This is a genomic window from Thermincola ferriacetica (assembly GCF_001263415.1).
Lineage (GTDB): Bacteria > Bacillota > Thermincolia > Thermincolales > Thermincolaceae > Thermincola > Thermincola ferriacetica.
On record NZ_LGTE01000001.1, the window covers coordinates 57,672 to 115,342 of the forward strand.

The 57,671-nt window shown below is 45.8% G+C and carries 41 protein-coding genes and 1 tRNA gene (2 of these 42 cut by a window edge); 40 read left to right on the forward strand and 2 right to left on the reverse strand.

Annotation, left to right across the window (positions count from 1 at the left end; all coding sequences use genetic code 11):
- The 3 genes from adhE to murI all read left to right on the forward strand — a co-directional run.
- Nucleotides 1–1,557 carry the 3' portion of a bifunctional acetaldehyde-CoA/alcohol dehydrogenase gene (adhE, locus tag Tfer_RS00320; RefSeq protein WP_052216385.1) on the forward strand. Its footprint begins 1,152 nt before the window's first position, so the window shows 1,557 of its 2,709 coding nt (coding positions 1,153–2,709); its start codon lies off the left edge, out of view; it ends in the stop codon at nt 1,555–1,557.
- 125 nt (nt 1,558–1,682) lie between these two features.
- Nucleotides 1,683–4,823 carry an efflux RND transporter permease subunit gene (locus Tfer_RS00325; protein ID WP_052216386.1) on the forward strand — a complete coding sequence of 1,047 codons (3,141 nt, stop codon included), beginning with the start codon at nt 1,683–1,685 and terminating at the stop codon, nt 4,821–4,823.
- 167 nt (nt 4,824–4,990) lie between these two features.
- Nucleotides 4,991–5,803 (forward strand): glutamate racemase, encoded by an 813-nt coding sequence (murI, locus tag Tfer_RS00330; protein WP_052216387.1) that lies wholly within the window; start codon nt 4,991–4,993, stop codon nt 5,801–5,803.
- Here the strand turns inward: murI and glgP are convergent.
- Complete coding sequence (glgP, locus tag Tfer_RS00335) at nt 5,800–7,425, reverse strand: alpha-glucan family phosphorylase (protein ID WP_052216388.1); 1,626 nt, start codon at nt 7,423–7,425, stop codon at nt 5,800–5,802. The genes murI and glgP overlap by 4 nt on opposite strands.
- Nucleotides 7,426–7,675: 250 nt before the next feature.
- Nucleotides 7,676–7,772 (reverse strand) — tRNA-Sec (locus Tfer_RS16245).
- A gap of 215 nt (nt 7,773–7,987) precedes the next feature.
- Here Tfer_RS16245 and Tfer_RS00340 point away from each other — a divergent pair.
- The 37 genes from Tfer_RS00340 to Tfer_RS00520 form a co-directional block, all read left to right on the forward strand.
- Nucleotides 7,988–8,188 carry a TatA/E family twin arginine-targeting protein translocase gene (locus tag Tfer_RS00340; protein ID WP_013119998.1) on the forward strand — a complete coding sequence of 67 codons (201 nt, stop codon included), beginning with the start codon at nt 7,988–7,990 and terminating at the stop codon, nt 8,186–8,188.
- 150 nt (nt 8,189–8,338) lie between these two features.
- Entirely contained in the window at nt 8,339–9,310 is a 972-nt protein-coding gene (locus Tfer_RS00345; protein WP_052216389.1) for a polyprenyl synthetase family protein, read from the forward strand.
- Between the two features lie 203 nt (nt 9,311–9,513).
- The gene (gene imdcA, locus Tfer_RS00350) at nt 9,514–10,560 is read left to right on the forward strand and encodes an inner-membrane decaheme cytochrome A (RefSeq protein WP_052216390.1); all 1,047 of its coding nucleotides are present in this window, start codon (nt 9,514–9,516) and stop codon (nt 10,558–10,560) included.
- 83 nt (nt 10,561–10,643) lie between these two features.
- Nucleotides 10,644–11,867 carry a NapC/NirT family cytochrome c gene (locus Tfer_RS00355; RefSeq protein WP_052216391.1) on the forward strand — a complete coding sequence of 408 codons (1,224 nt, stop codon included), beginning with the start codon at nt 10,644–10,646 and terminating at the stop codon, nt 11,865–11,867.
- A gap of 405 nt (nt 11,868–12,272) precedes the next feature.
- Complete coding sequence (locus Tfer_RS00360; RefSeq protein WP_052216392.1) at nt 12,273–13,799, forward strand: cytochrome c3 family protein; 1,527 nt, start codon at nt 12,273–12,275, stop codon at nt 13,797–13,799.
- 39 nt (nt 13,800–13,838) lie between these two features.
- Nucleotides 13,839–14,483, forward strand: a complete 645-nt coding sequence (locus tag Tfer_RS00365; RefSeq protein WP_052216393.1) for a tetratricopeptide repeat protein — start codon at nt 13,839–13,841, stop codon at nt 14,481–14,483.
- A 1-nt stretch (nt 14,484) separates the two neighbouring features.
- Nucleotides 14,485–15,450 carry an NHL repeat-containing protein gene (locus tag Tfer_RS00370; protein WP_052216394.1) on the forward strand — a complete coding sequence of 322 codons (966 nt, stop codon included), beginning with the start codon at nt 14,485–14,487 and terminating at the stop codon, nt 15,448–15,450.
- 21 nt (nt 15,451–15,471) lie between these two features.
- A complete protein-coding gene (gene cwcA / locus Tfer_RS00375) occupies nt 15,472–16,533 on the forward strand; it encodes a cell-wall cytochrome A (RefSeq protein ID WP_052216395.1) in 1,062 nt (353 codons plus the stop codon).
- Nucleotides 16,534–16,814: 281 nt separating this feature from the next.
- On the forward strand, nt 16,815–18,659 hold the full coding sequence (locus Tfer_RS00380; RefSeq protein WP_052216396.1) for a cytochrome c3 family protein: 1,845 nt from the start codon (nt 16,815–16,817) through the stop codon (nt 18,657–18,659).
- Nucleotides 18,660–19,094: 435 nt separating this feature from the next.
- Nucleotides 19,095–25,376 carry a cytochrome c3 family protein gene (locus Tfer_RS00385; RefSeq protein WP_160315504.1) on the forward strand — a complete coding sequence of 2,094 codons (6,282 nt, stop codon included), beginning with the start codon at nt 19,095–19,097 and terminating at the stop codon, nt 25,374–25,376.
- A 149-nt stretch (nt 25,377–25,525) separates the two neighbouring features.
- A complete protein-coding gene (locus Tfer_RS00390; RefSeq protein ID WP_052216398.1) occupies nt 25,526–26,605 on the forward strand; it encodes a cytochrome c biogenesis ResB family protein in 1,080 nt (359 codons plus the stop codon).
- Between the two features lie 6 nt (nt 26,606–26,611).
- Nucleotides 26,612–27,463: a c-type cytochrome biogenesis protein CcsB gene (ccsB, locus tag Tfer_RS00395; protein ID WP_052216399.1), complete on the forward strand. Its 852-nt coding sequence runs from the start codon at nt 26,612–26,614 to the stop codon at nt 27,461–27,463.
- A gap of 74 nt (nt 27,464–27,537) precedes the next feature.
- Nucleotides 27,538–30,465, forward strand: coding sequence for a B12-binding domain-containing radical SAM protein (locus Tfer_RS00400; RefSeq protein ID WP_052216400.1), 2,928 nt, complete (start codon nt 27,538–27,540; stop codon nt 30,463–30,465).
- 251 nt (nt 30,466–30,716) lie between these two features.
- Nucleotides 30,717–31,688, forward strand: a complete 972-nt coding sequence (locus Tfer_RS00405; protein WP_052216401.1) for a 6-bladed beta-propeller — start codon at nt 30,717–30,719, stop codon at nt 31,686–31,688.
- Nucleotides 31,678–33,567, forward strand: coding sequence for a cytochrome c3 family protein (locus Tfer_RS00410; RefSeq protein ID WP_052216402.1), 1,890 nt, complete (start codon nt 31,678–31,680; stop codon nt 33,565–33,567). The genes Tfer_RS00405 and Tfer_RS00410 overlap by 11 nt, the downstream gene beginning before the upstream one ends.
- Nucleotides 33,568–33,922: 355 nt before the next feature.
- Nucleotides 33,923–35,284 carry a cytochrome c biogenesis protein ResB gene (gene resB / locus Tfer_RS00415; RefSeq protein WP_052216403.1) on the forward strand — a complete coding sequence of 454 codons (1,362 nt, stop codon included), beginning with the start codon at nt 33,923–33,925 and terminating at the stop codon, nt 35,282–35,284.
- 13 nt (nt 35,285–35,297) lie between these two features.
- Complete coding sequence (gene ccsB, locus Tfer_RS00420) at nt 35,298–36,158, forward strand: c-type cytochrome biogenesis protein CcsB (RefSeq protein WP_200900990.1); 861 nt, start codon at nt 35,298–35,300, stop codon at nt 36,156–36,158.
- Between the two features lie 254 nt (nt 36,159–36,412).
- Complete coding sequence (locus Tfer_RS00425; protein ID WP_052216404.1) at nt 36,413–37,060, forward strand: precorrin-2 dehydrogenase/sirohydrochlorin ferrochelatase family protein; 648 nt, start codon at nt 36,413–36,415, stop codon at nt 37,058–37,060.
- Nucleotides 37,029–38,405 carry a glutamyl-tRNA reductase gene (hemA, locus tag Tfer_RS00430; protein ID WP_052216405.1) on the forward strand — a complete coding sequence of 459 codons (1,377 nt, stop codon included), beginning with the start codon at nt 37,029–37,031 and terminating at the stop codon, nt 38,403–38,405. The genes Tfer_RS00425 and hemA overlap by 32 nt, the downstream gene beginning before the upstream one ends.
- 50 nt (nt 38,406–38,455) lie before the next feature.
- Nucleotides 38,456–39,388, forward strand: a complete 933-nt coding sequence (gene hemC / locus Tfer_RS00435) for a hydroxymethylbilane synthase (protein WP_052216406.1) — start codon at nt 38,456–38,458, stop codon at nt 39,386–39,388.
- Between the two features lie 2 nt (nt 39,389–39,390).
- Nucleotides 39,391–40,908, forward strand: a complete 1,518-nt coding sequence (gene cobA, locus Tfer_RS00440) for a uroporphyrinogen-III C-methyltransferase (RefSeq protein ID WP_052216407.1) — start codon at nt 39,391–39,393, stop codon at nt 40,906–40,908.
- 75 nt (nt 40,909–40,983) lie between these two features.
- A complete protein-coding gene (gene nirJ1 / locus Tfer_RS00445; RefSeq protein ID WP_013120020.1) occupies nt 40,984–42,159 on the forward strand; it encodes a putative heme d1 biosynthesis radical SAM protein NirJ1 in 1,176 nt (391 codons plus the stop codon).
- 13 nt (nt 42,160–42,172) lie between these two features.
- Nucleotides 42,173–43,156, forward strand: a complete 984-nt coding sequence (gene hemB / locus Tfer_RS00450) for a porphobilinogen synthase (protein ID WP_052216408.1) — start codon at nt 42,173–42,175, stop codon at nt 43,154–43,156.
- 1 nt (nt 43,157) lies between these two features.
- Nucleotides 43,158–44,153, forward strand: a complete 996-nt coding sequence (gene nirJ2, locus Tfer_RS00455) for a putative heme d1 biosynthesis radical SAM protein NirJ2 (protein ID WP_052216409.1) — start codon at nt 43,158–43,160, stop codon at nt 44,151–44,153.
- A gap of 2 nt (nt 44,154–44,155) precedes the next feature.
- Nucleotides 44,156–44,611, forward strand: a complete 456-nt coding sequence (gene ahbA, locus Tfer_RS00460) for a siroheme decarboxylase subunit alpha (RefSeq protein ID WP_052216410.1) — start codon at nt 44,156–44,158, stop codon at nt 44,609–44,611.
- 2 nt (nt 44,612–44,613) lie between these two features.
- Nucleotides 44,614–45,087 carry a siroheme decarboxylase subunit beta gene (gene ahbB / locus Tfer_RS00465; protein WP_052216411.1) on the forward strand — a complete coding sequence of 158 codons (474 nt, stop codon included), beginning with the start codon at nt 44,614–44,616 and terminating at the stop codon, nt 45,085–45,087.
- 105 nt (nt 45,088–45,192) lie between these two features.
- A complete protein-coding gene (gene hemL / locus Tfer_RS00470; RefSeq protein WP_052216412.1) occupies nt 45,193–46,485 on the forward strand; it encodes a glutamate-1-semialdehyde 2,1-aminomutase in 1,293 nt (430 codons plus the stop codon).
- Nucleotides 46,486–46,571: 86 nt separating this feature from the next.
- Complete coding sequence (locus tag Tfer_RS00475; protein ID WP_013120026.1) at nt 46,572–46,820, forward strand: hypothetical protein; 249 nt, start codon at nt 46,572–46,574, stop codon at nt 46,818–46,820.
- Nucleotides 46,821–46,852: 32 nt separating this feature from the next.
- The gene (locus tag Tfer_RS00480) at nt 46,853–47,626 is read left to right on the forward strand and encodes a CheR family methyltransferase (RefSeq protein ID WP_052216413.1); all 774 of its coding nucleotides are present in this window, start codon (nt 46,853–46,855) and stop codon (nt 47,624–47,626) included.
- A 202-nt stretch (nt 47,627–47,828) separates the two neighbouring features.
- Nucleotides 47,829–50,033 (forward strand): cell division protein FtsA, encoded by a 2,205-nt coding sequence (locus Tfer_RS00485; protein ID WP_052216414.1) that lies wholly within the window; start codon nt 47,829–47,831, stop codon nt 50,031–50,033.
- A gap of 187 nt (nt 50,034–50,220) precedes the next feature.
- Nucleotides 50,221–50,418, forward strand: coding sequence for an aspartyl-phosphate phosphatase Spo0E family protein (locus tag Tfer_RS00490; protein ID WP_052216415.1), 198 nt, complete (start codon nt 50,221–50,223; stop codon nt 50,416–50,418).
- A 157-nt stretch (nt 50,419–50,575) separates the two neighbouring features.
- A complete protein-coding gene (locus tag Tfer_RS00495; RefSeq protein WP_052216416.1) occupies nt 50,576–51,694 on the forward strand; it encodes an HD-GYP domain-containing protein in 1,119 nt (372 codons plus the stop codon).
- Nucleotides 51,695–51,828: 134 nt separating this feature from the next.
- Complete coding sequence (locus Tfer_RS00500; protein ID WP_052216417.1) at nt 51,829–52,497, forward strand: hypothetical protein; 669 nt, start codon at nt 51,829–51,831, stop codon at nt 52,495–52,497.
- Between the two features lie 527 nt (nt 52,498–53,024).
- The gene (uraA, locus tag Tfer_RS00505; RefSeq protein WP_052216418.1) at nt 53,025–54,317 is read left to right on the forward strand and encodes a uracil permease; all 1,293 of its coding nucleotides are present in this window, start codon (nt 53,025–53,027) and stop codon (nt 54,315–54,317) included.
- 218 nt (nt 54,318–54,535) lie between these two features.
- Nucleotides 54,536–54,736 (forward strand): hypothetical protein, encoded by a 201-nt coding sequence (locus Tfer_RS00510; protein WP_013120034.1) that lies wholly within the window; start codon nt 54,536–54,538, stop codon nt 54,734–54,736.
- Nucleotides 54,737–54,916: 180 nt separating this feature from the next.
- Nucleotides 54,917–55,672: a sporulation protein gene (locus Tfer_RS00515; RefSeq protein WP_052216419.1), complete on the forward strand. Its 756-nt coding sequence runs from the start codon at nt 54,917–54,919 to the stop codon at nt 55,670–55,672.
- A gap of 304 nt (nt 55,673–55,976) precedes the next feature.
- On the forward strand, nt 55,977–57,671 hold the 5' portion of the coding sequence (locus tag Tfer_RS00520; RefSeq protein WP_052216420.1) for an NAD(+) synthase. It continues 252 nt past the right edge of the window; the window shows 1,695 of its 1,947 coding nt (coding positions 1–1,695); it begins with the start codon at nt 55,977–55,979; its stop codon lies beyond the right edge, outside the window.

Below are 57,671 nucleotides of genomic sequence, written 5' to 3' on the forward strand. Positions count from 1 at the left end.
AACCAGGCTGTCATTAACGAATTTGCCAAAAGGGTCCGTGTAGGCCGGGTGATAGTTAATGCTCCCGCTACCCATGGCGCCATTGGGGAGTTATACAATACCAATATGCCGTCTCTGACCTTGGGCTGTGGTTCCATGGGCCACAATTCCACTACTTCAAATGTCAGCGCCGTAAACCTGGTGAATATCAAAAGGGTGGCCAGGAGGAGAGTAAAAATGCAGTGGTTCAGGGTTCCGGAGCGGATATACTTTGAGTCCGGGTCAGTACAATACCTGGCGAAAATGCCCAATGTAAACAGGGCGATTATAGTCTGCGATCCGGCTATGGTGGAACATGGTTATGTAGAAAAAGTGATATATCATTTAAATAAAAGGGAAAACCATGTGGCCATTGAAATTTTTTCCGACGTTGAACCCGATCCTTCTGTGGAAACGGTGATGAAGGGCTGTGAAGTAATGCGGCGCTTTCAGCCTGATACGATAATTGCCCTGGGCGGCGGTTCGGCCCTGGATGCGGCCAAAGGTATGTGGTTGTTTTACGAATACCCTGATGTCGAATTTGAGTTTCTCAAACTCAAGTTTCTTGATATTCGCAAACGTACTTATAAGTACCCGAAACTGGGCCGCAGAGCAAAAATGGTGGCCATTCCCACTACCAGCGGTACGGGTTCGGAAGTAACGGCTTTTGCGGTTATTACCGATAAAGGACGGGCTGTTAAGTATCCTCTGGCTGATTACGAATTAACTCCTGATGTGGCTATCGTGGACTTTGACTTTGTCATGACGGTACCGCCTGCTGTTACGGCAGATACGGGTATGGATGTTCTGACCCATGCTATCGAAGCTTACGTTTCGGTCATGGCTTCCGATTATACCGACGGTTTGGCTTTAAAGGCTATCGAACTGGTCTTCCAGTACCTGCCAAGAGCTTATAAGAACGGCTCCGACCGGGTGGCGCGGGAAAAAATGCATAATGCTTCTACTATTGCCGGCATGGCTTTTACCAATGCTTTTTTAGGGATAAACCACAGTCTGGCCCATAAACTGGGCGGAGAGTTTCATATTCCCCATGGTCGGGCCAATGCTATCCTGCTGCCTTATGTTATCGAATACAATGCTCAGCGACCCACCAAATTTGTTTCCTGGCCCAAGTATGAGTACTATGTTGCGCCCGAAAAATATCAGAGGATTGCCAGGTATCTGGGACTGCCGGCAAGCAGTGTGGAAGAGGGCGTAGCCAGTCTGATTCAGGCTATCCGGCGATTGATGAAGGAACTCAATATGCCGTCAACTATAGGTGAATGCGGCGTCGATCCCGACGAATTTATCCGCAAACTGCCGATGCTGGCGGAAAAAGCTTTTGAGGACCAGACGACTGTTACCAATCCCAGGATGCCCCTGATAGAAGAATTAAAAGAAATTTATATTAAGGCCTTTGGACCTCCGCTGAGCCAATCCCAGCCCTTTGCGCCTCAGACGGACAACCATTATAAACAGGTAAGGGCTGCGGATAACTCCAAGCCTATGGGAGAAGAATTCCATAGTAGATTAAATTGAAATCTTGATTGACAGCAAATTTTACCTTGTGATAAAATCAAAGCTGGACCGACTAGTCGGTCGGCTTTGATTTTTTCTGCTGCCAATTTAGTGAATTTAATTGTATTGTAAAGTAGGGATAAGTAATGAATCTGACTCAGTTATCTATTAAAAGGCCTGCCATGATGACAATGGTCATTATGGTCTTTGTTGTATTAGGACTGTATACATATCACCGGATGGGAGCGGAATTATTTCCTTCGGTAAATTTGCCCTATGTGGCCGTTGTAACCAACTATCCCGGGGCCGGCGCCGAGGAGATTGAGACGCAGATAACCAAACCCCTGGAGGATGAACTTGCCTCGTTAAGTCAGTTGAAGAGGATAAGGTCACAGGCTTCCGAAGGATTCACCTTTACGGTATTGGAATTCGAGATGTCGGCTGATGCTGACAAGGCGGCCATGGATGTACAGAAAAAAGTCGATATGATTAAAGGCAGGTTGCCTGAAGATGCTTCGGACCCCGTTGTCTACAAACAGGATATTAATGATCAGCCGGTACTGATAATGGCTCTGCAGAGTAAGCGACCTTTGTATGAGACAAAGAAGATGGCCGAGGATATGATTAAAGACCGCTTGCAGAAGATTGCCGGAGTGGCTGATGTTTCCGTCGTCGGCGGGCAAAAAAGAGAAATTGTGGTTTCTGTTGATAAAGCTAAACTGGCCGGATATGGACTGTCCCTGAACCAGATCATTAACCGACTGCGGGCGGAAAACCTGAACCAACCAAGCGGGCGCCTTGATCGTCCTGAGGCTGAGTACAACGTAAGAGTTTTGGGCGAGTTTAAGAGTTTAGACGATATCCGGAACCTGGATATTCCTACCGGAAACGGCGCTTCCGTTCCTTTAAGCGCCGTGGCCACTGTAACCGACGGCTACCAGGAAGTAAGGGAATACAGCCGGGTGAATGGGATCAGTGCGGTTTCATTAATGGTATTTAAGCAGAGTGATGCTTCTATCGTTGAAGTAGGCGAACGGGTTAAAGAGGAAATTGACAAAATTCAAAGGGAATTGCCTGAAGACGTGAAGATTATAGTTTCCCGGGATACATCACAGTTTATTCGCACATCTCTGGACGATACCCGTAACTCTATCATAGAAGGCATCTGTACTACTGCACTGGCTTTGTACATATTTTTACGGGAGTGGCGTTCGACGGTAATTGTGGCCCTGGCCATCCCCACGTCCCTCTTGGCTGCGCTAATGATGATGTTTTTTGCCGGGTTCACCTTCAACATGCTGTCACTGATGGGGCTGGCCCTTTGTATTGGTATTCTGGTGGACGATTCCATTGTGGTCATTGAAAACATTCACCGGCACCTGAAAATGGGCAAAGACCCGGCAACTGCGGCTCTGGACGGGCGGATGGAAATAGGTATGGCGGCAGTGGCCATTACTCTGTCCGATGTGGTTGTTTTCACGCCAATAGCCTTTATGAGAGGGATGGTAGGGCAATTTTTCCGGCAATTTGGTTTAACTGTGGTTTTTGCTACACTGTTTTCACTTTTTGTATCTTTCACTTTAACTCCCATGTTGGCGGCAAAACTGTTCAAACAGGAAAAGGGTGCCGGCGATGAGGCGGGTTTGACTGGTTCCGGCAGGAAATCACTGTTTTCCTGGTTATGGAAACGTACCGGTCCAGTGGGCCAAAAAGTTAAAGAAACATACCTTAAATTTTTGCATTGGTCCCTTGACCATAGAAAAACAGTACTAATCTCGGTCATCCTTTTGTTCCTGGCCAGTTTGACGTTGCCTGCCCTTAACATTGTCGGGGCTGAACAGATGCCCAAAATAGACCAAGGAGATATGACCGTCAACCTGGAGATGCCGGTAGGTACGCCTATCGGTGAAACAGATAAGGTTTTGAAGGAAATTGAACGTTACCTGGCAACCATTCCAGAAATAAAATATTACCATACTACCCTGGGTTCTTCCGGCGGCATGCAGGGAACTTCGGCCGGTTCGCACCTGGGTAGGATAGGGATACAGCTTTATGAGAAAAAACAACGGGAGAGAACGATTTGGGAAATCGGGGACCAGATTCGCAAGTGGGGACAAAACTTTACCGGCGGGAAGATAAGCGTGACTGAAGCGGATAACATGGGTCCGCCGGGCGGGGATATTGAAATCCAGGTCACCGGAAATGATACGCAAAAGCTGGTTGCGTTGGCCGACCAGGTTAAGGCAACCGTTGCCAGAATTCCTGGGGCAAGGGATGTGGATACTGACTGGCGGATTGGTCAGCCGGAAATTCAAATCAAGATTGATCGCCGCAAAGCCAGTGATGCCGGACTGTCGGTTGATGAAATTGCCCGTACGGTGCGGGCCGGCCTGAATGGGTACACGGTCGGTAAATTCCGCCAGGGCGGGGATGAAACCGATATTAATATACGGGTGGAAAATTTGAATAAGTCTGATATCAACCACATCAAGTCCCTTCCTGTTTCAACCGTATCCGGCAATGTCGTACAGCTACAGCAACTGGCTGACATTGCGCCCGGCAGCGGACCAACGGAGATAAAACGGATTGACCGGCAGCGAGCCATAGTGGTGAAGGGAAATCTGCGAGGCAGGTCATTAAACGAATTTTTGCAGGATGCCCAAAAAGAAGTAAATAAGATTAAACTTCCCCCGGGCTACCACATTACTTTTGCCGGCCAGGCCGAAGGTATGAAAGAAACCTTTGCTGACTTAATCTCGGCTCTGGCCCTCTCAATAATCCTGGTATATATGGTACTGGTAATGCTTTACGAATCATTTATGACACCTTTTATCCGGATGATGGCGCTACCTCTTGGCGTTGTCGGGGCTTTACTGGCTTTAGCCATCACCGGTAATACGCTGAACCTTTTTTCCATGATAGGTCTTATCATGATGGACGGTCTGGTGGCCAAAAACGGAACCCTGCTGATAGATTACACCCATACCCTGATGAACCGGGGCCTGACACTCAGAGAAGCATTGGTTGAAGCCGGAAAAACAAGGTTGCGACCAATAATCATGACCACTTTCACCATGATTTTCGGTATGCTGCCGACGGCTCTGGCTTTGGGGGAAGGCGCCGAAACGCGGTCAAGTATGGCCTGGGTTTTAATCGGGGGTTTGATTACATCTACTGTTTTTACCTTGATTGTAATACCGGTAGTCTATACCATTATGGACGATTATAAACAAAAGTTTACCGGGTTCATCAGCCGGCGTAAATCGAAAGAGGTTCAGGCAGGCTAGAGGGGCCAGCAAAAGCTGGCCCTTTGTTTATTGAGAGAATAAAAATACCGTTGTTTCTTAAAAAGAGGAGAAAGCCGAGGCTTTATCGAATAACATTAAAAGGTCAAATATGCATTGCCGGAAAAAACATCCGGTAGCTGTTGGCGAAGAAGCAGAGGGAGGATACAATGAGCAGCAGTATCAGTGACAGGCCAATAGGGATATTTGATTCAGGGGTAGGTGGGATCAGCGTATTAAAGGATATGGTCCAGTTACTGCCCAACGAGAAATTTATCTACTATGCTGATTCTTTGAATGCCCCCTACGGTACCAAAGATAATGAAACAATAGCCCGGTTATCAAGAAATGTTGCCCGTTTCCTGGTCAATAAAGGCATCAAAACTTTAGTGGTAGCGTGTAATACAGCGACGGCTGTAGCCATAAACCAATTGAGAGCGGAACTGGAGATACCTGTTATTGGGATGGAACCCGCTGTTAAGCCTGCTGTTGAGTTGGGTAAGGAGGGCAAGGTTTTGGTTATGGCCACGCCTGTTACCCTAAAACAGGAGAAGTTCAATAAGCTGCTGCATAGATATGACGAGCATTCCAGAGTAATCCCTTTACCTTGCCCGGGTTTGGTTGAACTGGTGGAGAAGGGAATCACTCAGGGAAAAGAAATAAAGGAATATTTATCTAAATTGTTAGCCAATATTCAGCGGGACCAGATTGCAGTTGTGGTCCTGGGCTGTACCCATTACGTATTTGTCCGGGATACCATAAAACAATTTTTTCCGTCACAAATTCCGGTTATTGACGGGAACTGCGGGACTGCCAAACGGTTGCTGAAAGTGCTTGAAGATGCCGGACTTCGGGCCCCCGAGAAAAAAGGGGAAAAAGAAATTGGTATGCAGGTCCGGAAAATGGCAGTTGAGTTTTATACCTCAGGGGACCCCCACCACGTCATACCGCTGTGCCAATGCCTTTTAAATTTAAACCTTTAAACCATGGCTGGCTCCCGGTTTTTTTTCTCTTGTTCGCGGTAAGTCCTGTTGTACAAAAGTTCATAATATTCCCTGATCATTCTCTGTGCAGAGAATTGATAGTGTGACATGTCAATGCTTGCTCTCATCATCTCCAGCCATTTTTCCCGGTTGTTGTAATAGGTGGGGATGACTTCGTCAAACAGGACTCTGTATAAATTTTGTACGTCGAGTTCGTCTTCGTTTATATCGGTGAGAGGTTCTTTACATACGGTACATATTAGCCAACCGCTTACACCATGTTGACAACCTTCGGCTACCCATCCATCAACAACGCTAACGTTCAAAACTCCGTTCATCGCGGCCTTCATGCCCGAAGTGCCGCTGGCTTCCAGCGGCCGTTTGGGATTGTTCAGCCAAACATCGCTACCGCGTACTAACAACCTGGCAATATTCATATTGTAATTTTCCAGGAAAACCACACTGTTACTGTATTTGCGGTCCATTTTGACCAGGTCCGTGATGATTTCTTTGCCGAGCGTATCACGTGGGTGGGCCTTTCCGGAAAAGACTAACTGGATCTTACCTTCTTTCAATAAAGGTTCGATAACTTCCGCATTGCGGAATATTAGGTCACTTCGTTTATAAGCGGCAGCCCGGCGGGCAAAACCCACTAACAGGGCATCGGGGTTTAGCTCATTTCCGGTTTGTTCTTTGATATAAGCCAGAAGTTCCTTCTTATGCCGCATATGAGGTTCCCACAGGTCCTCGCCTCTTTCAAAGGCCTCCTTTATGTCATCGGCCTGCCATGTTGGTGTATGGACTCCGTTAGTAATAGAGATAATAGGCGCTGCGTCACGCACTTCTTTCCACATTGACCTGGCAGTCTGGCCATGGAGTTTAGAGACGGCATTGGCCACGGTAGATAGGCGTAAGGCTGCAGCCGTCATATTAAAGGGGTCGCCGCCCAGCTTGCTCATTTGTTCGTGGTTTAAGCCGTTATAAGCTTCCATATGCTGTAATAGAGCATGGTCATGGGATTCGTTACCGGCCGCAACGGGCGTATGGGTAGTAAAACATACCTGTCTACGGGTTTCCTGCCAGGCATCCTCAAAAGACATATGTTGACCATGCATTTTTTCCCTGATTAATTCTATACCTGCAAAAACGGCGTGTCCTTCATTGAAATGATAAACGTCAACCTCTATGCCCAAAGCTTTAAGGGCCCGTATACCGCCTATACCAAGCACCATTTCCTGCGCAATTCTGTCTTGGGCCGTGCCACCGTACAACCTGTTGGTAATCCAACCGTGGGGGCTGCCGGGATAATTGGTATCAAGAAGGTAAAGAGGGGCGTTTGCGTATTGGTCGACCAAGCGGATTTTGCAGATTACGTCTTCACCCCTGATCCGTACTGTGACGGTTTTTCCTGTATCTTTTATGTTTGAATAATCGTAATCAGGGTAGAGGTCGTAAGGCCTTCCGTCTTCTCCTATGAATTGTTCCGTATAATCCTGTCGCCAAAGAATGCCTATACCGACAACAGGCAGGTTCAGGTCATGAGCCGCTTTCAAGAAGTCTCCAGCCAAGACCCCCAGACCACCTGCATATATCGGTAACTCATGGCTAAGTCCGTATTCCATGCAAAAATATGCTACCTTGGGTTGTCTTTTTATGATTTCAGCCAATATAAACCTGGTACAGTTTATATGCCTACCTGTACCTGTACCAGTGGTCACCTCCTAGTTATAACGTCAAGACCATGCTTATATTATTTTGCTTGGTGGGAGGTGAATTTATTCGATATAATAAAAAAACGAAGACCTGTTGGTCTTCGTTGCTGATCAAATAATAACTAATTAAATATCCAAGCTAATCCCTATTGAAAATATATGGCGGGAGCGTGTGGGAATCGAACCCACCGCGGACAGGATCACTGCCCGCCAACGGATTTGAAGTCCGGGCAAGCCACCAGGCCAAATCCGCTCCCGCAAGAGGACAACAATTATTATAATATAACCGACATTTTAAGTCAAACATATTCGGCGCCTGAAAAAACATTCCAGGAATGGAGGACATCTATAAAAATATTGATTCCCGTCGGTCAGACATGGGTTTACTTTTACGTCAGAGTATGAGATAATAGAATCGAAATATTCCCCAGTTTTGTCACTATATATTTGCTTACAAGGGAGGTTTAAAGTGATGTTCGGTTTTTTGCCAAGCATAGGGTTCCCTGAACTGATATTAATATTGGTTATCGCGTTAATAATCTTCGGGCCCGGTAAGTTACCCGAAGTGGGTAAGGCTCTGGGCAAAGGTATCAGGGAATTTAAAAGCGCTTCCAAAGAAGTGCAAAAGGAAATTCACGAAGCAGTTAATACTTCTGATAATGAAGCCAAATAACTTAGGAGCAGGTACAATCTGCTCTTTTTTTATAGCGACTTATTTTGGCAAATTTGGCAGGAATTTTTTCGATATTATCGAATATATTGCAAATGGATATGCTAGTATTCATAACAAAAGATAAGTTTTCTTTTCCAAGCAGGTGAATCGATGAAGGCTAAAGAATTATTCGGCGAGATCCGCAATGATCTTGTTCTGGTAGAGAAAGAATTAAAAAAAATTGCAAATTTGCCGGAAGAAAAATTATTGTCAGAGACTTCAGGTCATTTATTGAATGCCGGCGGTAAACGCCTTCGGCCGGCTTTTGCTTTACTGGCGGGAAAGACATTTCAATACGACCTGGAAAAACTGTTGCCATTAGCAGTAGCCTTGGAATTAATTCATATGGCTACCCTGGTCCATGACGATGTAGTTGACGCCTCTGTCACCAGAAGGGGAATTCCAACTGTTAAAGCAAAATGGGGAAACCAGGTTTCTGTTTATACCGGCGACTTTATTTTTGGCCAATCCCTGATTCAGATTGCCAGGTGCAACAACAAGAAAATTGCCGAAATACTGGCAGATGTAAGCGTAAAAATGAGTGAAGGAGAAATAGTCCAGTTGCGGACAACCTTTGACCCCAAGCAGTCTTTGCGTGATTATTTGTTTAGGATCAAAAGAAAGACTGCCCTACTTATTTCAGCCAGTTGCGAATTGGGTGCGCTTGCTGCCGGGGCCCCGGAAAACTTTGTCCGGGCGCTACGCTGGTACGGATATTACCTGGGGATGGCTTTCCAGATTACTGATGATATCCTAGATTTGATTGCCGAAGAAAAAGAACTGGGGAAACCTGTTGGCAGCGACTTGCGGCAAGGGGTTGTCACGTTACCGGTAATCTTTGCTTTACAAAAAAGCCCGCGCAAAGAATGGCTGGCTGAAGTTGTTGGAAAACCAGACAAGAAAGAGGGTGAAGTCCTAGAGGCTATTGATGAAATAAAAAAATGCGGGGCCATCGAATATTCTTTTGGCGTGTCCCAAAGATATTTGATCAAGGCTAAGCAACGGCTGGAAATACTGCCTGAAAGTAATGCAAAAAAGAGTTTAGCGCTTATTGCAGATTTTATTAACATCAGGACTTATTAGAGAAAATTGGCAATTGAGAAATGAATCAAAAAATTCTTACATCCAAAGAAGGGATTTTGCAATTTTTGTAGAAATTCATTGTTTATTAGGAGAGGCCAAAACTTAGTATTTTTAATTCTATCTATTTTTTGTGCTTCTTATTTTTATCTTTTGATATGTGAATTGCATTACAAGAAATTTTGGGGTGAGGAGGCTAGTTTGGGATGGGTATCCGAGACAAATTTAAGTTTGATTTATCAAAGACCGAGGATAAACTGAAACTGTTTATCCTGGTAAGCGGCGCTCTTTTGTTTATCCTGGTTGCTGCTGTGGCGGGGATTTCATTAACCATGTCCCCAGAATTCTGTGTCTTATGTCATGACGCCATGCAGCCCGAATACGTGACGTGGAAAGTATCATCACACAGTAATATTCGCTGTGTGGACTGTCACATGGAGCCGGGTGTAGTTAACATATTAATAGAAAAAGTAATGGCTTCCAAACACTTAATTAATTATGCCATAACCAAGGAATATAAGGAAGAGAAACCTCTGCACATGAAAAACGAACTGCCAAGCCATCTCTGTGAGAAGTGTCATAATGTGAAGAACCGGAACTTCACACTCTCTGGTGATCTCATTGTGCCGCACGAGTTGCACGGAGAAAAAGGAGTAGGATGCGTGAAGTGCCACTCCGGTGTTGCCCATGGTAATATTTACAAGAGGGGTGTCAGTGTTGGCGACATTGGAGCATGGACCTTGGAAGACGGAAAGAAAAATATGGCTAAGCAATTTACTCAGCCGGATATGGATGTCTGTGTGGAATGTCACATGAACCCGGCCAAGTTCGGCGTGCAAGGGGTTAAAAGCGTTACCTTCCGCTGCGAAGCTTGTCATAAATCAATCTTTACTCCGGAAAACCATAAAGACAAAGGCTGGACCTCCCAGGGCTTACATGGTGTGAGCGCCGAGTCCGGCGACAAAGAGTTCAAGGGCTGCGTAATGTGCCACAGCATCGGTGTGAAGACCGAGAAGATTGCTACCGGCAACAAGGTTAAGGACTTTGCTTGGGGTAATCAGTTCTGCTCCAGTTGTCATGCCAAACTGCCGCCAAGCCATGCACAGAGAGATGTCTGGATGCCGAACCACAAAAAAGTTGTGGCCACCAAGGGCATGAAGAACTGTGAAGCATGCCACAGCCTGAAGGCTCCCGAAGGAAAGGTTTCTGCACCCGCCGGTCTCTATTGCAACAAGTGTCACTGGTTCAAGTAGAATTCATTTCACCTGACGCGCTTTATTTACTGCACGATATCCACCAGGGGACTTGGCTGAATGTCCACTAGGGAGGAACCTTGATGAAGTTACCTCAATGGAGCTTGTTTAAAAAACTGGATCTTTCAAAGACGGAAGACAGGCTGAAACTATTTATTCTTGTATCTGCTGTCTGTACCTTTATGTTAATAGCTGTGGCCGGCGCCATTCGGGTTACCATGGAACCATCATTTTGTGGCAAATGCCATGTAATGAGGCCTGAATATGTAACGTGGGAGGCTTCCTCCCACGTTCAGGTTGCCTGCACCGACTGTCACATTAAGCCGGGTCTGGGCAACCTGATTATACATAAGATTGCGGCGCTCAAGGAGTTGGCCCTGTATTTTACGAACACTTATGATCGTCCGATAAAAATGAGCCATAAGCTTCCCGATGAGGTCTGTACGCAGTGCCATTCAACCTTTCGTGAATATACTCCGTCGGGTGATTTAATAATTCCCCATGAGCGCCACGCGGCTAAAGGTGTAATGTGCGTGGAATGCCATTCGGGAGTGGCCCACGGTAATATTGTCAGACGGGGTTTAACCAGGGACGGGAATTATGCGGCCTGGACCACTGCTGTCGGGAAACAGCAAATGGCCAAGGATTTTACCGAGCCGAAAATGAATGTCTGTATGGACTGCCACAGTAAACGTAAGGTAACAAATGCCTGCGAGGCTTGCCATACATCGATTACCATGCCGCCTGACCATAAAGTCAAGGGTTTTGGCGTCACCCACGGGAAACTGGCTAAGAAGGATATAAGTTATTGTAACAAGTGTCACTCTTATGCAGTGGCCGGAAATGAAATCCCCGGAGTCAGCAAAGTTGCCGAATATGCCAGGGGGAATTCCTTCTGTTACAACTGCCATATGAAACGACCCGATGGCCATACTGAAGACTGGCGTGTCATTCATAAGCGGTCTGCCAAAAACAATGTTGACGGATGCTTAGTATGCCATAACAATACTCCGCCCAGGAAAGAGGACCTGGCGACTCCGACCTATTGTCAGCAATGCCATGGTGCTGTGGCCAAAGCTGAAACATCTAACAGCGGTGTTGTACAGAAGAGCGGCGTTCCGCAAGCGGAGAAGCAGGCGGCGAAGCCGGGCAACACGGCTGACGACTTTAAGAAAACCAAAGCCCACCCGCCAGGCTGGAGAAAACAGCACCCACAGTTTATTAAGACTGAAGGGATTGCCAGGGGCAGATGTTTCTCCTGCCACGATACAACCAACTGTTCACGGTGCCATACGGGAACGAATTAAAATTTGTCGAATTATGTAAATAAAAAGTTGGTGGAATAAGGAAAAAAGCAGTGGATTTTTATGGTGTTTTAGGATTATAATATAATTAACCGCAGAAGAAAATTGAAGAGCAGGAGAATTATCATTCTCCTGCTTTTTCAGGCCTTTTTAGACTGGTATTTTCATCCTCTGGGACCACCAAATACCTCAGTTGGCGGACTTTGAAAAAGCCCTGTGTGCGTACCAAAACCAAAATTTAGAAGGGGTTTATAAATTTTTGGCGAATCAATTAATTAGAAGAATTGAACATAAAATCCACTGCCCCCCTAATCTTTTTTCACCAACCATACGATATATAAATATAGATAGAAATCTAGATTAGCCGCACCAGTTGTTGTGGAAAGGTGGCGAAAGGAGCCGATAATAATGGGGCGTAACAGGATATTGATGTTCGGTCTCCTTACGGTAGTAGTGGTTGGGATTCTTGTATCCTTACCGGCGGTCCGGCAGGAGCTACGCCAAATACTTAATACTATACAACTTTATATTAGCGATAACCCCACCGGTCCCAAGCTGCCGGACAGGGAGAACGATAAAAAAGAATGTGGTTACTGCCATTCCGATAAAAGCAGGGACTTCAGTAAAAAGTATCAACACGCCCCCTTTGCCAAGTGGTTCTGCAAGGACTGCCACGCTTCCCACACCGTGGGCAGCGGAAAATACGAGTACGTGGTGGAAATTGATAAGCTTTGTACCACTTGCCACTTTAACCGGAAACCAAACGCGCTTTATCCATACCAACATATGCCCTACCAGAAAGGCCACTGCACCGATTGTCATGACCCACATGCATCAGATTACGAATACTTGCTACGTATGCCACAAAAGGAACTTTGTACAAGCTGTCACCGAATGGAAATTTTCTGGAATTTTTCTGTTAAACATAAACCTTATGAAATTGGCGCCTGTGCCGATTGCCATGACCCACATGCTTCAAAATACAGAGGCATGACCAGGCTGCCGGGTAAGGCGCTGTGCTTCACCTGCCACTATGACCGGCAGAGTGAGACCCTGCAGCCCGTACAGCATCTGCCCTTCAGTACGGGTGAATGTACCAACTGCCACGGCGCCCATGCCACCAATGCCGATGCGTTGCTTCTGTTGCCGGGTAACAGTTTGTGCCTGAGTTGCCATGTGGGCATGAATGAAAAACTGAAAACGGGTTATGTACATACCCCGGTGAAGAGAAAATGTACCGAGTGCCATGTGCCGCATGCATCCAGGTACCCGGCTCTGCTGCCCGAACAGAGGACCAACTTGTGTTACCTGTGTCACGGTGACCTGCGTCCGGAGTTCCAGAAAGCGTCCAGGCATCCTGTGGGTAACGGACTTCTGGAGTGCGACGGTTGCCATGACCCGCATGTAGGGAAAGGACCGAAACTGGAAAGAGAAAAGGGTAATCAATTATGCTACTTATGCCACCTTGGGCTGGAGTCCACTTATGAACAACTGGCCCACGCTAAGAAGGCCAAGGGCCCGGGTGGGGTAGGGGCATGTACCAATTGCCATGTGCCGCACGGGTCCCAGTGGAAGCCGCTGCTGCGCGACAAGCAAGAGCCCATGTGCAACAACTGTCATACCAAGATTGCCAAGGCCAGGATTAACCATCCCTTCGGGGAACAGTATAAAGACCCATGGCACGGCGGGACCATGCACTGCACTAGTTGTCACGGACCGCATGGGACGCCTTATAAGAAATTTACTTTACTGCCGGATGACGGGTTCTGTCTGAAGTGCCATGGTGAGAAACGGAAGGACAATGCAAAGTACTATACAGTACACCGTCTGGTTCCGGCGAAAAATGAGCCCAAGCCAAAAGAGGTGGAAACAAAGGTACCGCCGAGGAGTGCGAATAAGACGAAGGCTATAAACAAGAAGGCCGGAGGACCTTAGTAAACTTGCTTTGAAACATGAAAGCTAGGGGGATAAGACATGGAGCAGACAAATTCGGAAGTTTCCCTTCGTACAGCGGTAATTATTTTGATTGCGGTTATCACAGCGCTGGCAGTAATTGGTTTATATGTAGGTAATAAGTTTTTTTGGAAGCCAGTTGATGCCAGAACTGTGGCGGAGAAGCGCTTTGACAGCATTGAGACAGCTTATAAAAATAATCCCAAAGACAAACAGGCTGCTTTAGCCTATGCTATTGCGTTGTATACACAGGGAAAGAACGGTGCTGCGGAAAAACTGTTTGCGGAATTGGCAAGGAAAAACCCCGGAGATAACGCAATTCTGGTAAATTACGCAAGTTTTAAAAAGGACACGGGCGACAGGAAAAAAGCTGCAGAACTGTTCGAAAAGGTGCTCAAAAAAAGTCCGTACTTTGTACCGGCCAATGTTCAATATGCGGTTTTGTTACGTGAACAGGGCAAATATGAGGAGGCTCTGACGAAGATTGACAATGCTTTGAGGATTGAACCTGCTGCTGCTGATATCCTTCTGGAAAAAGCAAAAATTTATATTGCGATGAAGGATGGTCAGAAGGCTAAAGAGTATTTGCAAAGGGCTCTGAAATTTGTTCCCAATTATGAAGAGGCACAAAAACTTATGAAACAACTGGAACAGGAAGGTAAATAATATGGCCAAAAAAATATCGAGATCAACCCTGCTGAACATTATATTGGGAGCTGCTTTAATCGTTGTGCTTGTATTCGGATATTTTTACTTCAAGAGAGTAAGTCCTGTTGAAGTAGCGCAGACAGTAGTTCCAGCCAATTTGCCGGAATATGAATTTATGTTTCCGATTTATGGTGGAGAAAAGGAATTCAATAATCCGTATGAGATACTGGCTTTTAATGACGCAGTGTACGTGTCCGACAGTAAAAATGCCAGGATTGCCGTCTATGACCGAACCGGAAAGCACCTGAAAGACATTGTTTCCAAGGAAATGAAGTATCCGGCAGGTATGTACTGGGACGGCGAACGTTTGTGGGTGGCCGAAGCCATGAACCATAAGGTTCTGGTTATGAATGCCGACGGTAATATGCTGGACAGAATTTCACTTGACAATAAAGTTCTGGTTGCCGATATTGCCGTAAATGGAAATAAATTGTATCTAATCAATATAAGGGCGATGCGGATTGAGATATATGACCTGAATACCAGAAAACTTATTAAGAGTTTTGGGGGGATCGGCAAGGAGGAAGGAAAACTTTATTATCCCTATGACCTTACGGTCAGGGACGGAAAACTGTATGTAGCAGATTCGCTTAATAACAGGATTAATATTTATGACTTGGACGGTAAATTTATCATGACTCTGCCCAAACGTACAGGCGATCCGAAAAAGGGCGGCCTTTCTGTCCCACGCGGGCTTGCATTTGATAAATCCGGCGTGTTGTACACTGTCGAGGGCATGGCTCACCGAGTTACTGCCATTAACGATAAGGGAGAAATACTTATGCAGCTTACCAAGAGTCAGCCCCTCAACGAAGAAGAGGTAATGGATATTACTCTTCCAACCGATGTGACCTTTGATGAAGTTGGTCGTATGTATGTTCTCGAACACGGATTTAAGCGTATACTGGTTTATAAAAGAAAATAGCCTGGAAAGGAGGTGACAAAGATGAAAAAGTTAGTTTTAATTTCCTTAGTGGCCGGTCTGATTACCCTCATGGTGTCTGCAAATGCTTTTGCCGAAGAACCTTACTACCATGGCGACTTTGCTGCTGATACCACCGGGTGCGCCAAGTGTCACGTTACCCACGCCGGTGCTGCCAAGGCGTTGTTGATTGCAGGTCCCAAGCAGACCGACTTCTGCTACTATTGTCATAACGGTATACTGAAAAGTCCGTATGATGCGGAAAACGGCCAGATAGAAACAAGTACCGGACTTCATGCTTCCCTGGCCGGCGGTTTCTTGAAGACCTTTGACTTTGACAACAAAGTATATGGCACTGATGACAGCAACACTGCCAATTATGTTTATAGCACATCCGTTCACGGTGTGGAAAATTATGATAGCAATGACTGGCTTAACGGAGTGCAGATTCCAGGTGGTAGCAATACTTTAACCGGTGATTTCCGCTGCGGTTCCTGCCATGACCCTCACGCCGGCGGTACTTATCCGGCAGCGGGTGTGATGCCGCGTCTGTTAAAGAAAACCTTGCCGGCTGCTAACCTTAATCCGGCAGACCATCAGGACTGGGAGTTCACTGCCGTTGCTGCTTCTACTACTGGGGGCTTCAAGTCCAAGGTTGTAACTGACTACGGTGTCAATGCCGGTGTATGGTGTGCAGGCTGCCATGACCTCTTTAATCAGACAGCCCACAATGCCGGTCAGACGCAGGAGACTATTACCGGTAAATACATGCACCGGATGAATTTCGTCATTAATGCAAGTCAGGTTACCAACATTCAGCATGCTACTATTGACAAACTGGCTTTGGCTGATAACGCCGGTGCCAAGACACTGACCTGCCTCACCTGTCACAGGGCGCACGGTACGGCTTCTTCTGTGAACGCCGGTCTTGTATTCCCGCGTGCCGCTTCGTACTTGCACGGTGACGGCACTGCAGCATCCAATACGCAGAGGTCCAGCGTCCTGCTGAGAGAAAAGAACAGGGACGTCTGCTATGACTGCCATGGTGCTGCCCAGTACAATACGCCGACGTTGCAGGCTAATTAACATTGTCTGATACGAGTGCCCAGTTTCCCATCTGGGCACTTTCTCTGTTTTTGGGGGTTTTCGACAAATATATCAAAAATTTTTGTTAGTTTGATAATGAAAGTCATTATATAAAAAAGCAGTTTTGTTTCCGGGGCCTCATTGCTTGCTGCAGAGGATCAGAAGTTTCCACAAAGTTCAATATTAAAACTTTTACAATAGTGCATTAAAATATAGAATGCAGCATAGGAATTATCAGATCTGGCTGGAATAGATTATATTATTGGAAGGGAGGTTACAAATTGAGAAAGTACCTATTTCTGGTCAGTATGGCACTGGGCATATATTTGTTTTCTTTTGGCGGTTTTGCCGGTGCTGTTTCCGGTGACTGTAGCAAATGTCACGGAGACCTGGTAACGAGTTTTGAGCTGGATGCACCGAATCCTGAATTGACATGTGCGGTGTGCCATAACCATTACGCTATGAATGCCAAGCACCCTTATCCCAATTGGACGGCACAGTATGTTACAGGCATAGGATATTTTAAGAGTGCAGACAGTGTGTTAACAGGGCCGCCGGCCATACACAATTATCACAACGGTTCGAATACTCCGGCCGGTACCAACAGTTGCGGTAAGTGTCACAGGGCAGTCAAATGTGAATCTTGTCATCAAAATGTCAAACATAAACAACATGGAAGCTCAGAAATAACCAGTTTCCCTGCCTATGTTGTTGCTGACGGAAAAGCCTATGCTTCGCAACAGCTATCCTGTGCAGCTTCAAATTGCCACAGGTTTTACTCACCTGGTATTGTACGCACTAATTCCAACGGGACACAACTGTGTGTAAATTGCCACAGCACAGATAAGAGTGGGCATAATGAAACGAATTTGGGGCCTTTGCATGATTCTTTCTCTTCCACCTTGAATATCGGGGTCACTAATTATCAGGTTTCGTGTGAAGGTTGTCATGCTGCTACATTATCGGCCGAACATAAAAAAGCGGCCGGGAGGCTGGGTCAACCGGAGGACAATGAATGTGGCTACTGTCACGGCGCCTCCGCTCAATCAACTGTTGCGGCTGAAGTTAGTGATATCAAAACAGCAAATGCACAAATTAAAGATCCGAAATTGAAGGCTGAAAACCGCGGCTGTGTGAAATGCCATTTTAATATTGCTGTACTACCGGCAAGACCTTCCGAGCATTTGACTTATCATATAGCTGTTAACAGTAATAACTTAAGTGTTGTTGGAGGGCCGCATAAAGACTGTAATACCTGCCATGCTAACGTTAAATTGTTTTCTACTATAAGCAATTTGGCCAGAACGCCCATAGATCAACGGAAATATGATTGTTTTGTGTGTCATAACCAACAATTTAATTTAGCTCCGGTACATAAAGCAGGACTTGATGGACAGTTGTCTGACGTAAATGAGGTGCACTATGGCTGTAATACGTGTCACACTCCGGGTACTAAGCCGTCAGAGAAAGTAGCGCAAATTATTGATGAGTTGAAAAATGGGGCTGAAGGCTATGAGTGTGTGGATTGCCACACCGGGGATGTGCTTGATGCAGGACATGCAGGAAAAATTGATGCGAATTGTACCAAGACTTGTCATAAAAGCAGTTTAACGGAAGAACATTTGAATAATCCCGTTACGCAGGCAAATAATCAAGATAATCCTTTAACATGTAACACGTGTCATGCGAATCCGGACGTAAAATTTGTAATAGCTATAGGAGATACTGATTGTGCCGCCTGCCATTACCACGCTCATAATTTAAATATAGTTCAGCAGGTTCCGGCAAACATACCATTGTATCCAGGATTTGAGTGGTCTACTCCTCAAAATGCAGAAATTTGGCTGGGCGAACCATGGTTTGATGTGACTTATCAGGCTAATTCCAAACGGATTGTATCAAACAGGCGCTCAGATGTTAATTCAGAACAGATAAAGGACTTTTACTTGACAAATATGACTACTCTGGGGTGGATGTCTTTATCTGAAGAAACTATAAATAGAACTATAATACTCAAATTCAACAGTGGCAAACGATATGCGTCTGTTATGATTTACGATTCCGAGGTTCCGGAAGGGCAAACAACAGTTCCGGCAGGGATAAAAATTGACATATTTTACAAATAATAATAAATAATATTGTTTTTTGATTTTATTGAAAAAGATATGCTGATTACTTGGGCATATCTTTTTTTGTGTTTACTTAAATGTATTTATATACAAGTATTATTGGAGCCAGAGCTACTAAACTATGAAACCTACTTAAGATATAAGGGGCGTGATAACAGGCATATTTTATACGAAAATAATATTTAAGTAATTAGGAAAAACGGGCGTTTTGAGGGAAATAAGTCGAAAAAATTAGCGATATCGAGTAATTTCCAGAATTTAAAAGGTATTGTAACATAAATCCAGTTAAGATAAGTTGAGAAATCAAGCGATAAATATTATGATATAAAAGTGGCTAAATATGTAATTTTCTAATGTAGGGCTTTTATGAAGGAGGTGAAATCAGGAGTGCAGAAGGTAACTGAAAAAATATTAAAAAAAGGAGGTGAAATCGTGTATAAAAGAAAAGTGGTTTTATTAATTATGTTGCTTGTGGGTATTATGGGTTATGTCGCAGTTGAACCTGCAGCAGCGCAGACTACAACTGATTGCACAAACTGCCATGGAGATGTAGTGAGCAATTTTGATTTAGCGCCGCCGGTTCCGCAAAACACCTGTGCAATTTGCCATAATCATTATGCAATGAATGCTAACCATCCTTACCCAAGTTGGACGGCAGTATATGTTGATGGAATAGGGTATTTTAAATCGCCGGACAGTGTTACAGTAGGACCACCAGCCATCCACTCATATCATAACGGTATGAATACTCCTGCATTAACCAGCAGTTGTGCGAAGTGCCACAAAGCTGTAAACTGTGAAACATGTCACCAACCAGTGAATCACAAAGAACATGGCAGCACACAGGTGACTTCTTATCCTTCTTTTGAGGTAGCTACAGGTACCAGTTATGTTTCTCAGACATTAACATGTGCCACATCTCAATGCCATAAGTTTTACACAACTGGTGGTGTCCTAAGAACCAACCCCGACGGCACTCAGCTCTGCCTTAACTGCCACAGCACCGACAAATCAGGTCACACCGAAGCACAGCTTGCCACCGCCCACAGTACTACCTTTACCCAAACACTTATTCCTGAATCCAACAACGAACCCATTAACTGTACGAGCTGTCACGATAGTTATCTGAACAGGGAACACTTCAACAACAGCAACGACTGTACCACCTGCCACAGTTCCACTACGCCTGCTGAGGTAAAAGCTGTGGTTGACAGCGCCAAAGGTGTTGAGGCCAACCGGGCCTGTGAAAAGTGCCACTTTAACATGGCCGTGCTGCCGACACGCCCGTTGAGTCACCCGTTGTACCACGTGGCTGACAAGAGCAACGGCCTCAGTGTGGTCGGAGGACCGCATACAAGCTGTAATACCTGCCATGACAGGGCTGAAATTCAGGGTACTATCAAAACCCTCGCCTACAGTAGTGTAAAAGACTACTCCTGTTTAGACTGTCATACGGGCGGAACCAATCCGAAGGCTCCGGTGCACAAGGCCTATTACAACGGCCAGCCAATGGCCATTATGGACGTACATACCAGTTGCGCTGTTTGTCACACTCCCGGCACCACCTATGCGGCCAAGGTTGAAACTATCGCTACCGCATTGAAGGCTAACCCAGCAGGAAGTTACTCTTGTACTGAGTGCCATACCGGTACTGCCGGCCACAAGGCTACTTTTGAGGGAGTAACCTATAACGACACGACAGCCTTCCACCTGGCATGTACTGATTGTCACAACGATACTTACAAGAGTACTATAGCCAGCCTGAAAGAACAGGTTAAACTCGGGTTAAGCTACGATTGTGCGGCCTGCCACAGCGCCGGCGCCACCAAGGGGGTATCACCTTATTACCCGGTACACCAAGCTGGAAATGATGCCGTTGTCGGGTTCCACCCGGCATCCTGCAACACCTGTCACGGAGTGGTTAACGGCAAGTACAACATAAACCTGGATGGTCTCAGGTCCAAACTGCCTGCGCCGGGATACGCTTGTACTGACTGTCATAATGGGACAGTGACGGAAAGCGGTCTGGTGGCTAACGCTCCTTACCACAAGGCGCAGGATGACAAGGGCACCGTTTATGTGACCACAGACTTTCACCCGACCTGTGGAACCTGTCACGACAGCGCCGATGCCAATGTGGTAAATACCATCAACACCAAGTCCGGCACCACCACGCCATATCTGTGCGCTGACTGCCATACCGGCGGACTGGCTGCCCTGCACAATGCCAAGTGGACCAATGGAACGGCTTACGAGACCACCCAGTTCCATAAGGATTGTGCCCAGTGCCATGCCAACACCAATCAGGCAGTAACCGATAAAATTCACAGTCTGAGCGGCAGTACCACAGGCTATAACTGTACCGATTGCCACAACGGCCAAGTAGTTCCGGCTGCCAGGCACGCAGCTAAATTGAACGCCAATGACGCTGCTGAGCAGGAGACAACCCAGTACCACCTGAAGTTATCGGCAACTGCGGCAGAGTCGTGCTTCCAGTGCCATAACAATGAACTGGTGGCTGCTGATATGACCGCTATTTTCTCCGCGGTGAAGAGTGGAAACGGCTACCTGTGTACTGACTGCCATAATAACGGTACCAGCGCGCCTTATACGCCCAATCACTCAGCCGTACTTGACGCGGAGAGGTTCGACACCTTAACCCTGCATCCGGCCTGTACCACCTGCCATACTACGGCAGCAGATACCAACATCAGGAATCTGAAGGGGCAGACAGGTTACGAGTGTCAGGTATGTCACGGTGACGTTTCAGCCAAGCACACCAGTCCGACAGTACTGACCGGTGGTATGATTACCTGTGCATGGTGCCACAACAGTGATTTGGTAACGACACACCTGAATCCGCCCGTGCGATTAGCCAAAACCATGCAATGTACCACCTGTCACGGAGCGGCATCACCGGTTAAAACTCAAGTGCAGCTTGGCCAGAAGGAATGTGCCAACTGCCATGACGGCGTAACTATCGACGGCATTCACCCAGGAAAACAATATGTGCCCAAGCATACGGCCGTATTCCCGACCTTCCTGCCCGAATACAGCCCGAACTGCGTGAACTGCCATAGCGGTTCAACACCGGGTACAGTGCCGACTATTGATTCTTTGCACTCGGCGTACTTGGTCGGCTGTTCGGAATGCCACAACGATACTACCTTTAAGCCGGCTGTAACCAGTCTGAGCACCAACTGTGCCGGCTGCCATGACAATGCCGTCAAACCTGGCATGGATATGACCGAAACCCACAAGGCATTCCATAACGCCAATACTGCCAAGTACCCGGCCACAGCCGCATGTCTGGAATGCCATGCCAAGGACGCCACAGTTGACGGCCAGAGCTTACTGGGAGTGCATAAAAAGAACCCAGCTTCCACCGTCACCTGCGACACCTGCCACGGCGCTAATGCCCGGGCAGAAGTCAAGGCGGCAGTGGCGGCAAATGACATAAGCTGCCAGGCTTGTCATGCTAATGTAAGCCACAACCACGATGTAAAAGCATATGAAGCCAATACAGATGTAAACTGTGTCAACTGCCATGCCACCGACAGCACCACCAAGACTACCGAGCTGAGCAAGCTGCACAGTAAATACGGGAAAGATTGTTCAGCATGTCACACCGCGCCCTTTGAGACAGCGGTGATTGCCAAAGACGGCACTATCGACATGCTGAAGAACGGTACCGAACCAATTTACTGCAGTACGTGCCATAACGGCGATACAGCCAACGGTTACCCGGCAACCAGGGAAACCAGGCACGCGCCAGAACACAAGGCCAGTCAGAGTGAAGCAGTAACCTGCAGCACCTGCCATGACGGGACAACAGTACAGGGGTCCTTCAATATCGCCGCCAATACGCCCGTTGACGTGACTGGAATCCACAGCAGCAATAACTGCAATACCTGTCATGATAACGCCAACGTACAGGGAGTGATCAGCGCCAAGGTTGGTCTGGCCAACGGTACATACAACTGTACCGAATGCCATGACGGGACCAAGGCGAAAACCCATAACAAGCTGCATACAGTAACAGCGTTTACCGATGACGGGGCTACCGGCTGTACCAACTGCCACAATGCCGACGTAACTGTGCAGCACAGTGAGAGCTTCAAGGCAGGGCTGAACTGCGATACCTGCCACGGCACAAACGCAGCCAACGTACTGCCCAATACGCCCGTTGTAATCAAGAATAACCTGAGCACCAATGCTAGCCGGACAGGATATACCTGTACCGATTGCCACGGTAATGTGTCTCATCAGCATAAAGTGGCCAAGACTGGTTACCAGGCCATGCCTGCGGTTGAATGTTCCACCTGCCACGCCACCAATACGGCCACAGGCGAGGCGGAGCTGTACGAACTGCACAGTAAAGCCGGTATACCCAACTTTGGCTGTGCCACATGCCATAACAGCACCTTCGAAGGCGTGGGCAAACCCATTTCCGGTGACAAGAACCTGGATATGATGAGAAATGGCGCGCCCATTTACTGTACCGACTGCCATAACGGCAGCCTGACCAATACAGTGGATTCGGGCCATCAGCCAGAGCATACCGCCAAGCATAGCGCTACCGGCATGAGCTGTGACAGTTGTCATGGATTCACTGCTGCTGCAGGGCAGGCTGTTGACATTAAGTCAACAGATATCCACCCTGGCGGATGTAATACCTGCCACAGTGGGGCTTCAAATACTCCGGCTCAGCAGAAGGCTATTGTTATCATAGCCAATGGTGTTGGAAAGGCCAATCCTGAGTATAACTGCGAGGACTGCCATGGCCAAATTCACCTGGGCTGGGATGCCAAGCACAAGCCGACATTCCCTGCCGACCCGAATATGAACTGTGCCAACTGCCACGACAATTACCTGCCGGCAGAGCATACCAAGGCACTGACCGCAGCAACGGGAATTGGTTACGAAATATTCCGGGCTACTTCCAGCAGCGGACCCTGGACTTCCATCGGTAAGACAACAGCCACCGCTTTTGCCGATACCGGCTTAGCGGCTGATACAACTTACTACTATAAAGTCCGGGCCTATGACGGCAAGCCCAATTACTCGGCAGACAGCGCTGTGGTGAGTGTCAGGACCCTGCCTGCCACATCCGTCAGCATAGTTAATCCCGATTCAGCGCGCTATGCTTCCGGTAATAACGGTGAGTCATCCAACGATCCGTCATCCACCACAGACGTATTATCCAAGCTGACCGATAACAGTAACAGTACCTACGTCACAGTAAAAGAAAACGGCAGCAGCGACCAGTATATTTTTGTCCGGGTGGCAGAGGAAGCACAGAAATATGCCAAGGTTGAACTGAAGCTCAGTGTGCGGTACTACAACGGCACCAACCTGAGAATATACCCTTATGCCACCGATACCGGAATTTATACCAGCAGCACCGGTTATTACGTCAACGGTCCTGTAAGCTCCAGCTCATCTTCATTTATCACGGAGACTATCGATGTTACAAAAGCAGCCCAGGCCATGAGCGGGTTCGGCTGGATGAAGTTCCGGATTAAGCCCGATCCCGGCAAGTCCGCCAGCGTCTATATTGCCAACGTGCAGCTTGTGCTGACCCAGAATACCGCTTCCGGAGGCAGCGTCAGCAATCCTCCGGGCGACCTGAGTCCGAACAGCGGTGACACAGTGGCGCCGTCCGTACCCACAGGGCTGACTGCGCGGGCAGATTACTACGACCGAGTAGACCTGTCATGGACCGCCTCGACTGATACCGGAGGCCCCGGCAGCGAAGCCCAGACCTGTGTATTATGCCACAGCAGTACGGCACCCGACCGGGTGAAGACGGCCGTGCGGAACAAGAACGCCAACTGCAGCGCCTGCCATGACATTCACGGAGATATAGCCACAGTGCATACCGCACCCGATTTTGGCTTTACCTCCTACAACTGGAACTGCAGCAAGTGCCACAGCGCCGTATTGACTGATGAACATGCCAAACGAGGTCTGAACTGTGCCACCTGCCATGACAGCGCCAAAGCCAAAGTCAGGGCAGCAATAGACAGTACAGCCACCGACGGCAGCAACCGGAAGTGCAGCAACTGCCATACCGGGACAGCCGATGGAGCGGGAGCTATTCATACCGATATAGCTACACCGCACCTGACCGGGATTTTCCCGACGGCTACCGATGCTGACTGCCTGAACTGTCATGATACCCAGAAGGCAGAATTTGCCGATACCAGGGCAGCTTACCACGTAGTGGCCGGTCTGAGCAGCAAGGCCAGTGGTTACGGCAAGTATATCAGCCCCTGGACAGCGACCAGCGTGGTTGGCTGTAAGGGTTGCCACGGCGACAACAATGACGGCAAGGCACAGCAAGCAAACATCCTGAAACGGCCGTACACATATACTGCCAACTCAGGACAGGCCGATATGCTCTGCTTCCTTTGCCACGACCGGGCCACATACGGTTACGGCGGGAGTTCAAGCGGTACTTCAGGTTTCAGCGAGGGCGGAAAGAACCTGCACAATATTGGTGACCACAAAGTCAACGGCGTTGTGCAGTGTTCCTGGTGTCATGCTGCAGTACCGCACGGTACCGCGAAGGCGCACCTGATTGTGACCAAGTCTGACCCGAATTCCGCAGGCAACCTGCTGACGAACTTTACCCATCCGGCCAGTGGAAACTACAGCAAGAGAAGTTGCGGTTCGGACAGCAAGCAGTGTGATGACCACAAGGGTTATTAATTAACCTGCAAAATAATATCAGTATACTTGAAAAGGAAACGGCAACAGAAATGTCGAATTAATTTGTTGGTATACTAAAGCTGTGTCCGTCAGGGGCACAGCTTTAGTACCAAATTTTTGGCAGGTATGACGCAACCGGAGAGACTGATATGGCGAAAAATTATTATTTAAAATCGCTGTTTTATTTTTTAAAATCAAAGCAACTTGCTCTGGTCACCATCTTTTTGCTGACAGTCCTTTCAGTGCTGGGCATGATTGTATCACGAGACAGCGCCGATGTTGCCCTGCGGCGTGTGTTTGCGTCTTGGTGGTTTATAGTTACTGCTTTTGTCTTTTTGCTGAACTTGTTTCTTTGCACCGTATCTCAGCTCAGATCTTCTGTCGTGCGCAGGGCCGGCCTGCATACATGGGGTAAAACGGTTTTTCATGTTGGCCTGGTTTTGGTGGCGGTAGGGGGTTTTGTTTCAACAGGGTTTAAAATGACGGGTTATTTTATGGTTGCCGAAGGGGAAATAAGGCCCGAAGTGCATACTAATTACAGGAAAATTGAGGAAGGACCGTTATTCAGTGAAAAAATGCACCAGGGCTTTGTCGTAACCCTGTTGAAACAGAGTCCCGTATACGACCGCCAGGGTAGAGTAAATTATATCAGATCAAAGGTGGCAATTATAGAAGAGGGTAAAACTGTGGCCGCCCACTGGGTAGAAAAGGGGTCACCATTAATTTATAAAAATTACAGGTTCTTTTATTACCTGGCGGGTTTTGCCCCTATGGTGACTATCAGGGACAGCAATGGAAAGATAATTTACCAGACATTCCTGCTTTTGAATACTTACCAGGAAGGGGAAAAACCGGCTGCTTATTTAGTGACGGGGCAGCCTCTGTATGAAACACCGTTTACCGTTGATTTGCAATTTTTTCCTGATGCCAGGCAGAAAAACGGGAATTTGATCGGTGTGTCTGACCGCTTATTAAATCCTGTGGCTTATATAACCGTATATGACAGAACGAAGAAAAAGCTTGCCGAAGGTATAATCTCCGACAAACAGGGCGTACTGTTGCCGGGCAAGCAAACAATTGCCCTGGGTAGTGAAGTGCGGCGATGGGTTGGACTGGAAGTGGTCAATGATCCTGGCGCCCGGATCTTATTTGCCGGGTTTTGGGTATCTTTATTTGGTTTAATCATGTTTTTCCTCAAGGGCTTACAGCTTAGGATTAAGGAGGCTTAATTTCTCGTGGATTCTGTTAAAGTGCAAATCATCCTTTATTGGATTTCGGTAGGTTTTTATGCCGTTGCTACAATTTTGCTTTTCAGTTCTACTATTTTCGGTAAAGGCAGGTTCTTAAAACCGTCACTCTTTCTTGCTGCAGCAGGATTTGTCGCCCATACGGCTGCTTTAATTCTGCGCTGGAAGCAGACAGGCCATTTTCCTTATTGGGGCACATACGAAGTTTTTGCCTCTTATGCCTGGGGCGCTGTGGCTTTTTACCTGATCGTGCAGTTATTCAGACCAAACTTAAAAATTTTAGGGGCCCTGGTCCTTCCCCTCTCATTCATCATGATTGGGATAGCTGTCATGACTTCTACCGAGGTGAAAGAAATTCCCCGTACCTTTTTCACTTATTGGTTAGGCATCCATATCCTTTTCGCCAAGCTTTCCTATGGGTCGGCATTAATTGCTGCGGGGGTAGGCATCCTATACTTACTGAAAGAGTCTTCTGAATTGCGGGGCCAGGTTCATCCTCTACTGGAAAAACTCCCCGATATAAAGAAGTTAGATTATCTGAACTATCGGTTTGTCGTTTTCGCATTCATCATGTTACTGATCATGATCGCTTCCGGTTCAGTATGGGCTTATAAGGCCTGGGGGCGTTACTGGGGATGGGACCCTATAGAAACCTGGGCTTTTATTTCCTGGCTTGTTTATGGATTTTACCTGCACTTGAGAATTACTTACAGATGGCAGGGCAAAATGTCGGCCTGGATGTCCATATTTTGTCTGCTGTTGGTTTTGTTTGCTTTTTTTGGCATACCCCTTATTTATCCCAGTGTTCACGAACACTTAAAATACAGTGGACTGGCCTGATTATTTCGGCTGTTTCCCTCCGGGCCTTTGCCGGGACGAGATATTCAAAATGAGGAGACATAAGGAGTTTTGGCATGATCAGAAAGATTTTGTTGCTGACGCCCCCCTATCATACAGGAATTATAGAGATTACCGGAAACTGGCCTCCTTTGAACCTTGTTTACCTGGCGGGGTCTTTGCGCCAGGCCGGATTTGAACTTGCAATTTATGATGTTATGACTTTACGCCATGACCTGCAGGATATAGAAAAATACGTTGCTGCCAACAATCCTGACGCGGTGTTGATTGGCGCCTATACGGCAAGTATTAACGCGGCTCTTGATACGCTGGCTGTTGTGAAAAAGGTCAATCCCTCCGTTATCACAGTTCTGGGAGGAGTACACGCCAGCTTCTGTTTTGAAGAAATACTTAGAAACAATCGAGCCGTTGACTTCGTTGTCCGGGGCGAGGGAGAGATTACCGCAGTCGAGTTGTTTAGGTCCCTGAACGAAAGTACGGACCTGACCCTAGTGCAGGGCCTGGCTTTTTTACAGGGCGACAGATTGGTGATTACCGGAGAGAGGCCCTTAATTGACGACCTTGACAGTTTACTGCCGGCCTGGGATTTAATAGATTGGAATAATTATTACTATAAAATAACTAACCGGCGGTTGGGGCTGATGAGTTCGTCGAGGGGATGCCCCCACCGGTGCAGTTTTTGTTCGCAACATCTTTTTTGGCGGGGTACATACAGAGAAAGGTCGCCGCAAAACTTTGTATCAGAAGTTGAGGTTTTATATAAACAATACGGTGTCCGCATGATTATGTTGGCCGATGAATATACAACTTATAATCGCCGGCGGTGGGAACAAATTCTGGACTTGCTTATAGAAAAAAAGATGGACCTTCACTTCAGTATGGAGACCAGGGTGGAAGATGTCCTGCGGGACCGGGATATCCTGTGGAAATACAGGCAGGCCGGAGTAATGCACGTGTATATTGGTGTTGAATCGGTATTCCAGAGTTCCCTGGACAGGTACAATAAAGGACTGGAGGCGGCAAATTCCAGGGAAGCCATAAAACTTCTGGATGAGGCCGGCATTATTACCGAATGTTCTTTTATATCGGGCAACCTGGAAGAAACCCCGGACACCATGCAGCAAACCCTGCAAAAAGCCCTGGAATTCAACCCCGATTTGGCGCACTTCCTGCTGATCACGCCGTGGCCGTACACACCGCTGTATGAAGAATTGAAACCGCACATTATTGAGCACGATCTGAGCAAATACCATTTCGTTTATCCCATTGTCAAGCCTTTGCAGATGGACGTTACCGAACTTTGGGATAACTTGATTAACTGTTTCCGGGTCTTTTACATGGAGAAGGTAAAGCAATGCCTGGCTTTGCCGCCGGGGTTCAAAAGAGACTACATGCTTAATTCGATTCAGATTATGCACCGGGAATTTTTTGTGGAAAACTTTGGCAAGCAGACAATTAAGCTGCCAGAGGAAATGGGCTATGAGATAGAAAGGCTTTTATCCGAGAATATGGGGGGAATTGATATGGAAAGGAAAAAATATGCTGTGGATTCACCGATGGTTCAGGAATTGGACCGGCAAATTATGGAGTTTATTGAAAAAGGAATAGACAACCACGATGAAGAAACCTTTAATCGGCTGGCCTTAGAGGAATTTGAAATCCAGTTTCATGCGAACGCGAACTATCGCGAATACTGCCTGAAACAGGGCAAAACTCCGGAGAATGTAAAACGTTGGGATGAAATTCCGGCCATTCCGACCCAGGCGTTCAAAGAAGCAGTTATTGCATCATTTCCCCTGGAAGAGGCAGAGCTGGCTTTATTGACCAGCGGCACCAGCGATCCGCGGATGAAAGGCAAAATATACCGTGACAAGCGTAGCATGGAGATGATTATTAAAAGCAACTATTTGTTGACGAAACATTTTGTTTTTCCCGACGTGGACAAAATGCGCATTCTGCTGCTGGTACCTTCGCCCAAAGTAGCCCCCGCCATGGCTATGGCCTTTGGGCTGAACCGGTTAAAAGAAACCTTTGGCACGGAAGACAGTATGTATCTTATTACCCCCGAAGGGTTCAATGCAGAAGCAATGGTGGAAGCGCTGAGGAAGGCAGAAAGTACAGGAGAACCCCTTGCCCTTGTGGGAGCAACTTCCGGTTTTGTCTATTTCTTCAATTATTGTAAGGAAAACAACCTGACCTTTAAGCTGCCGCCGAAATCAAGGATTTGCGACGGCGGTGGTTACCAGGGAACCTTCGGAAGTTGCACGCGGGAAGAATTTTACGCCGGATGTGAAAAATATTTTGGCCTGTCCGGTGAATACTGCGTAAATATCCTTGGTATGAGTGAGAGCGGCACCAATTACTTTGATAATACGTTAAGAGAAAAACTGCTGGGTTTACCCATTACGGAAAGGCACAAGGTCAGCCTACCATGGACGAGAACCCTGGTTGTCGGACCGCGCACAGGCCAGCGGCTGCCCAAAGGAGAGATAGGTTTAATCAGGCACTACGACCTAACCAACAGGGCTACAGTTTTTGCCGTACAGACTGATAATCTTGGTTATGAAACTGATGGCGGATTTGAGATTGTTGGCCGGGCGGGGGGAAAAATACCCGGATTTGGACTGGAACCAACCAGTGTGAAAGACTGGATCCTCGCAGGCCACCGCCAGGGCGCTGCCGGATGTTCTGCTGCCACCGCCGGTTTTATCTATAGTCGGGGAAATCATCCTTCCATGCCACACAGCCACCCGTGTTCTACGGTGGCCGATGAGATGCTGAGGGCCCACAGCCACCCGTGTTCCACGGTGGCTGATGAGATGCTGAGGGCCCACAGCCACCCGTGTTCTACGGTGGCTGATGAGATGCTGAGGGCCCACAGCCACCCGTGTTCCACGGTGGCTGATGAGATGCTGAGGGCCCACAGCCACTTGTGTTCAACTGTAGCTGACGAGATGATCATGAAAGGAAAGCCAAAGGAATAGATCCCTAATAAGCCAGATGCGTTTACGCATTTGGCTTTTCACATTTTACGGGCAACTATTTGTGAACTCCGGTATTAGAAGAAAAAGAAGGGTTTCATGGTTTAAATTGTTAGACAATTTATTTGTGATATTTGCAGGAATTAAAAAGGGGTTCTAGAATATAGAATTGCTCAGACGTTTCGCTATTACAGCGCTAACATCGTTTCGCTGTTACAGTGCTAACATGGCGATTCTAGAAAGAGGTAGTTTATATGAAGCAGCAAATTTTGAAATGGGTTGGAGCAATAGTCATCTTAGCAACTGTGGGGACCTATTGGGGCTTGAAACAGGTCCAGGGTTATTTCCTGCAGGCGGATTTGAAATTTGTCAGACATGGGATGGTAACAGCACAGAGAATTAATACGGTGAATTTGGATTTGGAGCGGCCTATGGGAGTTGCCGCAAAAGGTGATTTATTGGCTGTAGCCGATGCAGGAAAACAAAAGGTTATAATTTTAAATACGAAAAATAAAAAAAGGACTGAAATAATTCAGGCCGGGGACCTTGGCAGGTTTTCTTACCCTGTGGACCTGGTTTTTGGCCCAAAGGGATTATTATATGTAGCCGACCTGTATAAAGGCCGGGTATTTGCTTTTGATCTCAACGGAAAATTACACAAAATATATCCTTCAACTGCTCCTGGGGAAGAGGTTACTGCCATCAGCCCGACTGCCATTGCCTTTGATAAAAAGGGCAATCTTTACGTAACTGATGTAGGCAGGCAGAGGGTAGCCGTTTTTGACCCTGCAGGCAGATTTCTTTTCAGCTTTGGTCAAGAAGGCACAGGGAAAGGAGAATTTCTTTTCCCGAACGGTATTGCGGTAGATACTGCCGGTAATAAAGTTTATGTTGCCGATACAAATAATTTACGCATCCAGGTATTTAACGAAAAAGGGAAATTTGAAACGGTTTTCCCGATGCCGCAAGGTATCCGCCTTTCTGCTCCCAGGGGGCTGACCATAACCGGGAAAAAGGAATTATTGTTTGTTGATGCCTTGGCTAACCAAATATACTTTATTAATCTTAAAAGCAGAACAACCAACGTGGTTGAATTAAGTGCAGGGATGGCATTTCCCAACGATATTACAGGGAATGGACGGAAATTCTTCGTAGCTGACCGGGGAAACAAAAGGTTGATATCCTTTACCATTAACTCTGGTGAGGTGAAAAAACATGAAGAGTAAAAGACTTGGCCTAACCGGATTACTGATTGCGGTGGTAACCGGTTCGTTTGGTTTTTTTACAGTTTCTTCCGCCTGGGCCGCGCCCAGTGCCCCTGTATACGTCTATGCAAAAGGAATCAGTAGCTCAGAAATAGGCATTAACTGGACATATGTATCTGGGGCACAGGGTTATTATATTTACCGTAGCACCACGGAAACGGGTGCTTACGAGAAAATTGGCCAGACTACGGGGGCCGATGCAACCTATTATGTGGATAAGGACGCTGATTATAACACTCCAGGTATCCAGCCAATAGGGGCTTCTACCGAGTATTTTTATAAAGTGGCTGCCTACGACGGTACCGGCCAGTCGGCCTTAAGCGGTGTGCAGGTCTTTACTTATACCAATCAGAACGGCCAGAGTATCCGCGAGGTCCTTTCCAGAGGAAAGACTTTGCCCGCCCAGCCTCCCGGGGGGGTTACCATAACCGATAACCATGACGGAACAGTTAAAATTTCCTGGAATGCATCTGCAGAGCCCAATGTCAGAGGGTACAATATTTACCGCGCCGACAGCAGTGGGGGAACCTTTGTAAAACTTAACAGCGGCCTGGTAACTGCTACAGATTATACTGATAATGTTTCATTCTTCAGGGACTATTATTATACAGTAGCGGCTATTGATGATAAGGACCAGGAAGGAATCAGGTCAGCGGAAATTTGGATTAAACCCCAGGCTAATCCGGTTGCGAATGTTCCGCACGTCAAATTTCAGCAGGATGCCAAGGAATGCGCCTATTGTCACGATTCCCATTCGGCATCAGGACAGGATTTATTGACTAAGGTTTCCGAGGCGGAAGTATGTTTTGTCTGCCATGATGGTACCGGTAGCAAAAATGCCATCAATCAGGAGTTTAATGGGAACTATCCTTCCAAACACCCTGTGGGGCAAAACGGTTTGTCCTGTGCAAGCTGCCACGATGCGCACCTGGATTCAAAAGCTGTTGATTTAAGCGGAAACAGGCTGTATCCTGCTATATTGCGCCCCGTTTCGATAAACGGAAATATGGTTTACAAGGGTAACGAACAGTGTTATAAATGCCATGGTACCGGTTCGACTTTAAAAGGCGGCGATCATAAGGCTTCCTTTGAATCCAGTGTGCACAATTTAAATATGGCCAATCCGCCGTCAGGCACCGAAATAAAATGCATATCCTGCCATGAACCCCATGGCGCGGCAAATGCAAACTTAAAAAATTACAGAGATGAAAACTTCTGTTTAGCTTGTCATAGTTCCAATCAGGCTTCTGCGGCGCCTGATATATACAAAAAATTTACTGCAGGGAATGATAGTTACACCAGGCATGATGTGTTGGGGACTGACCGGCAAAAATCAGGAGCAAGTTTAGGTTGTATAAACTGCCACAACCCACATAATGTGACTGCGGAAAGAAAAGTAACCGACCCGGACAACCCTTCACCGAGCAGTCTCTGGACAGGCTCCAGGAATGATTTCTGTTTAAAATGTCACGACGGTACCTTTCCAACGGATACCCAGACACAGCCATATGCGCCGGGTGTCGGTTCGGGTACAAGGACTTTAATCAATATTAAAAACTACAGCAATTACCATTCCCGGTTTGATTGTGTTGTCTGTCATGATCCGCATGGTAGCATAAACAGCTACAGTTTAAAGACCGAAACCACTTCCAATACCGGAGTAAATAAGATTGGCCTGCTAACTTATAGTTGGATCTATCAAAATAACGGCCAGCCGGCTCTAGGGGTGGACGCAAGATTCTTCTGCAACAGTTGTCATGGACCCTCAAACGGCCATATTAACAGCCAGAGTTTCCCGACGAATTGTTTCAGGTGTCACAGGCACGATGGTAAATTCTAGATTACTTTGATAAGATATACCGGAGGATGTTGAATACAAGTAGAGTGTGTGGAACAGGTCAAATGCTATATCCCGTTATAAATGGTTGCATTTGGCCTGTTTTCCTTTTGTATTTTTTGCATAATGAATTTCTAATAGCGGGGAATAGTAAAATTATTAAAATGCCTGCAATTTGCACCAAAAATGACACACATTTGCCATAATTTTATGCTACACTTTAGTTGGATAAAAAAGGGGACAAAACCCGTTAAAAAGGAGGAATAATCCCATTTATATAGAATAAATTACAAGTTAGTCCGTTTCATAACACCATTATATTACATGTAATTAAATGGAATACAGGAAGGGTGATAGTGTGGGAAAAAAGAAACAAAATGCGGAACCGACGGAAGAAGAACTTATACCCAAAGACGAGGGTGGAGGCATAGTTAATGCTGTTTGGCGCTTTTTCAGTTCTATGAAACTGGGGATTTTCCTGCTGATTATCATCGCTGTTGTTTCTATAGTAGGGACCCTGATGAGGCCCGATCCCAATACAGGTGAATATATGTATTACCGGACCGTGTGGTTCAGGTTTTTGTTGTTTATGCTGACGATGAACCTGTTTATATGCAGCGTAGCCAGGTTCAAGGGTCTTCTTAAGGCCATGGAGCCTCCAAAAACTGATTTTAACGAAGGATTTGTCAAGAAACTGAAATACGCCGCTACGGCAAAAATCAAATCAACTGCTTCCGGTGCAGAAAACACACTGGAAAATGCGCTGAAAGGTCATGGTTACCGGGTAAACAGTAAACGGGTTGACGAAAAGGTTTTTATAGCTGCCGATAAAGGGCGTTTCGGGGTATGGGGCTCCTTTATCAGCCATATAGCTTTTATCGTTATCGTCATAGGCGCCATTATCGGGAACCTCTACGGGTTTAACGGGTTTATCAATGCCTTGGAAGGAGAAACCTTTAACCTGGGTGATGTACAGGGTATTAAAAACGTAGACCCCAGCGATTATTTCGACGTTAGGGTGGACGATTTCCGGGTTGAAATGCGACCCAACGGTATGCCCAAGGATTATTTCAGTGACCTGACAGTGATCGATAACGGCGAAGAGGTTCTGAAAAAAACCATTGAAGTCAATGACCCGTTGAAATACAAGGGAATTGTCTTTTACCAATCCAGTTACGGACAAGTTACCGATATCAGCGGAACTTTTAAGACTAAATCGGGTGAGACCCAGGAGATATCCACCTATGAAGGCGGAGTAGTGGCTTTGCCCGGAACAGGGTTAAGCCTTAAGGTGGCCAAATTTATTCCTGATTACGATCCTCAGTATGGTACTGAGTCCAAGTCCCCAAATCCAAATAACCCGGCTGTAGTATATGCTGTTACCCAGGGACAACAGACTATCGCCATGGATGTGGCAAAATTAAATACTCCCGTGGAGGTAGCCGGTGGCACCCTGGAATTCACTAAGTTTGCCGCCAGGGAATATACCGGACTGCAGGTTAAAAAGGACCCCGGAGTACCTGTTGTTTGGCTGGGATGCGGTCTCCTGGTATTTGGGGTAACTTTATCCTTTGTTATTCAGCATCGCAAGATTTGGGCTGTTATCTCTGACGAAGCCGGAAAGGCTATAGTAGATATTGGCGGTATGACTCTGAAAAACAAACTGGCTTTCGAACGAGAGTTCAACCGGATTGTAGAAACTATTAAGGAAAATAAATAAGGGGGGAGCAACAGTGGATTTTACACAATTGGAACAAATAGAAAATGTCTTGTTTTATGTAACCTTCGGCGCTTATTTGGTGGCATCTGTTTTGTATATTGCTTACCTGATTAACAAAAGCGAACCCGTAGGTAAAGGAGCAACTGTTGTTACAGTTATCGGATTTATAGCTAATTCGGCAGCACTGGTGATCCGGACAATTGTGTCAGGCCATGCCCCCTTTGCAAATGGGTACGAATTCCTGATGTCATTCTCCTGGGGAATCGTTATTGCTTACCTTTTTGCCGAATTCAAATATAAGTTAAAGGTTATCGGTTCTTTTACACTGCCTGTGGCCTGGCTCCTGCTGGCCTATGTAATGATGATTATGCCCGCAGACCAAAGAGCGCCCGGGGACCTATTCCCTGCTCTACAGAGTAATTGGTTGACCTTCCATGTTGTAACCGCTATGTTTTCCTATGGCGCTTTTGCAGTTTCCTTTGGTATCGGTGTAATGTACCTGATTAAAGAAAACCTTGAAAAATCAAATTCCAAAGGGTTATTAAATGAAAGGCTGCCTAAGGCTGAAATGTTGGATGAATTAAGCTACCGTTTTGTAGCTTTTGGGTTCCCGTTATTATCCCTGGTTATAATTACCGGCGCCATATGGGCCGAATTTGCCTGGGGAAGATATTGGAGTTGGGACCCTAAGGAAACCTGGTCGCTGATTACCTGGCTGGTTTACGCCGCTTACCTGCATGCCCGCTTTACCTATGGTTGGAAAGGCAGGAGGGCTGCTCTTATGGCGGTAATCGGATTTGTCGCCGTTCTATTCACCTTCTTTGGCGTAAACTATTTCTTGCCCGGTCTGCATAGCTACGCGTTAATTTTCTAAACCCGAAGTCATGACCGGCCTGGTCATGACTTTCGTCTCTGTTTTCCAGGCATTGGTATTGACGTGAAAAACTTAGAATTCTTTCGTTTTGCTTGTTTTCTTGGAAAACATTTACCCTTGGTCGAGTAATTTTTTTAAGTTATAATTTGTACAAGGGTCGAAAGCAAAAAAGCAGGTAAAGGTGATTGTTTGTGGAATGCTGGAAGAAAAGACCCTTTTTTGTTGTAAAAAACTAAATTAGGGGAAGGGTTGCAATGTATAACTTCTATCCCATTTATCTGAATCTGAGGAACAAAAAATGCCTTGTGGTAGGTGGAGGAAAGGTAGCCGAAAGAAAGGTTCGCTCTTTACTTGAGTGCGGGGCCAGGGTTTATGTAGTCAGCCCGGAGGTAACCCCTGCTTTGGAACAGTTGGCCTGGGAGGGGGCAATTACTTTTGTCCGGAGGACTTATACCACTACCGATTTGGAAGGCTCTTTCCTTGTTGTTGGAGCTACGGATGACGAAAAAACCAATCAGAGGATAGCCGATGATTGTTTTGAACGAAATATGCTGGTGAACATTGTGGACGACCCACCGAAATGCAATTTTATTGTTCCGGCTGTTGTCCGTCAGGGCGCTTTGTCTATTAGTATTTCCACCGATGGGAATAGTCCTGTGTTGGCAAGAAAAATAAAGGAAAAGCTGAAACGGGAGTATGGTCCCGAGTATGCGAAATTTCTGGAGATCATGGGTGATTTGCGCCGGAAAATCATCAGTTCCGTGCCGGATGAATCGGTGCGACGTCAAATGTTTGAAGACCTTGTTAATTCAGATATTATTAACTTGATTAAAGAGGGAAATGAAGAAAAGATAAAGGAGCGGATTAACCATGTACTTAATCGTGGTAGGACTCAATCATAAGACTGCTCCCGTCGAAATCAGAGAAAAACTCAGTTTTCCTGAACATTCTTTAGCAGAGGCTTTGGCAGAAGTCAAGAAAATTAAGGCAGTACGCGGCTGCGCCATCCTGTCTACCTGTAACAGGACAGAAGTATATGCCGCCGTATTGGATGTGGAACAGGGACTCAGAGGAATCAGGGAGTTCCTTGCCAAGCGTTGCCGTTTGTCCGCAAGTGAAATACAGAACTATCTGTATAATTATACCCTGTTTGATGTCATCAACCATTTGTTCCGTGTAGCTTCAGGATTGGATTCCATGATTCTCGGGGAAACCCAAATTCTTGGCCAGGTAAGACGGGCTTACGAGATAGCCTGTGAACTGGGAGCGACAAACGGAGTATTGAATACCTTGTTCCTCAGGGCAATTACAGTGGGTAAAAGAGTACGGACAGAAACTGAGATTGACAGGAATGCCGTATCCATAAGTTACGCTGCTGTGGAACTGGCCAAGCAGATATTCGAGGACGGCATTCAGGGTCGTTCTGTTTTAATTGTAGGCGCTGGTAAAATGAGTGAATTAACGGCCAAGCACTTGGTGGCTAACGGTGTTTCAACGGTATTGGTATCGAACCGGTCCTACGACAGGGCTGTTTGTTTAGCCAAGGTATTTGGTGGAAAAGCTGTTAAGTTTGACGAACTGTTTACTTACATGGAAACTGCAGATATTGTCATTAGCGCTACAGCAGCCACTCATTGCATCATTAAACCCCAGGATATCGAAAATGTTATGAAGAAAAGAAACAACAAGAAGATGTTTATTATAGATATTGCCGTACCAAGGGATGTGGACCCTGCGGTCGGTTCTATTGAGGGCGTTTCCCTGTATGATATCGACGATTTAAAGAATGTTGTGGACAGCAATCTGTCCCAACGCGAAAAAGAAGCCCGGAAAGCAGAAAAAATAATCAAAAACGAAATTGATGAATTCTGGAAATGGTTAAGCAGCCAGTTTGCCACTCCGACAATTGCCGCTTTGAAAAAACGGGGCGAGGAAATCAAGCAAAAAGAAATTACCAGGGCCTTTAACAGGTTGGGTAACCTGACGGACCGGGAAAAAAAGGTAATCAGTTCCATGGCTAACTCAATTGTTAATCAATTGCTCCACGACCCTGTTATTCAGCTCAAGCATTACGCTCCTACCCATCAGGGACATTTATATACTGAAATTCTACAAAAACTGTTTAACCTTGATGTGCCGGGTCAAAAGATACTGGAGGGACAAACAGGGCAACCGCAGTCTGGGGATCTGCAGGCAGAAAGGGCTGCTGCCGGCCATGGCCAAGCCGGACAATCTCATACAGGTTAGTCCGGTGCGATGCATAAAGTTTATCCAGATTAAGATATGGAGGATTGGATATGGCACGTGAAATTGTGGTAGGTACCAGGGACAGCGCCTTAGCCATGTGGCAGACCAACTGGGTTGTCGATAACCTGCGGAAACTTAATCCGGACTATACTTTTAAAATAGTCAGCATGAAGACGCAGGGTGATAAAATCCTTGATGTGGCATTGGCCAAGATTGGCGATAAAGGCCTGTTTACCAAGGAACTTGAATTTGCCATGCTGAGGAATGAAATAGATTTGGCCGTACACAGTATGAAGGATTTGCCTACAGTACTGCCTGAAGGACTTAAGATAGGGGCTATCTGTGAAAGACACGACCCAAGGGATGTTTTAGTCGCCCGGGACGGTATCCTTTTAAAAGACATGCCCCAGGGAGCCAGGATCGGTACCAGTAGTTTGCGTAGGACGGCTCAACTGCTGAAATACAGGCCTGACCTACAGATTATTTCTCTTAGAGGCAACCTGAATACTCGCATGGCCAAATTGGAGCGGGAGAATCTGGATGGTATTATTCTGGCTGCTGCCGGTATTGAAAGACTTGGTTGGGCTGACAGGATTACCCAGCGTATACCTTTTGAAGTATGTTTGCCTGCTGTCGGTCAGGGTTCCATAGGTATTGAAATCAGAGAAGGCGATGAAGAGGTATCCAGGATAGTTGACAAGTTAAATCATGGTCCGTCTGCCGCCGCAATAACGGCAGAAAGGGCAATGCTGAAAAAGCTGGAAGGTGGGTGCCAGATTCCCATCGGAGCGCTGGGCAGAGTGGAAGGAGACAGGCTGACTTTGGAAGGTGTGGTAGCCAGCCTGGACGGAAAAGAACTGCTTCGCTCCAGGGTGGAAGGACCTGCCTCGGAAGCAGCATCTCTGGGCGTTGCTCTTGCTGAAAAGCTTCTAGATATGGGAGCTTTAGAGATATTAAAATCTGTAAGACAGGAGTTTGAATAAACATGGCAAAAGGAAAGGTATATTTAATCGGAGCCGGTCCGGGAGACCCCAAACTGATAACGGTAAAAGGTCTGGAGTGCATTCAGAAGGCTGATGTTATAGTTTATGACCGGTTAGCCAGCCCCAGGCTGCTTACCTATGCCCGGCCGGATGCCGAACTTATTTATGTGGGAAAATCCCCGGACCGTCATACCTTAAAGCAGGACGAAATTAATATGGTTCTGGTGGAAAAAGCCCTTGCAGGTAAAAACGTTGCCCGTCTAAAAGGCGGTGACCCTTATGTTTTCGGACGCGGCGGCGAAGAGGCAGAAAAATTGATTGAGTACGGCATTGAGTTTGAAGTGGTACCGGGCATAACTGCCGGTATTGCCGTCCCTGCTTATGCCGGTATTCCCGTTACCCACCGTGATTTTACCTCTACCTTGGGTATTATTACGGGGAATGAGGACCCCACCAAGGAAGATAGTTCCATTGACTGGAGTAAGATATCTACAGGGATAGGGACATTGGTATTCTATATGGGGATGGCGAACCTGCCTCATATTGTGGACAAGCTCATAGCCAACGGTCGCCCCGCAGATACACCCATTGCCTTGATCCGCTGGGGGACTAGGCCTGAACAGCAAACCCTGGTAGGCACGTTGGCTGACATTGTGGATAAAGCCAGGGCTGCTGAGTTTAAGAACCCGGCCATCATTATTGTCGGGGAAGTTGTTACCTTGCGGGATAAATTATCCTGGTTTGAAAAGAAGCCGCTTTTCGGTAAACGGGTATTGGTTACTCGTTCCAGGGAGCAGGCCAGCGCTCTGTCCGAGAAAATCGAAGCCTTGGGGGGCGAGCCATGGGAATTTCCCACTATCGATATTGCTGAACCCGACGATTTCGGTCCCATGGACAGGGCCATTGAAGAAATAGAAAAGTACGACTGGATTATTCTGACCAGTGTAAACGGCGTTAAGTCTTTTTTCAAAAGATTGAATGATAAGACCAAAGATATCAGGGATTTAAAAGGAATTCGTTTATGTGCTATTGGGCCCAAGACCCGGGAAGAATTGGAAAAATACGGCTTGAGGTGCGATTTTGTACCCAATGAATACCGGGCCGAGGCAATTATTGAAGGCTTGAAAAACGAGGATATGTCCGGCAAGAAGGTTCTCTTGCCTAGAGCTGACATTGCCCGTAAGATTATTCCCGATACTTTAAAAGAATTGGGCGCTGAAATTGAGGAAGTTGTTGCCTATAAAACAGTGATGGGTGCAGGTAACGCTCAATTGCTCAGGGATATGTTAGCCGAGAAGAAACTGCAGATACTGACTTTTACCAGTTCTTCTACGGTGAAAAACTTTGTCCAAATGCTTGATGCACCGAATTTACAGGATTTACTGGCTGATGTTACGGTAGCCAGCATTGGTCCCATTACCTCTAATACGGCCAAGGAACTGGGGATCCGCGTGGATGTGGAAGCACAGGAATACACAATAGACGGTTTAGTTGAGGCCATTTTGAAAAGTGTTCAATAAGGTTTAATATTAGGTGATATGCCTGATGGAAAACTTTTTATGAACAACAATCTTTAATGTAAAGGGGGATCTCCCGTGATTAGCGTTACAAAACTGTTATGCGGAGAAAGTTATTTCGGTGATACCTTGCGTTACGCTGCGGATACAAAAGGCGCCAAACATGGTACCACTCACGGTATGGGACCTGTGGTTGTATGGAATTCAACAAGAACCTGTAATCTCAAGTGTATCCACTGCTATGCCCATGCTGACGCTAAAAAGTTTGAGGGCGAGCTGACCACTGAGGAAGCTAAGAAATTCATTGACGATTTGGCTGAATTTAAAGTGCCCGTATTATTATTCTCCGGCGGCGAGCCTTTAATTCGCCCTGATTTCTTCGAGCTTGCCGAATATGCGGCCAGCAAAGGCATTCGCCCCACTATTTCCACTAACGGTACTTTGATAGATAAAGAAACTGCCAAAAGAATCAAGAAGATTGGTGTAGGTTATGTGGGTATCAGCCTTGACGGTTTAAGAGAGGACAATGACAATTTCCGTAAACACCCGGGCGCCTTTGATGCCGCTTTGCGGGGTATCAGAAACTGCCTTGAAATTGGTCAGAGGGTTGGCCTGCGTTTTACCATTAATCGCCACAATATTCATGCCCTGAACGATATTCTTGACCTTATAGAGGAAGAAGGTATTCCCCGTGTATGCTTCTACCATTTGGTATACTCCGGCAGGGGTAGCGAAATGGTCAAGGAAGACATTACCAGGGAAGAAGCCAGAGCGGCTATGGACCTGATTATGGACAGGACCATTGATTTCCACCGCCGCGGTCTGCAAAAAGAGATTCTTACCGTGGACAACCATTGCGACGCGGTATACATGTACCTGCGGGCTAAAGAAAAATATCCCGAATTAGCTGACCGGGCTTATGAGCTGATGATGACTAACGGAGGCAACCGCACAGGTATTGCTATCGGTGATGTTGACTGGTATGGCAACGTACACCCGGACCAATTCACCCAAAACCATACCTTTGGTAATGTTAAAGAACGTAAATTCGGTGAAATCTGGACCGATATGTCTAACCCGATTCTGGCCGGTCTAAAGGACAGGAAGCCATTATTAAAAGGACGCTGTGCCAAGTGCAAATGGCTGAACGTCTGCAACGGTAACTTCCGGGCTCGGGCAGAAGCCGTAACCGGAGACTTCTGGGAGTCCGATCCCGCTTGTTACCTGACCGACGAAGAAATTGGCATTGCGTAAAGAGGTGAACAGTATGGCATTTCCTATTACCAGAATGCGGCGTTTACGTGTTAACGAGGTTATGCGCCGCATGGTTAGGGAAAATAAACTGACTGTTGATGATCTGATTTATCCACTGTTTGTTACCAACGGCGAAAATGTTATTAACCCGGTGGCATCAATGCCGGGAATTGCTCAGATGTCGGTGGATAATATTCTGAAAGAATGTAAGGAGATAGTGGAATTAGGAATTCCGGCTGTCCTTTTATTCGGCATCCCAGCCTATAAGGATGAAATAGGTTCTTCTGCTTATGATGATGAAGAGGCTGTCCAAAGGGCTATCAGAGCTATTAAAAAGGAATATCCTGATCTGCTGGTTATTCCGGACCTATGTATGTGTGAATACACCAGCCACGGCCACTGCGGTATTCTGGACGAAAAAGGGAATGTCATAAATGATGAGACGTTGAAGGTTCTGGCTAAAATTGCTCTTTCTTACGCCAGGGCCGGGGCAGACATGGTTGCTCCTTCCGATATGATGGACGGGCGCGTGGGAGCTATCCGAGAAGCTTTGGATACCAATGGTTTTGAAAACATTCCCATTATGTCGTATTCAGCCAAGTATGCTTCTGCATATTACGGTCCTTTCCGGGATGTGGCTGAATCTGCTCCCCAGTTCGGTGACCGACGGGGTTACCAGATGGATCCAGCCAATGGGGATGAAGCCATCAGGGAAACCCGGCTGGATGTGGAGGAAGGCGCAGATATTATTATGGTTAAACCGGCTTTGGCTTACATGGATATCATGTACAGACTGAAGCAGGAGTTTAAGATGCCGTTGGCGGCTTATAACGTCAGTGGGGAATATTCTATGATTAAGGCAGCTTCCCAAAATGGGTGGATAGACGAAAAGAGAGTGGTCTTAGAGACTTTGACCGGTATGAAAAGAGCGGGTGCAGACATTATTATCACTTACCACGCCAAAGACGTGGCTAAGTGGTTAAAGGAGGATAAATAAAATGATTGTATCCTGGAATACGACCAACCAGTGCAATATGTATTGTGACCACTGCTACCGCGATGCCGGCGCCAAAGCCACTGAGGAATTAAATACGGAAGAAGGTAAGGCGTTACTTGATGAAATCGCCAAAGCGGGCTTTAAGATAATGATTTTCAGCGGCGGTGAGCCTTTTATGAGAGAAGATATTTTTGATCTGGTGGCTCACGCTAAAAAATTAGGTTTGCATCCTGTTTTCGGCACCAATGGAACCCTGATTACCCCGGATGTGGCCAAGAAGCTTAAAGAGCTGGGTGTCATGGGGGTTGGTATCAGTCTGGACAGTTTGGATAAAGAGAAACATGACAATCTCAGGAAGCTTAAAGGCGCCTGGGATGGGGCGGTACAGGGCATGATTAACTGCCGCGAAGCGGGAGTTCCGTTTCAGGTCCATACCACTTTGATGGACTGGAACTACGACGAAGCTGAGGCCATTACTGATTTTGCCGTAGAGATCGGCGCCAAGGCTCATCATTTCTTCTTCCTTGTACCGACCGGCAGGGCAAAAAACATTGAGGAAGAATCTTTACGGGCTGAGCAGTACGAAAACATCCTGACCAGAATTATGAAAAAACAGCAGGAGGTAGATATTGAACTCAAGCCTACCTGTGCGCCGCAATTTATGAGAATAGCCAAGCAAATGGGTATGGACCTGCGCTTTGGCCGTGGTTGTCTGGCCGGCACATCTTACTGCATTATCAGCCCGAAAGGCAAGGTACAGCCTTGCGCTTATATGGATATGGAGATTGGCAATGTTCGTGAAACGCCTTTCAGTGAAATATGGGCCAACAGTGAAGTGTTTAAAACCCTGAGGACGATGGATTATAAAGGTGGATGCGGCACCTGTGGTTATAAGAAAATCTGCGGCGGCTGCCGGGCGCGGGCAGCATTCTATAACGATGGCGATTACATGGCCGAAGAGCCATGGTGCTTATACCACGGAAGGAAAGGGTATTAGTTATGGACAGCCTGGACAAACAACTGCTAACCCTTATTCAGAGTGACTTTCCCATAACGCCGGAACCTTTCAAGGAACTGGCGCTAACTTTAGGGACCACCGAAGAAGATGTAATTGCGCGCCTGCAGAAGCTTAAAGAAGAGGGAATTATCCGCCGCATCGGAGGTATTTTTGACTCCAAAAAACTGGGGTATTTCAGTACCCTGTGTGCCATCAAAGTTCCTGAAGAACGAATTGACGAAGTTGCTGAACTGATCAACAGTTACCCTGGGGTAACCCATAACTACCTGCGCCAACATGAATATAACATGTGGTTCACTCTAATTGCGTTAAGCAGCCAGGCCGTGGAGGATATCCTGGAAGAGATGCGCCGGCGCACCGGGATTAAGGATTTAATAAACCTGCCGGCCATAAACTTTTTCAAAATCAAGGTAAACTTTAACCTGAATGAGGTGTAATGATGTTTACTGAGTTGGACAAACGGATAATTCGAGAGCTTCAGGAAGATTTACCATTAACATCCAGGCCATACAAGGTTATTGCCGATAAAATAGGTATTACCGAAGAAGAATTGTTAGCTAAGGTTCGGGAATTTGTTGACAAAGGTATTATCCGCAGGTTCGGGGCGGCTTTAAGGCACCGGGAGGTTGGTTTTACGGCCAATGCCATGGTGGTATGGGATGTTCCGGATGAAAAGACCAGGGAAGTAGGCGCTATTATGGCCGGTTTTCCTGAGGTCAGTCATTGTTACCAGCGGCCAAGGTACCCGGGCTGGCCGTATAATATGTTTACTATGGTACATGGCCTGAGTAAAGAGGAATGTGAAGCTACCGCGGCCAGGATTGCCGAAAGGACCGGTATTAAAAAGTATGATTTGTTGTATAGTACAGCTGAATTAAAGAAGGATAGTATGAAGTATTTTATGGAAGAATAAGTATGACAGCAGCCGGTGGCAGTATTGGAATTGTCCGAAGTTCTTTTATTGCTACCGGCTTTAAATACTTATATAATACTTTTACAGGAAAGGATGGTCCGCAGCATGCATAAAGGTTACCAAAAATCATCAGAGCTTTTTGAGGAAGCAAAAAATTACATACCCGGAGGTGTGAACAGCCCTGTGCGCGCCTTTAAATCCGTAGGTATGAATCCTGTTTATATAGAAAGGGCACAGGGATCAAAAATTTATGATGTAGATGGCAATGAGTACATAGATTACGTAGGTTCATGGGGTCCCATGATTTTGGGCCATCAGCACCCGGAAGTAATTGCAGCATTAAAAGCGTACCTGGAAAAAGGCACCAGTTATGGGGCACCTACGGAGCTGGAAACGGAAATGGCTAAACTGATAGTAGAAGCTCTCCCTTCCGTAGAAATGGTCCGTATGGTTAACTCCGGAACGGAAGCGACCATGAGCGCTCTCCGCTTGGCCCGGGGATTTACGGGACGTAATAAGATTGTTAAATTTGAAGGCGGTTATCACGGACATGCCGATTCCCTGTTGATAAAGGCCGGATCCGGGGCTTTAACCCATGGCGTCCCCACTAGCCCGGGCGTTCCTGAAAACATCGCCGGTAACACCATAACCGCTCAGTTCAACGACCTGGATATGCTGGAAGCAATCTTCAAACTGGAAGGTGACGACATTGCTGCCGTTATCTTAGAACCTGTACCGGGTAATATGGGCGTTGTACCGCCAAAACCAGGCTATCTGGAAGGCGTGCGTGAACTGACGCGAAAATATGGCGCATTGTTTATCTGCGACGAGGTTATGACCGGGTTCCGTGTTGCTTACGGTGGAGCTCAAGTCAAGTACAACATTGACCCGGATATTACCTGTCTTGGCAAGATAATAGGCGGCGGCTTACCCGTTGGCGCCTATGGCGGTAAAAAAGAGATCATGGAAATGATAGCGCCGGCCGGACCTGTTTACCAAGCCGGAACTTTGTCTGGGAATCCTTTGGCTATGACGGCCGGAATTACAACATTGAAGCTGTTGCAGCAACCAGGTGTTTATGAAGAGCTAGAAGAAAAATCCGCCAAACTGGCTGCCGGCCTAAAAAAAGCAGCTGAAGAAGTGGGTGTAAAAGCCTGCTTTAACCGTGTCGGTTCTATGTTATGTACATTCTTTACCGATGTGGAAGTAGTTGATTACAAAACGGCAGCGACCTCCGATACCAAAAAGTTCGCCACCTTCTTCCGTACCATGCTGGAGCAGGGGGTGTATTTAGCTCCTTCTCAATTTGAAGCAGCTTTTGTATCGCTTGCCCATTCCGATGAGGATATTGAGCGGACCATACAGGCCAGTTACAGAGCTTTTGAGGCAGTAAAATAATTACTAGTTATTGTAGAAATTTGAGGATTTAAAAAGGAATTTATTACCTTCCTGCCGAATTAAAATATTCCGTGAGGTGGAGAGCAATGAACAAAAGGGTTTTTATCTCCATAGCGTTAGTGGTGGCATTGTTGCTGGTAATCTATTTTTCTGTTACGGCTAAACGGATTCATCCTCCCAAGGAAGAATGGCTGGTCAAGCACAAAGAGGTGGTTGCCAGGAACCAAAATCCCGATAAGTTTTGTTTGGATTGTCATTATAAAAAATTTGGGCATACAAAAGAGAATTTTTGCAATAAATGCCACAAGGAGTCTGGTGTCAGGCCTGTAAAGTAATAGACTAGCGAGGGAGTAGAGAGGGACTAACTATGGCGGATGCTTACGAACTTTTTCTGGAGAAGCTGCGAAAGAGAAAGGGCCTGGACTTAACAGGTTATAAAAGGCCCCAGATGGAACGGCGTATAAACAGCCTAATGCGCAGTGTGAAATGTGGCAGCTATGATGATTATCTTGATTTAATGGACAAGGAGCCTCAGCACTGGAGAAAATTTATCGACACTCTGACAATTAATGTGTCGGAGTTTTATCGGAACCCGCCCCAGTGGGAGGTTTTGCAGCAAAAAATAATTCCCATGCTGCTGGAAAATTCCCCGAATTTAAAGGTATGGAGCGCCGGCTGTTCTACGGGCGAAGAGCCTTATACATTGGCCATGATATTCGCTTATAATTTTCCGCGTGTTTCGGTCAGCATTTTGGCTACCGATATTGACGAAGAGGTCATGGCCAAGGCCAAAAACGGTATTTATAATGAAAAAGCCGTTGCTAACCTGCCCAGGCTATATATAACCAAGTATTTTAAGCAGGAAGGGTCTAACTACATTATTGCGGACGAAATAAAAAGAAAAGTTCGGTTCCAAAAGCATAATTTGCTCAAAGATGTGTTTGATAAAAACTTTGATCTGATTCTGTGCAGAAATGTGGTTATTTATTTTACGGAAGAAAGTAAATCTGCCCTATATAAAAGGTTTCATGAATCTCTAAAACCCGGAGGGGTACTTTTTACGGGAAGCACCGAGCAAATTTTTCAGGCCCGGGATATAGGGTTTAAGTTGGTTTCCTCGTTCTTTTATCAAAAAGCCTAAAAGAAAGAGCATTAGGCTCTTTCTTTTTTTCTGCACAATAATAGTTTAGTGAACCGATAGAATGATGAAACCATTAAGTTATTTAAAACGGAGTAGTCCGGAAAATGCAGGATTTTTGTCCGATTCAGTCGAATTGGTAAAAGGTTACTGGAAAAAGTATGTTAATTGGTAAAAGCCTTTTACGCTGAGGGGGATGATGTGAATGAAAGAAACAAGTATTTTCGCCCTGGATATTGGCACACGGTCCGTGATAGGCGTTGTAATGGAGCAAACCATGAAAGGGTTGGAGATAATTGCCAGCGAGTCTATGGAACATAAACACCAGGCGATGATAGACGGCCAGATTCATGACATCGAACAAGTTGCCCTCGTTGTTAAGGCAGTTAAAGATAAACTGGAAGCTAAACTGGGATATGAATTGAAACAGGTGGCTGTAGCGGCAGCGGGCCGGGCGCTGAAAACAGTACGTACGCAGGTATCCCAGGAATTAGAAGATTTTGATGAAATAAAGTATGATGATGTGTTGCGCCTAGAATTACAGGGGGTGCAGATGGCGCAAACCGAATTAATTGCCGGGGAATTACAGGAAGAAAACCTGGTCTATAATTGTGTTGGATATAGCGTTGTTAACTACGCATTGGATGGCGCCAAGATCAGAAACCTGGTTGGACAAAAGGGTCGGGAAATCAGCGCTGACATTATAGCAACCTTTTTACCCAGGGTGGTTGTAGATTCTCTGTTTGCCGTGCTACAGCGGGCCGGACTGGAGATGATGAGCCTCACCTTGGAACCTATTGCAGCCAGTACTGTTGTGGTGCCCCCAAGTATGAGGCAGTTAAATATAGCTTTGGTTGATGTTGGTGCGGGAACTTCTGATATTGCCTTAACTTCCGATGGATCTATTATTGGGTATGGAATGGTCCCCATGGCTGGGGATGAAATAACAGATGCTATTTCCCACCTGTATCTGGTAGACTTTTACCAGGCCGAGATAATTAAACGCCAGGTTTTGGAAGTAGCTGAAGTTGAATTTGAAGATGTTTTAGGTAACAGTTGCAAAGTGAAGTCGGTAGAAATACTGGAAGGCATAGAGGAAATTGTTAACGACTTGGCTAAACAGATTTGCGACAAGATTATATCTTTAAACCGGAAACCGCCCCAGGCGGTCATATGCATAGGCGGAGGCTCTCTGACTCCCATGCTGAAAGAAAAAATAGCCGATTATTTGAATTTAACTCCCCAGAGAGTGGCAGTCAGGGGCCGGGATGCTATTAGGGAAGTCCTTGGCGCTCAGAATCTGGCGGGGCCGGAAGCGGTTACCCCTATCGGTATAGCGGTTACTGCTCTGGAAAACAGGGGCCTTGGTTTTGCCAAGGTTACTGTTAACGGTAAAGAAATCAGGCTTTTTGAAGTGAATAAAGGAACTGTTGGGGATGCTCTCCTGGCGGCAGGCATTGATATGAAAAAACTTATGCCTCGGCTTGGTCTGGCCCTTACTGTTACCGTGAACGGGAAATTGGAAATTATTAAAGGCACGCGTGGAAAACCGGCGGTTATTAAATTAAATGGCCAGGAAGTTTCTATTGACACACCTATCCGGCATAACGACGTAATAGAGTTTATACCTGCCGAAGACGGTCAGGACGCTACCGGAAAAATAAAAGATATATTGCCTGATCTTATGCCTCTGAGAATTGGTATAAATGACCGGTTGTTCGAAGTAAAACCCGTTATAACTATGAATAACGAGTTGGCAGACATGGAAACAGATCTGATTGATAATAGCCGCATAACCTATCATATGCCATGTACAGTCGGAGAAGTCTTGGAGCAAGCCGGGTATACCGATGACTTATCTCTTTATGAGATTACGGTAAACGGCGAGAGTGTTGATTTATTACACGAACTTAGTTATGGCGATAATCTGGAGGTTAAAAAACCGGTCCAGGCAGAGCGGGCATTAAACCCGGAAGACATCCCGGAAAGGCAACTTGGGCAGCTAAAAGGACAGTACGAGGGGCACCCGGATAGTTTGGCCGGACCAGGTGTAGACCTGACGGCCGGGGATACAGGGCAGGAAGAAATTAATGCAAACAAGGAAAACAGCGCCGGGCAAGACGGTCAGGAATTGCCTTTGATACAGGAAAGGCTTAATTTTTCCGTAAATGAAGGGGATAAGCCTACGGTAGGCATGCCTCCGGCGCAAACCATTGTTTACGTTAATGATAAACAAATCTTGATTCCGCGAAATAACCTTATTTTAACCGACCTTTTTACAAAGATAGATTTTCCGTTTACGCCGCCCGGACCGGGAGCCAGGCTGCGAATGAAAGTTAACGGATACGCGGCAGAATTTACTACGCCTATAAAAACAGGCGACCGCGTAGAACTTGAATGGTACAGTTAGTGGGGTAGTATAGACGTAATTTTAAGAATTCCAACAAATTATTGAAAAAATTTAAGTTAGACGATATTCGACAATATCTCTGAAGGAAATTTGTTGAAGAATATAGAATAAAAAATGGAGAAAATGGGGGAATGAAACGATTGGGGTTTACCTAATGCGAAGTTTCGCAAGATGGGAGGAAAAAAAGGTGTGGCGAACCAAAAAGGACTTGGTGAAGGAAATTAGACATAAACAGAAAGAAATGTATTTCCTGGCCAAGTCGAAAGGGGTTTCCGACCCAACTGTCTATTTCAAAAGTTGTGAACTGGACAACCTAATTGTCGAATATATGAAAAAGTATGGGTGTTATACCATCGGATCTTTGTTTCCGAATTACGAAGGTTAACACTATTTTTTTGCCCCAAAGCTGATTTTCGCAATTATTTCTAAAAATTATTACGAAAGTTATTAATTTTGCCATGCTGACAGGAAAAATGGTATTCCAGGTAGAATATAGCAGTTAAACCTACAAAAATTCGACGTTTTTTGACGAAGGTGCAGTTATGAGAAGAGTTTTGACTGGAAATCTAACCCCGGAAATGTCTATCGCCAGAACTATTTTTTCCGCGAATGGCTTCCCTTTATTGGCTGCCGGTACCCAATTGAATGATGTATACATTGGGAAGCTTGCAAGTCTCGGTATCAATGCCATATACGTTAAAACGGGTATGGATAACATGATACATGTTTATGACCCTGTTTCTGAACGAACCAGAGCAGAAGCTATTAAAGCCCTCAAAAAGGTATTTCTGGAATTCGCCAAGACAGGCAAGTTGCGGACAGATTTAATTTCCGGGCATGTTAATAACATAGTTGACGAAGCTCTCCGGAACAGGAAAAAAGTTATTAACACTCTTGATGTCAGAAGCATGGAAGATTACCTGTATGGTCATTGTGTTAATGTCTGTATTTTGGCTGTTCTAACTGCTATTAACATGGAATATAATGAACTTCAATTGAGGGATATCGGTTTGGGCGCTATCCTGCATGACCTTGGGCATATGCTGGTGGAGAAAGAAATTTTGCAAAAACAGGGCCCGCTTACTCCGGAAGAAATGGCCAAAATTCGAAAACATTGTGAGTATGGCTTTGAACCTTTACGTGAATTAAGAAACATCAGCCTGCTTTCGGCCCATACCGCCTACCAACATCACGAACGGTTTGACGGGTCCGGTTATCCGAGAGGGCTGCGGGGGCATGATATACACGAGTATGCACGGATTGTAGCCATATGTGACGTATTTGATGCTATGACCATGGACCGGCCTTTTCATAGGGCTTATCATCCTCATGAGGCTATGAAATTGATTACAGAATCGGCAGGAAAATTATTTGACCCGGAAATTGTAGCTATTTTTAAGCGCATTGTTGCCTGTTACCCGGCGGGAGATTTTGTAGAGATGTCTTCCGGAGAGGTTGGCATTATCTGCGACCATATAAAAGAGGCGGAATCATGCAAAACCTTAGCTCTTATACTATTGGATAAACATAAAAGGCCTTTGGTTCATGCACAGGAAATAGTGATTAAAAATTCTGCTGAGGAAATTCATAGGGTTTTAAAAGATAATGACCCGTTAATACAATTATGTTATAAGCTAAACGCTACTGAATCGATAGAATAGGTTGGCAGGGCTAAGGAACATTAGATTTTTATCTTATGCAATTACGAATTTTGAATTTTCGAGGGAAGGATAGTATGAAAAGGCGTTTGGATTAATATGATATTTCAGGGAACTTATAAAAGGGCGGGGTAGCAGTGAAAAAACTTCTCAGGTGGATATTTGTTTTTGTTTTATTGGTAGGGATGAGTGGTTTTTTTGCTTATAGGCTTACGCTCCAAAGTATGGGAGCGGGTTACGTTGAGCCGGAAAACAAGACTGTTGTAAGCAACCGGAACATTAATACAGAGTTTAAAAAAATTATTGAATATAACCCTGTTGCTCCACCGGAACATACTTATTTAAAGAAATTACAGCACGAAATTTTTTATACAACGCCGCAAATTCGGGCGGTGCGGAGTTCTATAAGTATACTCCATCAGGAACTGGATTATAAGTTGCGTCCTGAAGCGGTGTTGGCCATGAAAGCAAACAAAAATGCAGAATATTGGCAGGGGTTTACCGGGTCCCCGACCCAAGTTGGCAATGATACCGCTGCCATGATTGCGCGAATTGAAAACATAATCATGAAGCTAAAATATAAGCCATTGCTGACAGACCTTAAGAAAACCCAGTCATTGCTGATGGAAGGGACGGAGAAACAGGACGTTTTGCTGCTTTGGCAGGCTCATAAGATAATCCATGACTTGGATTATTTTTTAATCAATTACCCTGTAACCATAAAAACAGGGGAAGGGGCATTGGAAAACAGTCCAAATGGGCCCAAACAGTATTGGGGGGCAACTACCACTATCGCAACAAATTAATAAAGTTTGTTTACATAAAAAATGAGACCAGGGTAAAAATACCTGGTCTCAGACTTTTTCCATTTTATTCAATTACCGCCTTAAATTTATTTTCCAGCTTATGTAGCCTTAAGTGCTGGTCCTTGTACATGTCCAGTTCAGTTAATGGCTCATTAAACGGGTCTCCTTTCATTAATTTGCTTTTGAGTACCTTTTTATCATCCTATATATTTATTCTGTCCATATGATGTTCCTGGCTGCCCGTATAGTTTTGCAGGATTTATTGGCTTTTCCGGAGGATTGAATGAAGTTCTTTTCTGGGCAATTAAAATTATACCATAAAAAGTAAAAAAGGGCAAGAACAAGTGTTCGGAAATATATCGCAGTTTTACGCTTAGGAAGGTTTATTTAATCCCAAAAGGCCAATACTAACCAAAACAAATTTTATTAAGTCGAAAGAAGGAATATTTTGCCGAAATAACGAAACTTATAATCTTTGGGTAAAGCCTTTAATTCGGTCCCGTGAGGCTGAAAAGGTGAGTTTTTTCATGCCCAAAAATAGACACCAGAGGGGGATTCATTTGAAAAACTTTGTAGACGTTGACGAAAAGTTACCGCTTCCTAAGGCGCTGCCGCTGAGCCTCCAGCATATGTTCGCTATGTTTGGGGCTTCCGTATTGGTGCCGATCCTGTTTAAAATCGACCCGGCAACAGTACTATTTTTTAATGGTGTCGGCACTCTGCTCTACATTTTCATTACCAAGGGTAAGATACCTGCTTTTTTGGGTTCCAGTTTTGCTTTTATTGCCCCGGTTTATGTTGTTATGGCCGGTTATGACTATCGTACAGCCTTGGGCGGATTTATTGCCGCAGGTATTACCTTTATAACGGTGGCTATAATTGTTAAATTTGCCGGAATAGACTGGCTGAAAAAAGTATTTCCGCCGGCGTCCATGGGCGCTATTGTTGCCATTATCGGACTGGAGCTGGCGCCGGTGGCCGCTGATATGGCCGGTTTCCCGGTAGGACTAAACACCAAAGCGCTGGATCCGAAAATGGTCACTATTTCCATGGTGACTTTGTTGACTGTTATATTGGGTTCAGTTCTTTTCAGAGGATTTTTGAAGGTGATTCCTGTTTTAATAGGCGTTATAGTTGGTTATATTGTCTCAGTTTTAATGGGGGTGGTAAGCCTTGAGGCAGTGTCAACGGCGCCTTTGGTTAAAATTCCCGAAGTATATTTTCCTCCCAAATTTAATTTAACAGCTATTATAACTATTTTACCTGCGGCTTTTGTGGTAATAGCTGAACACATAGGACACTTAGTGGTAACGGAAAAGATTGTGGGACGCGAACTTTCCAGAGACCCCGGTCTGCACCGGTCCATGATGGGGGACGGCATTTCTACCACCCTGTCCGGCATCTTCGGATCTGTTCCTACGACCACTTACGGTGAAAATATCGGTGTTTTGGCTATCACTAAAGTTTACAGTGTATGGGTCATTGGCGGTGCAGCAATTTTTTCTATAGTCCTGGCTTTCTCCGGTACCCTGACAGCTTTAATTCGAAGTATTCCTACTCCTGTTATCGGCGGCATATCGATGCTGTTGTTCGGAGTTATTGCCGCTTCCGGAATTCGGATGCTCATCGAAGAAAAGGTAGACTACAGCAAATCCAGAAACCTTATCTTAACGGCTGTTATTATGATTATAGGCTTAAGCGGAGCTTACATTAACATCGGTGAAGTGAAGTTAAAAGGTATGGCCCTAGCCACAGTCGTAGCAATCGTTCTTAACCTTTTCTTCCTTAGCTTCGAAAAGTTCAATCTGCTGAATGAGTAACACAAAAAAATTTTTATCATTTCCTTGCGTTTCAAAAATATTTGTTATATAATACCCCTATAGGGTAAGGAGAACTTCTTACCTATAAGGAGGTGACGCACGTGATTACTGTAACGGGTAAAGCTCAGGAAGAGTTAAAAAAGGTGCTTGATGAACACGGCGCCGATATAATCAGGGTGTTTATAGATGGCTTTGGCTGAAGCGGCCCGAGTTTCAAAATGGCTTTGGAAAAGTCAGTTAATGAAGATGACCATGTTTACGAGCAGGATGGCTTTAAAATAGTCATCAGCAAAGCCTATGATACGGACTATAACAACCTGGAAATTGGTTGGGTCAAGAGTTACATGGGCGAAGGATTCAGCATTTACGATACCGGTAAATCAGGTTCATGCTGTGATTCGGGTTGCGGTGGATGCTAGAATTAACAAAGCTAAAAAGTGATCAAACCCTCACCCTAAATCCAAGAAGGCTGCAAGGTATTAACCCTTGCGGCCTTCTGATTTTTCTGAATCGGGATAAAGTTGTAATGTGGGCAGGAATCATTTATCCAATTGTTGAAAAAAGAAAAATGATAAAAAACAGTTTTTCGGAGGTGCATGATGTTAAAAAAATTATTAGCCAGTGTAGGCATAGGTTCTGCCAAAGTTGACCTCGAAATCCCCAATCCTCAGGTCGAGCTGGGGGGCATACTGGAAGGCGTGGTAAAAATCAAAGGCGGTAGTGTGGAGCAAGAGATAGAGAAAATATATATTAACCTTGTTCTGAATTCTAAATACGGTTCCGGTGACGAGACTAAACCTGTTTCCAGGACAGTAGGTACCGTTAAGGTTACTGATAAACTGACCCTGGCGCCTGGCCAGGAGAAAACTATCCCGGTTAATTTTGAGATTCCTCTCGATATACCTATATCCAAAGGGCGGACCAGGTATTACCTGAAGACAGGCTTGGATATAGAACAGGCTCTTGACCCAACGGACCTGGATGACGTTAAGATTTTGCCCAATAAGTATATGAAAATGCTTTTTGATGCTGTTTCTACTCTTGGCTTTAGGGAAAAGCATAACTCAGGCGACTACAATGGGCGTTACCAGGAGTTTGAGTACAGGCCGACTTCCTTTATGGCCCGCGAACTGGATGAAATTGAACTTTACCCAACTGCCGGAGAGCAGGAACTGAATGTGGTAATACAAATCGATAAGAGGAACAGGGGCCTTTTTGGCAGCCTGCTTGACGATATGGATTTGGATGAACGTTACGTAAGAATTCGCATCCCGTACAGTCAAATGAACGATGTAACTCAAGTTGCCAATTTCCTGAGAGAAACTATTGAATCAGAGTATAGAAAAATACTATAGATTTTTCAATTTCAAAAAGTCTTCCCCAATTTTTGGGAAAGGCTTTCTGCATTTTGTGGCAGGGTGCATTGATAAAGCAATTGGGGGTTAAGGTATTGCTGATTTCTTTTCTTAAAGAAATGGGAAGGAGTACCACGAGAAAAGTCGAATAAAATAGAGAATATTCAGATTGACGGTGAGTTTTACACTTATCTAATACCACTACTCGTGGGATTTGGGTATAATAGGAAGTAGTTATGGTTTTTATTGAACAGTGGTGCAAGTTATTTTGCTAAACAAGATTGTTAGGAAAGAGGGTTCATGTATGCCTAATTATGGATTTGTCAGGGTTGGCGCTGCAACACCCAAACTAAGAGTTGCCGATCCGGCCTATAACATATCAGAAATATTAAAAATCGTAAAAGAAGCCGACGAAAAAAATGTAGCGGTTTTGGTTTTCCCCGAATTGTCCATTACCGGGTATACCTGCGCTGATTTATTCGGGCAAAAACTTCTGTTGGAGAAAGCCGTGGAGTTTTTAGGCGAACTTTTGCAGCAAACGGAAACGCTGGATGTTTTAACAATTGTAGGCCTGCCTTTAATGGTGGAACATAAGTTGTTTAACTGCGGGGTAGCTGTACACCGGGGACGGATCTTGGGGGCGGTTCCGAAGATTCATTTACCTAATTACAAAGAATTTTATGAAAAGCGCTGGTTTACTTCCGGCCATGTTCTCGGACAAAGTGTTTCGGAGATTAACCTGCTAGGTCAGTATGTGCCCTGTGGAAGGATTATGATAAAAGCAGAAAAACCAAGCTTTTTGTTAGGTATGGAAATCTGTGAGGATTTATGGGCAGTTATCCCGCCCAGTTCTTATCTGGCTTTAAATGGCGCTGATATCATAGCCAACCTTTCTGCCGGCAACGAACTGGTAAGTAAGGCTGATTACAGGCGTCAACTGATACTTCAACAGAGCGCACGGTGCATGTGCGGTTATATTTATGCTTCGGCCGGGGTTTACGAATCTACCACAGACTTGGTTTTTGGCGGACACAATATGATTGCTGAAAACGGCATCTTATTAAAAGAGTCCGAACGTTTCAAAAGGGACAGTTCCTTGATTCTTTCAGAGATTGATGTTGAAAGGCTGGCATCAGAAAGGATGCTTAACAAGACATATGCGGATAACTACGAAATAAATGCTGGCTCTCGAAATTTTGTTATTGTAAAAACAGAATTCCTTAAAGAATATAATATAGAAGATATAGGGCTGGAACGGCCAGTGCCGCCTTATCCTTTTGTGCCGGGCAACCCGGCGACTGTAGAAGAAAGGTGCCGCGAAATTTTCAACATCCAAGTGGCCGGTTTGGCCAAAAGGTTACAACATACCAATATGAAGCACGTTGTTTTGGGGATATCCGGGGGTCTTGATTCCACTCTGGCCCTTTTGGTAACGGCCCAGACCTTTGACACATTGCATTTACCGGCGGAAAACATTATAGCTATAACCATGCCGGGGTTTGGAACAACGGATATCACTTATACCAATGCCCTGGATTTGATGAAGGCCCTGCATGTCACTATCAGGGAAATCGATATTAAACCGGCCTGCCTGCAGCACTTTAAAGACATTGGCCATAATGCGCAGGACCTGGATATTACTTACGAAAATGTGCAGGCCCGAGAACGGACACAGATACTGATGGATATAGCCAATAACATCGGCGGTCTGGTCGTTGGCACCGGGGACTTGTCGGAACTGGCTTTGGGTTGGGCTACTTATAACGGTGACCATATGTCCATGTATTCTGTAAACTGTAGTATACCCAAAACATTGGTAAAATTTCTGGTGCGGTGGGTAGCCGACAACATAGTAAACGAACAGACGGCCGAAGTTCTCCAAAAGGTCCTGAATACGCCTATTAGCCCCGAACTGTTGCCGCCGGATACTTCCGGCACGATAGCACAGAAAACGGAAGACCTTATCGGACCTTATGAGCTGCATGATTTTTTCCTGTAC

Excerpts from the sequence above, each read along its gene's own strand:
- Tfer_RS00325 (WP_052216386.1), top strand. The coding sequence starts at position 1,683 with ATGAATCTGACTCAGTTATCTATTAAAAGGCCTGCCATGATGACAATG.
- murI (WP_052216387.1), top strand. The coding sequence starts at position 4,991 with ATGAGCAGCAGTATCAGTGACAGGCCAATAGGGATATTTGATTCAGGG.
- glgP (WP_052216388.1), bottom strand. The coding sequence starts at position 7,425 with ATGGAATACGGACTTAGCCATGAGTTACCGATATATGCAGGTGGTCTG.
- Tfer_RS00340 (WP_013119998.1), top strand. The coding sequence starts at position 7,988 with ATGTTCGGTTTTTTGCCAAGCATAGGGTTCCCTGAACTGATATTAATA.
- Tfer_RS00345 (WP_052216389.1), top strand. The coding sequence starts at position 8,339 with ATGAAGGCTAAAGAATTATTCGGCGAGATCCGCAATGATCTTGTTCTG.
- imdcA (WP_052216390.1), top strand. The coding sequence starts at position 9,514 with ATGGGTATCCGAGACAAATTTAAGTTTGATTTATCAAAGACCGAGGAT.
- Tfer_RS00355 (WP_052216391.1), top strand. The coding sequence starts at position 10,644 with ATGAAGTTACCTCAATGGAGCTTGTTTAAAAAACTGGATCTTTCAAAG.
- Tfer_RS00360 (WP_052216392.1), top strand. The coding sequence starts at position 12,273 with ATGGGGCGTAACAGGATATTGATGTTCGGTCTCCTTACGGTAGTAGTG.
- Tfer_RS00365 (WP_052216393.1), top strand. The coding sequence starts at position 13,839 with ATGGAGCAGACAAATTCGGAAGTTTCCCTTCGTACAGCGGTAATTATT.
- Tfer_RS00370 (WP_052216394.1), top strand. The coding sequence starts at position 14,485 with ATGGCCAAAAAAATATCGAGATCAACCCTGCTGAACATTATATTGGGA.
- cwcA (WP_052216395.1), top strand. The coding sequence starts at position 15,472 with ATGAAAAAGTTAGTTTTAATTTCCTTAGTGGCCGGTCTGATTACCCTC.
- Tfer_RS00390 (WP_052216398.1), top strand. The coding sequence starts at position 25,526 with ATGGCGAAAAATTATTATTTAAAATCGCTGTTTTATTTTTTAAAATCA.
- Tfer_RS00400 (WP_052216400.1), top strand. The coding sequence starts at position 27,538 with ATGATCAGAAAGATTTTGTTGCTGACGCCCCCCTATCATACAGGAATT.
- Tfer_RS00405 (WP_052216401.1), top strand. The coding sequence starts at position 30,717 with ATGAAGCAGCAAATTTTGAAATGGGTTGGAGCAATAGTCATCTTAGCA.
- Tfer_RS00410 (WP_052216402.1), top strand. The coding sequence starts at position 31,678 with ATGAAGAGTAAAAGACTTGGCCTAACCGGATTACTGATTGCGGTGGTA.
- Tfer_RS00425 (WP_052216404.1), top strand. The coding sequence starts at position 36,413 with ATGTATAACTTCTATCCCATTTATCTGAATCTGAGGAACAAAAAATGC.
- hemA (WP_052216405.1), top strand. The coding sequence starts at position 37,029 with ATGTACTTAATCGTGGTAGGACTCAATCATAAGACTGCTCCCGTCGAA.
- hemC (WP_052216406.1), top strand. The coding sequence starts at position 38,456 with ATGGCACGTGAAATTGTGGTAGGTACCAGGGACAGCGCCTTAGCCATG.
- cobA (WP_052216407.1), top strand. The coding sequence starts at position 39,391 with ATGGCAAAAGGAAAGGTATATTTAATCGGAGCCGGTCCGGGAGACCCC.
- hemB (WP_052216408.1), top strand. The coding sequence starts at position 42,173 with ATGGCATTTCCTATTACCAGAATGCGGCGTTTACGTGTTAACGAGGTT.
- nirJ2 (WP_052216409.1), top strand. The coding sequence starts at position 43,158 with ATGATTGTATCCTGGAATACGACCAACCAGTGCAATATGTATTGTGAC.
- ahbA (WP_052216410.1), top strand. The coding sequence starts at position 44,156 with ATGGACAGCCTGGACAAACAACTGCTAACCCTTATTCAGAGTGACTTT.
- ahbB (WP_052216411.1), top strand. The coding sequence starts at position 44,614 with ATGTTTACTGAGTTGGACAAACGGATAATTCGAGAGCTTCAGGAAGAT.
- hemL (WP_052216412.1), top strand. The coding sequence starts at position 45,193 with ATGCATAAAGGTTACCAAAAATCATCAGAGCTTTTTGAGGAAGCAAAA.
- Tfer_RS00475 (WP_013120026.1), top strand. The coding sequence starts at position 46,572 with ATGAACAAAAGGGTTTTTATCTCCATAGCGTTAGTGGTGGCATTGTTG.
- Tfer_RS00480 (WP_052216413.1), top strand. The coding sequence starts at position 46,853 with ATGGCGGATGCTTACGAACTTTTTCTGGAGAAGCTGCGAAAGAGAAAG.
- Tfer_RS00485 (WP_052216414.1), top strand. The coding sequence starts at position 47,829 with ATGAAAGAAACAAGTATTTTCGCCCTGGATATTGGCACACGGTCCGTG.
- Tfer_RS00495 (WP_052216416.1), top strand. The coding sequence starts at position 50,576 with ATGAGAAGAGTTTTGACTGGAAATCTAACCCCGGAAATGTCTATCGCC.
- uraA (WP_052216418.1), top strand. The coding sequence starts at position 53,025 with ATGCCCAAAAATAGACACCAGAGGGGGATTCATTTGAAAAACTTTGTA.
- Tfer_RS00510 (WP_013120034.1), top strand. The coding sequence starts at position 54,536 with ATGGCTTTGGAAAAGTCAGTTAATGAAGATGACCATGTTTACGAGCAG.
- Tfer_RS00515 (WP_052216419.1), top strand. The coding sequence starts at position 54,917 with ATGTTAAAAAAATTATTAGCCAGTGTAGGCATAGGTTCTGCCAAAGTT.